The 55,718-nt window shown below is 59.5% G+C and carries 56 protein-coding genes and 1 riboswitch (2 of these 57 only partly in view); of the genes, 15 read left to right on the top strand and 41 right to left on the bottom strand.

From position 1 onward, the window contains the following. Positions 1-82, bottom strand: partial view of a cobalamin biosynthesis protein CobW gene (gene cobW, locus FHT76_RS28800; protein WP_259128227.1) — the 5' end (the start) only. It extends 968 nt beyond the left edge of the window; only the first 82 of its 1,050 coding nucleotides appear in the window; the start codon lies at positions 80-82; the stop codon falls past the left edge of the window. 4 nt (positions 83-86) lie between these two features. Further along, positions 87-611, bottom strand: a complete 525-nt coding sequence (gene cobU / locus FHT76_RS28805) for a bifunctional adenosylcobinamide kinase/adenosylcobinamide-phosphate guanylyltransferase (protein WP_259128223.1) — start codon at positions 609-611, stop codon at positions 87-89. 129 nt (positions 612-740) lie between these two features. Next, positions 741-1,138: riboswitch (cobalamin riboswitch) on the bottom strand. Between the two features lie 247 nt (positions 1,139-1,385). On the opposite strand from cobU, the gene FHT76_RS28810 reads away from it, so the two are divergent. Next, positions 1,386-3,176 (top strand): chloride channel protein, encoded by a 1,791-nt coding sequence (locus tag FHT76_RS28810; protein WP_183756300.1) that lies wholly within the window; start codon positions 1,386-1,388, stop codon positions 3,174-3,176. On the opposite strand, the gene FHT76_RS28815 is transcribed toward FHT76_RS28810, so the two are convergent. After that, positions 3,173-4,627 (bottom strand): cobyric acid synthase, encoded by a 1,455-nt coding sequence (locus FHT76_RS28815; RefSeq protein ID WP_183862855.1) that lies wholly within the window; start codon positions 4,625-4,627, stop codon positions 3,173-3,175. The genes FHT76_RS28810 and FHT76_RS28815 overlap by 4 nt on opposite strands. A 565-nt stretch (positions 4,628-5,192) precedes the next feature. Here FHT76_RS28815 and FHT76_RS28820 point away from each other — a divergent pair. Together FHT76_RS28820 and FHT76_RS28825 are read left to right on the top strand one after the other, a co-directional pair. Beyond that, on the top strand, positions 5,193-6,191 hold the full coding sequence (locus tag FHT76_RS28820) for a glycine betaine ABC transporter substrate-binding protein (RefSeq protein ID WP_183862857.1): 999 nt from the start codon (positions 5,193-5,195) through the stop codon (positions 6,189-6,191). Positions 6,192-6,309: 118 nt separating this feature from the next. Next, positions 6,310-6,657, top strand: a complete 348-nt coding sequence (locus FHT76_RS28825) for a hypothetical protein (protein WP_183862859.1) — start codon at positions 6,310-6,312, stop codon at positions 6,655-6,657. 7 nt (positions 6,658-6,664) lie between these two features. Here FHT76_RS28825 and FHT76_RS28830 read toward each other — a convergent pair whose 3' ends face one another. Both FHT76_RS28830 and FHT76_RS28835 read right to left on the bottom strand, forming a co-directional pair. After that, the gene (locus FHT76_RS28830; RefSeq protein ID WP_183862861.1) at positions 6,665-6,820 is read right to left on the bottom strand and encodes an entericidin; all 156 of its coding nucleotides are present in this window, start codon (positions 6,818-6,820) and stop codon (positions 6,665-6,667) included. Positions 6,821-6,913: 93 nt separating this feature from the next. Beyond that, positions 6,914-7,855, bottom strand: a complete 942-nt coding sequence (locus FHT76_RS28835) for a LysR family transcriptional regulator (RefSeq protein ID WP_183756296.1) — start codon at positions 7,853-7,855, stop codon at positions 6,914-6,916. Between the two features lie 72 nt (positions 7,856-7,927). Between FHT76_RS28835 and FHT76_RS28840 the strand changes: the two genes are divergently transcribed. The 4 genes from FHT76_RS28840 (at position 7,928) to FHT76_RS28855 (ending at position 10,826) form a co-directional block, all read left to right on the top strand. Beyond that, entirely contained in the window at positions 7,928-8,089 is a 162-nt protein-coding gene (locus tag FHT76_RS28840; RefSeq protein WP_183862863.1) for a hypothetical protein, read from the top strand. An 82-nt stretch (positions 8,090-8,171) separates the two neighbouring features. Then, positions 8,172-8,984 (top strand): class I SAM-dependent methyltransferase, encoded by an 813-nt coding sequence (locus FHT76_RS28845; protein WP_183862865.1) that lies wholly within the window; start codon positions 8,172-8,174, stop codon positions 8,982-8,984. Positions 8,985-9,268: 284 nt separating this feature from the next. Next, positions 9,269-9,496: a hypothetical protein gene (locus FHT76_RS28850; protein WP_114712948.1), complete on the top strand. Its 228-nt coding sequence runs from the start codon at positions 9,269-9,271 to the stop codon at positions 9,494-9,496. 175 nt (positions 9,497-9,671) lie between these two features. Continuing rightward, positions 9,672-10,826, top strand: a complete 1,155-nt coding sequence (locus FHT76_RS28855; RefSeq protein ID WP_183862867.1) for a ceramide glucosyltransferase — start codon at positions 9,672-9,674, stop codon at positions 10,824-10,826. 70 nt (positions 10,827-10,896) lie between these two features. On the opposite strand, the gene FHT76_RS28860 is transcribed toward FHT76_RS28855, so the two are convergent. The 13 genes from FHT76_RS28860 to FHT76_RS28920 all read right to left on the bottom strand — a co-directional run bounded on the left by FHT76_RS28860 (position 10,897) and on the right by FHT76_RS28920 (position 30,394). Next, positions 10,897-13,089: a bifunctional diguanylate cyclase/phosphodiesterase gene (locus FHT76_RS28860; protein ID WP_259186151.1), complete on the bottom strand. Its 2,193-nt coding sequence runs from the start codon at positions 13,087-13,089 to the stop codon at positions 10,897-10,899. 322 nt (positions 13,090-13,411) lie between these two features. Then, positions 13,412-15,412, bottom strand: a complete 2,001-nt coding sequence (locus tag FHT76_RS28865; protein WP_183862871.1) for a beta-galactosidase — start codon at positions 15,410-15,412, stop codon at positions 13,412-13,414. Between the two features lie 57 nt (positions 15,413-15,469). After that, entirely contained in the window at positions 15,470-16,504 is a 1,035-nt protein-coding gene (locus FHT76_RS28870) for a LacI family DNA-binding transcriptional regulator (RefSeq protein ID WP_183862872.1), read from the bottom strand. Positions 16,505-16,508: 4 nt separating this feature from the next. Next, positions 16,509-19,520 (bottom strand): aminotransferase class III-fold pyridoxal phosphate-dependent enzyme, encoded by a 3,012-nt coding sequence (locus FHT76_RS28875; protein WP_246712622.1) that lies wholly within the window; start codon positions 19,518-19,520, stop codon positions 16,509-16,511. An 8-nt stretch (positions 19,521-19,528) separates the two neighbouring features. After that, positions 19,529-19,771, bottom strand: a complete 243-nt coding sequence (locus FHT76_RS28880) for a hypothetical protein (RefSeq protein WP_183862876.1) — start codon at positions 19,769-19,771, stop codon at positions 19,529-19,531. Continuing rightward, positions 19,752-21,407 carry an amino acid ABC transporter permease gene (locus FHT76_RS28885; protein ID WP_183862878.1) on the bottom strand — a complete coding sequence of 552 codons (1,656 nt, stop codon included), beginning with the start codon at positions 21,405-21,407 and terminating at the stop codon, positions 19,752-19,754. Before FHT76_RS28885 ends, FHT76_RS28880 begins: the two co-directional genes overlap by 20 nt. Positions 21,408-21,500: 93 nt before the next feature. Beyond that, positions 21,501-22,247, bottom strand: a complete 747-nt coding sequence (locus tag FHT76_RS28890) for a transporter substrate-binding domain-containing protein (RefSeq protein WP_183862880.1) — start codon at positions 22,245-22,247, stop codon at positions 21,501-21,503. A gap of 546 nt (positions 22,248-22,793) precedes the next feature. Next, on the bottom strand, positions 22,794-24,887 hold the full coding sequence (locus FHT76_RS28895) for a carboxy terminal-processing peptidase (protein ID WP_183862882.1): 2,094 nt from the start codon (positions 24,885-24,887) through the stop codon (positions 22,794-22,796). A 188-nt stretch (positions 24,888-25,075) separates the two neighbouring features. Continuing rightward, the gene (locus tag FHT76_RS28900) at positions 25,076-25,702 is read right to left on the bottom strand and encodes a hypothetical protein (RefSeq protein WP_183756285.1); all 627 of its coding nucleotides are present in this window, start codon (positions 25,700-25,702) and stop codon (positions 25,076-25,078) included. A gap of 18 nt (positions 25,703-25,720) precedes the next feature. Next, on the bottom strand, positions 25,721-27,115 hold the full coding sequence (locus FHT76_RS28905; RefSeq protein ID WP_259186153.1) for a selenium-binding family protein: 1,395 nt from the start codon (positions 27,113-27,115) through the stop codon (positions 25,721-25,723). Positions 27,116-27,392: 277 nt separating this feature from the next. After that, complete coding sequence (locus FHT76_RS28910; protein WP_183862886.1) at positions 27,393-29,393, bottom strand: ABC transporter ATP-binding protein/permease; 2,001 nt, start codon at positions 29,391-29,393, stop codon at positions 27,393-27,395. Positions 29,394-29,625: 232 nt separating this feature from the next. Next, positions 29,626-29,787, bottom strand: a complete 162-nt coding sequence (locus FHT76_RS28915) for a DUF1328 domain-containing protein (protein ID WP_016554323.1) — start codon at positions 29,785-29,787, stop codon at positions 29,626-29,628. 79 nt (positions 29,788-29,866) lie between these two features. Continuing rightward, positions 29,867-30,394 (bottom strand): hypothetical protein, encoded by a 528-nt coding sequence (locus FHT76_RS28920; RefSeq protein ID WP_183862888.1) that lies wholly within the window; start codon positions 30,392-30,394, stop codon positions 29,867-29,869. 206 nt (positions 30,395-30,600) lie between these two features. On the opposite strand from FHT76_RS28920, the gene FHT76_RS28925 reads away from it, so the two are divergent. Beyond that, the gene (locus FHT76_RS28925) at positions 30,601-32,175 is read left to right on the top strand and encodes a phospholipase D-like domain-containing protein (RefSeq protein ID WP_246712623.1); all 1,575 of its coding nucleotides are present in this window, start codon (positions 30,601-30,603) and stop codon (positions 32,173-32,175) included. Here FHT76_RS28925 and FHT76_RS28930 read toward each other — a convergent pair. Continuing rightward, the gene (locus FHT76_RS28930) at positions 32,125-32,370 is read right to left on the bottom strand and encodes a hypothetical protein (protein WP_183862890.1); all 246 of its coding nucleotides are present in this window, start codon (positions 32,368-32,370) and stop codon (positions 32,125-32,127) included. The genes FHT76_RS28925 and FHT76_RS28930 overlap by 51 nt on opposite strands. 77 nt (positions 32,371-32,447) lie before the next feature. On the opposite strand from FHT76_RS28930, the gene FHT76_RS28935 reads away from it, so the two are divergent. Further along, positions 32,448-33,221 carry an endonuclease/exonuclease/phosphatase family protein gene (locus FHT76_RS28935; RefSeq protein WP_183862892.1) on the top strand — a complete coding sequence of 258 codons (774 nt, stop codon included), beginning with the start codon at positions 32,448-32,450 and terminating at the stop codon, positions 33,219-33,221. Positions 33,222-33,490: 269 nt separating this feature from the next. Here FHT76_RS28935 and FHT76_RS28940 read toward each other — a convergent pair whose 3' ends face one another. From FHT76_RS28940 to FHT76_RS28980, 9 genes are all read right to left on the bottom strand, one after another. Beyond that, entirely contained in the window at positions 33,491-33,811 is a 321-nt protein-coding gene (locus FHT76_RS28940; RefSeq protein WP_183862894.1) for a low affinity iron permease family protein, read from the bottom strand. Positions 33,812-34,014: 203 nt separating this feature from the next. Beyond that, complete coding sequence (locus tag FHT76_RS28945; RefSeq protein WP_016554328.1) at positions 34,015-34,806, bottom strand: SDR family NAD(P)-dependent oxidoreductase; 792 nt, start codon at positions 34,804-34,806, stop codon at positions 34,015-34,017. 201 nt (positions 34,807-35,007) lie between these two features. Beyond that, positions 35,008-35,337 (bottom strand): cupin domain-containing protein, encoded by a 330-nt coding sequence (locus tag FHT76_RS28950; protein WP_183756279.1) that lies wholly within the window; start codon positions 35,335-35,337, stop codon positions 35,008-35,010. A gap of 9 nt (positions 35,338-35,346) precedes the next feature. Beyond that, positions 35,347-36,102, bottom strand: coding sequence for a 2-dehydro-3-deoxy-D-gluconate 5-dehydrogenase KduD (gene kduD / locus FHT76_RS28955; protein ID WP_183862896.1), 756 nt, complete (start codon positions 36,100-36,102; stop codon positions 35,347-35,349). Beyond that, complete coding sequence (gene kduI, locus FHT76_RS28960) at positions 36,099-36,941, bottom strand: 5-dehydro-4-deoxy-D-glucuronate isomerase (protein WP_183756277.1); 843 nt, start codon at positions 36,939-36,941, stop codon at positions 36,099-36,101. The genes kduD and kduI overlap by 4 nt, the downstream gene beginning before the upstream one ends. 31 nt (positions 36,942-36,972) lie before the next feature. Further along, entirely contained in the window at positions 36,973-37,710 is a 738-nt protein-coding gene (locus FHT76_RS28965) for an ATP-binding cassette domain-containing protein (RefSeq protein ID WP_183756276.1), read from the bottom strand. Next, positions 37,710-38,729 (bottom strand): ABC transporter permease, encoded by a 1,020-nt coding sequence (locus FHT76_RS28970; RefSeq protein ID WP_183756275.1) that lies wholly within the window; start codon positions 38,727-38,729, stop codon positions 37,710-37,712. The genes FHT76_RS28965 and FHT76_RS28970 overlap by 1 nt, the downstream gene beginning before the upstream one ends. A 69-nt stretch (positions 38,730-38,798) precedes the next feature. Next, the gene (locus FHT76_RS28975) at positions 38,799-39,749 is read right to left on the bottom strand and encodes a substrate-binding domain-containing protein (protein ID WP_183862898.1); all 951 of its coding nucleotides are present in this window, start codon (positions 39,747-39,749) and stop codon (positions 38,799-38,801) included. Positions 39,750-39,901: 152 nt separating this feature from the next. Then, on the bottom strand, positions 39,902-41,416 hold the full coding sequence (locus tag FHT76_RS28980; protein WP_183862900.1) for an aldehyde dehydrogenase family protein: 1,515 nt from the start codon (positions 41,414-41,416) through the stop codon (positions 39,902-39,904). A 120-nt stretch (positions 41,417-41,536) separates the two neighbouring features. On the opposite strand from FHT76_RS28980, the gene FHT76_RS28985 reads away from it, so the two are divergent. Then, a complete protein-coding gene (locus FHT76_RS28985; protein WP_183862902.1) occupies positions 41,537-42,238 on the top strand; it encodes a GntR family transcriptional regulator in 702 nt (233 codons plus the stop codon). Between the two features lie 374 nt (positions 42,239-42,612). Here FHT76_RS28985 and FHT76_RS28990 read toward each other — a convergent pair whose 3' ends face one another. The 5 genes from FHT76_RS28990 to FHT76_RS29010 all read right to left on the bottom strand — a co-directional run bounded on the left by FHT76_RS28990 (position 42,613) and on the right by FHT76_RS29010 (position 46,271). Next, positions 42,613-43,104 (bottom strand): SRPBCC family protein, encoded by a 492-nt coding sequence (locus FHT76_RS28990; RefSeq protein ID WP_183862904.1) that lies wholly within the window; start codon positions 43,102-43,104, stop codon positions 42,613-42,615. Beyond that, on the bottom strand, positions 43,085-43,444 hold the full coding sequence (locus tag FHT76_RS28995; RefSeq protein WP_183862906.1) for a helix-turn-helix transcriptional regulator: 360 nt from the start codon (positions 43,442-43,444) through the stop codon (positions 43,085-43,087). Before FHT76_RS28995 ends, FHT76_RS28990 begins: the two co-directional genes overlap by 20 nt. A 383-nt stretch (positions 43,445-43,827) precedes the next feature. Next, positions 43,828-44,232, bottom strand: coding sequence for a response regulator (locus FHT76_RS29000; RefSeq protein WP_183756270.1), 405 nt, complete (start codon positions 44,230-44,232; stop codon positions 43,828-43,830). Between the two features lie 300 nt (positions 44,233-44,532). Then, positions 44,533-45,852: an epoxide hydrolase family protein gene (locus tag FHT76_RS29005; RefSeq protein WP_183862908.1), complete on the bottom strand. Its 1,320-nt coding sequence runs from the start codon at positions 45,850-45,852 to the stop codon at positions 44,533-44,535. A 23-nt stretch (positions 45,853-45,875) separates the two neighbouring features. Then, positions 45,876-46,271 (bottom strand): cupin domain-containing protein, encoded by a 396-nt coding sequence (locus tag FHT76_RS29010; RefSeq protein WP_183862910.1) that lies wholly within the window; start codon positions 46,269-46,271, stop codon positions 45,876-45,878. 259 nt (positions 46,272-46,530) lie between these two features. On the opposite strand from FHT76_RS29010, the gene FHT76_RS29015 reads away from it, so the two are divergent. Beyond that, positions 46,531-46,695 carry a hypothetical protein gene (locus FHT76_RS29015; protein ID WP_183862912.1) on the top strand — a complete coding sequence of 55 codons (165 nt, stop codon included), beginning with the start codon at positions 46,531-46,533 and terminating at the stop codon, positions 46,693-46,695. Positions 46,696-46,714: 19 nt separating this feature from the next. On the opposite strand, the gene FHT76_RS29020 is transcribed toward FHT76_RS29015, so the two are convergent. Next, positions 46,715-47,176, bottom strand: coding sequence for a MarR family winged helix-turn-helix transcriptional regulator (locus tag FHT76_RS29020; RefSeq protein ID WP_183862914.1), 462 nt, complete (start codon positions 47,174-47,176; stop codon positions 46,715-46,717). A gap of 197 nt (positions 47,177-47,373) precedes the next feature. Here FHT76_RS29020 and FHT76_RS29025 point away from each other — a divergent pair, with 197 nt between their 5' ends. Then, positions 47,374-47,814: a VOC family protein gene (locus FHT76_RS29025; RefSeq protein WP_259128095.1), complete on the top strand. Its 441-nt coding sequence runs from the start codon at positions 47,374-47,376 to the stop codon at positions 47,812-47,814. Positions 47,815-47,926: 112 nt separating this feature from the next. Beyond that, positions 47,927-49,144 carry an NADH:flavin oxidoreductase/NADH oxidase family protein gene (locus FHT76_RS29030; RefSeq protein WP_183862916.1) on the top strand — a complete coding sequence of 406 codons (1,218 nt, stop codon included), beginning with the start codon at positions 47,927-47,929 and terminating at the stop codon, positions 49,142-49,144. 74 nt (positions 49,145-49,218) lie between these two features. Here FHT76_RS29030 and FHT76_RS29035 read toward each other — a convergent pair whose 3' ends face one another. Beyond that, positions 49,219-49,788: a TetR/AcrR family transcriptional regulator gene (locus tag FHT76_RS29035; protein WP_183862918.1), complete on the bottom strand. Its 570-nt coding sequence runs from the start codon at positions 49,786-49,788 to the stop codon at positions 49,219-49,221. Positions 49,789-50,004: 216 nt separating this feature from the next. Here FHT76_RS29035 and FHT76_RS29040 point away from each other — a divergent pair, with 216 nt between their 5' ends. Next, positions 50,005-50,532, top strand: a complete 528-nt coding sequence (locus FHT76_RS29040) for a YkgB family protein (RefSeq protein ID WP_259128091.1) — start codon at positions 50,005-50,007, stop codon at positions 50,530-50,532. A 397-nt stretch (positions 50,533-50,929) separates the two neighbouring features. Here the strand turns inward: FHT76_RS29040 and FHT76_RS29045 are convergent, their stop codons facing one another. From FHT76_RS29045 to FHT76_RS29060, 4 genes are all read right to left on the bottom strand, one after another. After that, positions 50,930-51,892 carry an NADP-dependent oxidoreductase gene (locus FHT76_RS29045; RefSeq protein WP_183862922.1) on the bottom strand — a complete coding sequence of 321 codons (963 nt, stop codon included), beginning with the start codon at positions 51,890-51,892 and terminating at the stop codon, positions 50,930-50,932. Positions 51,893-51,957: 65 nt separating this feature from the next. Further along, entirely contained in the window at positions 51,958-52,377 is a 420-nt protein-coding gene (locus FHT76_RS29050) for a cupin domain-containing protein (RefSeq protein ID WP_183756260.1), read from the bottom strand. Between the two features lie 391 nt (positions 52,378-52,768). Continuing rightward, entirely contained in the window at positions 52,769-53,140 is a 372-nt protein-coding gene (locus tag FHT76_RS29055; protein ID WP_246712625.1) for an NUDIX hydrolase, read from the bottom strand. A 100-nt stretch (positions 53,141-53,240) separates the two neighbouring features. Then, positions 53,241-53,924 (bottom strand): VOC family protein, encoded by a 684-nt coding sequence (locus FHT76_RS29060; RefSeq protein ID WP_183862924.1) that lies wholly within the window; start codon positions 53,922-53,924, stop codon positions 53,241-53,243. A 538-nt stretch (positions 53,925-54,462) separates the two neighbouring features. On the opposite strand from FHT76_RS29060, the gene FHT76_RS29065 reads away from it, so the two are divergent. Beyond that, positions 54,463-54,624: a hypothetical protein gene (locus tag FHT76_RS29065; RefSeq protein WP_183862926.1), complete on the top strand. Its 162-nt coding sequence runs from the start codon at positions 54,463-54,465 to the stop codon at positions 54,622-54,624. Positions 54,625-54,674: 50 nt separating this feature from the next. Here the strand turns inward: FHT76_RS29065 and FHT76_RS29070 are convergent, their stop codons facing one another. Together FHT76_RS29070 and FHT76_RS29075 are read right to left on the bottom strand one after the other, a co-directional pair. Beyond that, entirely contained in the window at positions 54,675-55,565 is an 891-nt protein-coding gene (locus FHT76_RS29070) for a DMT family transporter (RefSeq protein WP_259128062.1), read from the bottom strand. Between the two features lie 81 nt (positions 55,566-55,646). Then, positions 55,647-55,718, bottom strand: partial view of a DUF3095 family protein gene (locus tag FHT76_RS29075; protein WP_183862930.1) — the 3' end only. It continues 960 nt past the right edge of the window; only the last 72 of its 1,032 coding nucleotides appear in the window; its start codon lies beyond the right edge, outside the window — the gene reads right to left on this strand; its stop codon occupies positions 55,647-55,649.

Raw genomic sequence — 55,718 nt, forward strand, 5'->3', positions numbered from 1 at the left:
AAAGCAGATTGCGGATCATCGTCGTCTTGCCGGCGCCGAGGAAGCCGGTGATGACGGTCGCCGGAATTTTCTGCTGGTTCATGAATTCAACCCTTCATCTTCAGCGGCAGACCTGCCGCGATAAAATACACATCCGCGGCCTCGGCCGCGATCATTTGATGCAAGCGACCGGCGTGATCGCGGAACTCCCGCGCCATGCGGTTCTCAGGAACGATACCGAGACCGACCTCGTTGGAAACGATGACGAGCCGAGCACGCGCTGTCGCCAGATACGCGGCAAGCGAAGCAAACTCGGCCTCCATGTCGCGCGCCTCCATCATCAGATTGGTAACCCAAAGCGTCAGGCAATCGACGAGGATCGCCCGCCCCTCGCCGTCGATCGCTCGCAGGCAGCCGACTAGATCAAGAGGCTCTTCATGGGTGTGCCAGAGCTCGCCACGATCGGCCTTGTGCTTGTCGATCCGGGCGCGCATTTCCTCGTCCCAGGCCCGGCCCGTCGCCACGTAATGGCGCTCCAGCTCGCTTGAGGCGACCAGTTGTTCGGCAAAACGTGATTTTCCCGAGCGCGCGCCGCCCAGGACGAAGGTCGCACCGGAGGATATCGGGCTCATGGCAGATGATATCCGATCTGCGGGACGCTGCCGCAAAGGAGCGGAATGGCTGTTGGACGCAGCCGAAAACTCTTTTGTTCAGCCATGACAACCTCCGTGCTGGCAGCGGGCATAAGCCCAGGGATGGGCTTCTCGCCCGGCACGGTTGGCAGGTCTCCTGGCTCGCGGGTCTTGGCCGCGATCGGGGCGGACCGGAAACCGGTCGCCCCAGATCGTGCCAGCGGATTTTCCTCGCCTTCCCGGCTGCATTTCATGAAAAGGCGGACGATTCGTAGACGTAAGAGGCGTCCTGCCCCGGTTGATCATGATGCACTGCCAGTGACTTTTCCGTCGCCATCTCCGCGCCGCCCGCCTGCACCATTGCAGGCTGTCATCAACGCGAAAACAACGCCGGACGGAAAACCCTGACCGCTCTACAGTCGCGGGGTCGGCTATGATGACGGTGCCCGGATTGGGTCCACCGCTTCACATTCCCTTTTCATCCGCACCGATTCAACCGGTCCGGAACCATCCGTTGTGAACTCATCGTTAGGCAAGGCCCTTGGTGAAGTCAATCGGAAGCCGATGCGCGCCTCGGCACGGTATACTGCCGGACCCGCTCTCAACACGACCTTCTCTACCAAATTCATCGTCTTTTATCAGTTACTTACGTCACAAATTATTGTTGCGATCGCCGGTCTTTTGCCGCAATTGCGTCGCAAGCGGGTCGCGCCACCGATTTGCCCTTCCCTCCCTTCCACTTGATCGCGCCCACTGCCGCCTAGTTTTCCCGTGATGCTCCTAAGAATCGATATCCGCCGTTTCGGTCCATTCCATACCCTTCTCGACATCGGGCGGATGCGCGCACTGCTGCGACGCACTGAGCTGGGGATGGTCATCGCGGGCGCGATCGTCGGCGTTATCTCCGGACTTGCGGTGACGGGCATGAGCCTCGTTTCCCGCGAAATGCACAGTCTGATCTTCGGAATCAGCGATATCGAGCGGCTGAGTTCCTCGCAGATCGACAACAAGCTGCTGTTGCTGACGGCGCCTGTCTGCGGCGGCATACTATTGGGTCTGATGCTCTTCGTGCTTGCCAAAACGCGCAAGAAGCCGATGGTTGACCCGATCGAGGCTAACGCGCTGCATGGCGGCCGACTATCGCTCACCGACAGTATTCTGGTGGCGGTCCAGAACCTCATTTCGAACGGCTTCGGCGCTTCAGTGGGCCTAGAGGCCGGCTACACGCAGCTGGCGGCGGGACTGGCCTCGAAGCTTGGACTGAAGCTGCAGCTTCGCCGATCGGATCTGCGCGTTCTCGTCGGATGCGGTGCCTCGGGTGCGATTGCGGCGGCCTTCAACGCTCCGCTGACCGGCGCCTTCTATGCGTTTGAGCTGATCATCGGCTCATATACCATCGTCTCGCTGACGCCGGTGGTCGTTTCCGCACTGGTATCGACCCAAATTGCACGCCTGCTGGCCGGCAGCGATTTTCTTATTGACGTCGGTGACTTTGGAACCGTCATGCCTGCAGACTACGTTCCGGCGCTGTTACTCGGTGCATTCTGCGCCGGCGTTGGCATCATGATCATGCAGGGCGTCGCCTGGATCGAGGAATTGGCTCGCCGGAGTTCCATTGCAACGCCGCTGCGCCCTGCCCTTGGCGGCATCGTCGTCGGCCTGCTCGCGCTGATTACGCCGCAGGTGCTGTCGGCCGGTCACGGTGCACTGCACCTCAATCTCGGCCGCGATGTCGCAATTCCGGTGCTTGTCGGCCTTCTTCTTCTCAAGGCATTCGCTTCGGCTATCTCGATCGGTTCCGGCTTCAGAGGCGGCCTATTCTTCGCGTCCCTGTTCATGGGTGCACTCCTCGGCAAGCTCTTCGCCTATTCGGCACCCTATTTCGCTCATGCGACGCTGACACCCGTCATCTACGCGGTCGTCGGCATGAGTTCGCTTGCGGTCGCCGTCATCGGTGGACCGTTGACGATGACGTTTCTTGCGCTCGAGATTACCGGCGACTTTCCGATCACGGCGCTCGTGCTTGCGGCGGTGATCACCTCCTCGCTAGTCGTGCGCAGCACCTTCGGTTACTCCTTCGCAACATGGCGCTTCCACCTGCGCGGCGAGAGCATCCGGAGCGCGCACGATGTCGGCTGGATCCGTAACCTGACCGTTGACCGGCTGATGCGCGCCGACGTGAAGACGGCGAATGCCGCCCTCACCATCGACGAGTTCAAGGAGCGCTTCCCCATCGGTTCGGCGCAGCGCGTTGTCCTGGTTGATGACACCGGCAAATACAGCGGCCTGGTGCTCGTTCCCGATATCTACGCAAACCTGACCGACACCGACGAGACCGGCAAGGATCTGGGAGAATTCATCCGCTTCAAGAACGATTTCCTGCAACCGCAAATGAACGCCAAGCAGGCAGCAGCGATCTTTGACAAGACCGAAAGCGAAGCGCTGGCGGTCGTCAATAATCTGATTGAGCGGAAAGTCGTCGGGCAGCTGAGCGAGGCCTACACCCTACGCCGCTATAGCGAAGAACTGGACCGCCGCCGCCGCGAAATCTCCGGCGAGATCTAACTGAGGAGTTCGTCGAGCCAACGCCCGTCGAGACAGGCCTCGAGTTCTGCTGCAATGTCGTCGAGAGCTTTCTCGACGCCAGCACGGTAATCGGTCCTCTCGCCCGCAAGGCCAAAACTCTGCAGCAAGCGGGAACGGTAGGCGTCACTCGCGAAGAGCCCGTGCAGATAGGTGCCGGCGACCCGGCCGTCTGCCGACACGGCCCCATCCGGCTTTCCGTCAACGATCGCGAACGGACGGCCGCAGTCTTCGCCGGACGTAACGCCAAGATGGATCTGGTAGCCTGAAAGCGGTGAACCGTCTTCCACCATCGTCGCGACGCTGTTGCGGACTGTCTTTTCGGGCGCCATCTCCGTCTCGACGTCAAGCAGCCCCAGCCCCTCTACCTCCAAGGTAGAGCCTTCAATGCCGAGGGGATCATGCACCTTGCGTCCGAGCATCTGATAGCCGCCGCAAATGCCCATGACCCGCCCGCCGCGTTTTACATGGACCAGAAGATCGGAATCCCAAGCCTGAGCGCGCATATCCGCCAGATCCGATACCGTTGATTTTGAACCTGGCAAGATCACCAAGCCGGCGTCCGCAGGCAGCCGCTCGCCGGCGCGAACAAAAACCAACTCGACATCCGGCTCGGCCCTTAGCGGATCGAGGTCGTCGAAATTTGCGATCCTGGAAAAGACCGGCACGGCGACCTTGAGTGCTCCGGTGCCGCCGCGCGCCAGCTTCTCCAACGCAACCGAATCCTCGGCTGGCAAGCGGGAGGCGTCCTTGAGCCACGGCACGACACCAAAGCACGACCATCCCGTAAAGTGCCGCACCGCCTCGATGCCGGCATCGAAGAGCGAAACGTCGCCACGGAACTTATTGATGATATAGCCGGATATCATTGCCCGGTCCTCGTCGGGCAAAATCGTGTGGGTGCCGACCAGCGAAGCGATCACGCCTCCACGATCGATGTCACCGACAAGTATCACCGGCACGCCGGCACGGGTCGCAAATCCCATATTGGCAATGTCGCCCGCCCTGAGGTTGATTTCTGCCGGCGAACCCGCGCCTTCCACGATCACCAGATCCGCCCCGGTAGAAACCTCGGAAAAGCTCTGCATCACGTAATCGAGAAGCGTCGGTTTGAGCTTCTGATAGTCCCGTCCCTTGGCCTGCCCCCAGACCTTGCCCTGGACGATGATCTGGCTGCCGTATTCCGATTGCGGCTTGAGCAACACGGGGTTCATGTGCACCGAAGACGGCACCCGCGCAGCGAGCGACTGCAGCCATTGTGCCCGGCCGATCTCTCCGCCGTCATCAGCAACCGCTGCATTGTTCGACATGTTCTGCGGCTTGAACGGACGAACTGAAAGGCCACGGTTGGCAGCAAGCCTGCAAAGACCCGCGACAAGAACCGTCTTGCCGACATCGGAGCCGGTCCCTTGCAGCATGATAGCCTTGGTCATTGTCGCGAAACTCCGGGGAACTTGACCCGGACTACAATGGCCTCTCTGCTGCGGTCAATTGCAAGCCCTGAAAATGCGAAGGCCGCGTCAACCGTTTCCAGTTGCGCGGCCTGCCGAAATACGCTGGCACATTCGCCCATACACGGCGAAGCTCACGTTCTCCGGGACGCTCTACCTGATCCGGAGAAGCAGCGGTGTCCCCCGCTACGCAACAACAGATAGCGCCACATTGTTACCGGAGGGTTAGCAAGCGATTAAGCAAAGATGAATTTCGTATTTTTCTGACATTTCTTGATGATCCAGGCGTCGCAGGCGGCTCCATGGGGAGATCTCGAATACCAACCGCAATCTTCTGCGGAACTATCATTACCGATTTCAAATCAGGCGCTTAGACTCCCTGCTTCACGCGCAGAAGACAATTGATTTCCGCAGCCGAACGCGTAGGCTGCCCTGCAAGGCGTCAGGACGAACGCCACAGCAACAGCCTGCAGAAACAGCAAGAGCCTCCTCCGCAAACTGCGGAACGCCTAGGTTGTAGCCGCGACAGCAAGAATGGGAACGCAAGATGAGATTTCTCTGCACGTCAATCCTGCTTGCCGCAGGAGTTTGTGCAGCCGCCGCGACGGCGCGGGCTGCTGAATGCGGCAACGTCACCATCGCTGAAATGAAATGGGCGTCGGCGGGTATTGCCGCCAACTTCGACAAGTTTATTCTCGAGAAGGGTTACGGCTGCTCGGTCAGGATCGTCCCGGGTGACACGATGCCGACGTTCCTTTCGATGGACGGAAAGGGTGAGCCCGATATCGCTTCCGAATTCTGGATCAATTCGGTGCGCTCCGAACTCGACATGGCGGTCAAGGAAGGCAAGCTGATCCAGGCTGCTGAAATCCTCTCGGAGGGCGCGGTCGAAGGTTGGTGGATACCGAAATTCATCGCAGATGCGAACCCGGATATCCGCAGCGTCGAGGACGCACTCAAGCATCCGGAGCTATTCCCGGCATCCGACAATGCATCGCAGGGCGCCGTCCATAGTTGTCCTGTCGGGTGGAGCTGCCAGATTTCGACATCCAATCTCTTCCGCGCGCTGGGGGCTGAACGGGACGGGTTTCAACTTGTCGAAGCCAGCAGCCCACAGGACCTCGATGATTCCATCGCAAATGCATTCCAGAAAAAGGCCGGCTGGCTTGGCTACTACTGGGCCCCCACCGCCATCCTTGGCAAATACGACATGACACGCCTGAGCTTCGGCGTCGCTCATGACAAGGCAGAGTGGGACAAATGCACCTCGATCCCGGGTTGCGCTCGGCCGCAGGTCAACTCCTACCCGGTCTCGCGGGCCTATACGATTGTCACCAAAGCCTTTGCCGACCGGGCCGGACCGGCCATGGATTACCTTAAGCTTCGCTCATGGGACAATACGACGATCAACGAGGTGCTCGCCTGGCAGGACGAAAACCAGAAGAGCAACGAGGAAGCCACGGAGTACTTCCTTCAGAATTATTCGGCCCTATGGACCAAGTGGGTTCCTGCCGACGTCGCAGAAAAGGTCAAGGCCGGGCTCTAGGACGAACAACGATCTCGGCCAATGACAAAGTCTTCCCTCCGGAGGCATCGGTTTCCTATAAGCACCGACCGCTTGGTCGCCCGAATCGCGCCCGCTTGCCCAGACGAGGAAAATACAGATGACATCCGCTCCGTTTCCCGACCGCGACACGATCGCCTCGAAGCTTGCCAGCCTTGACGAACAGGAGAAATCCTACGTTGCCTTGCTGATGGAAAATGTGGCGCAGGACGAAAACGTCATTGATGGCCTTCACCGCCATCTGAACAACGCAGCCAGTGCGCCGTTTCTGAACACGCTGAAACTCGAAAATCTTGGGAAATGGATTGGCGAGACAGCGCCTGCCCGCCTGCAGATACGACTGATGGAGGCAGCGAAATCAAGCCAGCATCCGGCTTACATGGCGTTCCGGACTGGGCTTTCGCGTTCCGGCGGGTTGGAAAACGCTTACCCGCCGGCTGCGATCTGAGGTCTTGTTACCTGGTGGCGGCGCGGCCGACCGAACGACCTGCATCCTGGGTCGCGTTCACCGCGTTTGCCGTATCCCGGCCAATACCGCGGATCGTGTTTCCACACGAGGAAAGTACGAGCAGAATTGCGAGGGCTGAGCCGATCTTGGCCATTATCGTCATTGCGAAATCCTTCTTTCTCAGTCGTCCGAGCGCGGGCGACTCCCGCCGCGCGAATTAAACCCCGGAGGAAGAAAAAAGGTCACCGCAAACTTGTCAAGCAGCAACAGCCTTGGCTTTTTCGGCAAAGGCAAAGCGGATGCTCTCGGCCACAGCGCGCATCGGGCCGTTCATCTGCGATGCAGTAAGCAGCCGGATGTCGAAGGAGCCGAGTTCGGGCAACCCTTCCTGCACGCCGAGGATCGTCATCTCGTCGGTGACATAGGAGCGCGGCAACGGCGCGATCGCGAGGTCGGAAACCACGGCCGCACGCTGCGCCATGGTGTGGCCACTGAGGAAAGCAACGCGATAGCCGCGCTTCATGCGCTCAAGTTGCGATATTGCCTCCGAGCGCCAGATGCAGCCATCCTCCCAGATCGAGATCGGCAGCGGCTCGCGACGGTGCGCCGTACCGCACTTGGCACCAGCCCATATCAGCCGCTCCCGAAACACGATCTCGCCATCCGTCGGCAAGGGGCGTGTCGCGCAGTTAATGAGTGCCAGGTCGAGGCGCTGCTCCTCCATCCGCTTCTTGAGGCCGATGCTCATGTCGATGGTGACATCGACCATGATGCTCGGGAAGCTTTCGGCGAAGCTTTTCAGAATGCTGGGCAGCAATCGCTCGCCGATATCTTCCGGCGCGCCAAGCCGAACCACACCGCTAAGCTCGGGCATGATGAAGCGCGAAACCGCCTCGTTCGACAGAGCGAGAATGTTGCGTGCGTAGGAGAGTAGCAGTTCGCCGTGCTGGGTCAGGCTGACCGAACGCGCATCACGAAGGAAAAGCGTCGCACCGAGCTGCTCCTCCAGCTTCTTGATCTGCATGGAGACAGCCGACGGCGTCCGATATACGGCTTCCGCGGCGGTCGAAAAATTGCCGGTCTCTGCGATGGCAACGAACGTCCTCAGGACGTCGTTATCAAGCAAAGGAATGGGACGGCGAAAGGGAATGCTCATCGTCACATCTTTCAATTTTTCTGAATTTGAATTCCATATCATTTTGTTTGATTGAAAGTCAACCCGACAGTACCCTTCGATCATGGCGGCTAAAACCGATGAAAGGAGGCCGCAATGAGCACTCTCAACGCAATCTTCGACATCTTCTACGCATTTAGAACGCGTCAGATCTCACGCCTGACACGCAATCGTACCCGAGATCAATTGGCGCGCCTGCCGAGACATCTGGCGGATGACCTCGATCTGCAAGCCTTGGGCATGACAGACCCTCGCTGAGCACTCGCTGGGCAACACCTTCAAAGACACCATGAAAGGTTCTAATATGCGCCCAGAGCGGTGGCTATGGAGCGCAACGATCATGGCTATAAATGATGCGTGTTTTCAAGGCGATATCCCTGCGGCTTACGACCGCTACATGGTACCGATCCTGTTCGACCCTTACGCGGCCGATCTGGCCCAGCGCCTGGCGTCGTTTCATCCGCACCGCGTTCTCGAGGTCGCCGCTGGGTCGGGCGCCCTTACGCGCGCAATATCGTCAGCGCTTCCGCACGCGGAAATCATCGCCACCGATTTGAACCAGGCGATGCTGGATGTCGCCGCACGGCGACACTCCGGAGGGCATGTCGTATGGCGCCAGGCCGACGCATTGAGCCTGCCCTTCCCCGATCAGACCTTTGATGCCGTCACCAGTCAGTTCGGCGTCATGTTCTTTCCCGACAAACACCGCGCCTATCACGAAATCCTTCGCGTGCTGAAGCCGAAAGGAACGTTTCTCTTCAACACGTGGGACACGGTCGAGAGCAACGATTTCGCAGCCGCCGTCAGGGCTGCAACAGACGCCGTGTTTCCGGGCGATCCGCCGGAATTCTTTCGACGGACGCCGCATGGCTATTTTGATGCCGAGACGATCCTATCCGAGCTCGAGCGCGCCGGTTTCCAGTCGGCGACCTTCGCAAAGGTCGAAAAGACGTCTCATGCATCCTCGGCACATGATGCAGCCACCGCCTTCTGCAGGGGCAGTCCGCTCCGCATGGAAATCGAAGCACGTCAGCCGAAGGTCGATGTCGTGGCACGCGTAGCGGAAGCGCTTGAGAAAACCTTCGGCAAGGGGCCGATCGAAGGGCGAATGTCGGCGTTTGTGTTCACCGCCGAGGCACCACGCCAAAACTAGCGGTGGGCGCGCCGAGAGGCAGCAGCCTGAACAATACCTTTGCGGTTCGGAACATCCGAACCGTAGCAACGTTCTTCCTGGGCAGCGCACCCTTTGTCGTTGCACTGACTGCGTTTCCCTCAACTGCAGTCACATAGGCCCGGCGCTGTCCAAACCAGCACCGGGCTTTGCTTGCGCCACCGGACACACCTTCACCCTTCGTATAATTCAGCAACACCTAATTTATAACTTGAAATCCCGGCTTCGGTCGCGATGATGCTTGCCGTCAGCTTAGGAGGGGATCGATGTCACAGTACCAGGAGACGCGGCGGTTCAAATGCACGGGTGACGCTGGAAATCCTTGCATCGTGATTGAGCAGATCAGGGTAGCGGATGAGACCATGTCCAGTCCCAGAACGGACTACATGACGGTAGACGGCGACGTCGCCAACCGCCTCGACAAGAAGCACTTCCTGATCCTGATGAAGGGCGAGATTGTCAAGGTTCAAAGGGCCCTGAGGAGAAAGCACTGAGTTCAGCGTTGGCAGCCGCTGGCATGACGCGCTAACAACTTGCTCCGATGCTCCTGTTAACTCCTCACAGAGCAACAGGCAGATGTCATCATCGCGTCATGTGACGATGATGTCTTAGCTCACCGGGCGCTGAGACTCGTTTTCATTCCGGCGCTGTTCACCGCTGGAATGACTGATGCTGTATATCATTGCCGTCGCCGGTGCCCTGTTGGCAGCCAATACCCTCAGCCTTGTTATCGCGGGATGGCGGATTCGATCCCGCCAAGACAAAACGCCAAGCGTTTCCGCCCGTCCGCCGGTCTCAATCGTGATACCCCTTCGCGGGGTGGAACAGTTCTCGCGGGAGACGCTCGAAAGTGCGCTGAGCCTGGATTGGCCCGACTACGAAATCATCTTCTGCGTTGCCGACAAGGCCGATCCGGTAATTGGCCTGGCTGAAGAGGCTCGCCGGGCGAAGCCGCTGACAAAGGCAACGGTCCTTGTTGGGGACGATCGCGTCAGCGCAAATCCGAAACTCAACAATTGTGTCAAGGGCTGGAACGCAGCGTCGCACGAATGGGTCGTGCTTGCCGATTCCAACGTTTTGATGCCCAGCGACTATCTCGCGCGCCTGATCGCTGCATGGCGGCCCGATAGTGGACTTGTCTGCTCGACGCCACTTGGCTCCCGCCCCACAGGGTTTTGGGCGGAGGTGGAATGTGCGTTTCTCAACACCCACCAGGCCCGTTGGCAATATGCAGGAGAGGCTCTTGGATTTGGCTTCGCGCAAGGCAAGAGCATGCTGTGGCGAAAGAAGACCCTCAACTCCCACGGCGGCATCCAGGCACTTGGGGCTGAGATCGCAGAAGATGCCGCGGCCACCAAGCTGGTGAACCGAATGGGCCTCAAGGTGCATCTGGTTGGTGGGCCGTTCGAGCAGCCGTTAGGAAGAAGAACCTTTCGCGAGATATGGGCGCGACAATGCCGCTGGGCGCGGCTGAGACGCGTGACTTTCCCGCATTTCTTCGCCCCGGAGATCCTGTTGGGCGTGGTTCCGCCCCTATCACTGTGCGTGTGCGCCGCGTTCGTTGTCGGTGCCAGTCTTTCCACCACAACTGTCGCGGTTTTGTGCGCAGCCTACATACCGGAACTTCTTCTTGCGGCCCGCAAGAATTGGCATCTCTCACCGATATCGCTCGTTGCAATGGTGACGCGTGATATCTTGTTGCCCGCCATCTGGATCAGGAGCTGGTTGGCCGGAAGCTTCGATTGGCGCGGAAACAGGATGGTGATCGGATCACACGAGTCTCGCCTCGAAGCCGGCGTCGCTGAACCAATTGCCAGCCCCTAGCAATCAGGCCGCCCGCTCCCAGCAGCGGCGTCGTCACCTCAGACCTGAAAATTCTCGTGGCCGAGCCAACCTAACGCTTCGCCTGCAAGTCGATCACATTCGTTCCGACCATTCGGTCGAATGCGTCCTTGGTCATGGGCTTCGACAGGAGATATCCTTGCAGGTGATCGCAACCAAGTTCTTTCAGGATTGCCCGCTGCTCTTCGGTCTCAACGCCTTCAGCCGTTGTCTTCAAGCCTTTAGCCCGTGCCAGCCTTATCATCGCCTCGACAATGGCCCGATTGTCAGCCTCCTGGCTATCGAAGCCGTCCACGAAGCTCTTGTCGATCTTGATACGGTCGACGGCGACATATTGCAGGCGACCGAAGCTGGAAAAGCCCGTGCCAAAATCGTCCAGCGCAATGCGGACACCGACAGAGCGGAGGGCCGCGATGTTGCGCTGGCATTCCCCTGCACTATCGAGCAGCGTGCCCTCGGTTATTTCGATCTCCAGCCGCGCGGGATCAATCCTATGCTTGTTCAAGGCCGCGATGACCCTCAGCGCATACGCCTCGTTTCGCAACTCGAGAGGTGAGGCGTTGATCGCGATCTCCAGATCCGGCCACCGCTGCGCTGCCAGGCAGGCCTCCTCCAGAACAAGATCGCCCAACTGGGCGATGACGCCGCATTCTTCGGCGATGGGAATGAACACCTCCGGGGTTATAAGACCTCGTGCGGGGTGCTTCCATCGAAGGAGCGCCTCGGCGCCATACAAGGCTCCGTTCGGGGCAGCGTAGACGGGTTGAAAATACACCTCGAGATCTCTGCGATTCTGGACCGCCAGCCGCAAGTCGCATTCGAGTTCGCGCCGGTCTTGCACGAGGTCATCCATATGAGGACCAAAGATCGCAAAGCGGTTTCTGCCCGCAGCCTTTGCATTGTAGAGCGCGATGTCAGCCTTCCGCGTCAGGTCGGATGGATCAACATCACGTCCGACGCCGATCACGACGCCAATGCTCGCACCGATGCTGATTGGCGTTCCATTGATCTCGAATGGACGCCGCATGGAGTCGATGACTTGCTCACACAACCGCGAAACCTGGTCGCTCGTAACGTTGGTCACGACCGCGGTAAATTCATCCCCTCCGAGCCTACCCACGACGCTGCCCGGGAAAATCCCGCGTAACCTGTCAGCCACCAGCACCAGGAGACGATCGCCAACCGGGTGCCCCATCGTGTCGTTGACCTGCTTGAACCGATCAAGATCCATGAACAGAACCGCGTTCGACTGTGTCGTGGCAGATCCGGAGATGATCCTAGCCAAATGCTCGGCAAACCACGCCCGGTTCGCCAGTCCCGTAAGAGTGTCGTGGCGAGCGAGATGTTCAAGCGCGGCCCTGCTCTGCCGAAGTTTTCGGTTTCGCACACCAACCATGGCCCCCATCCCAGCCAGCGCGACGAACACCGATATGCCCACAGCGCCTAGGGCTGGGCGAACCGACTGCGCGACGGCTTCGCCTGGAGCAAACGGACGCCAGGAGAAGTATCCGAACTCTCTCCCATCGGCACTTCTCGTTGCGGCGAAAGATCGATCCTCCTCACTCGATTTCGCCCAGGCAAAGGTAAGGTCATCAAACTGGTATTCGCTCGACACCCTCGCCAAGAAGCTGCCGTCGAGGTAGCGGACGGCGACATGCAAATAGATCTCCGAAGGATTCTGCTCGATGTTGCCGGTGTCCGAGATAATCGGCTTCACGCTGACTATTGCCGGGTGGTTGTTGACGACAGAAAGATCGCTTTCCCCAATGCTCAAGACCTGATCGGAAAGCCCGATGTCGTCGCCGGCGACAAGCCTTGCGCGCAGCCTTTCCGCCAGTGGCGCTATGACATCGCGAACCTGTTGGTATGCCTTCGCCGAATCCGCCTCGTCGGAAGCGAAAACGTGGACTGCATGGCCATCCGGAGCGATCACGTAAGCGCGGTCGTGCTGGAAGTAGGTGAACATCCACTTGCCAAGGTTCGCCTGCATCCAATCGGCATTATCGTCGCGCACGTTTCTGATCGCATCGTCCCAGACAGTTGCACTTTCCTGGTCGTGGGCTACTGCCGCCTGCATTTTTGAAATGAGCGTCTCGGCGAGATGCGTTTGACGCTCGGCGGCGATCTTGTCGCTCCGTTCGGTAGCAAGCTCAAGAACCGCGAAGAGCCCGGTATAAATCGACAGCGCAGCGACGAGAGGAAGAACGAGGACCAGCAGAAGCGGTCGGACTTGCGCGTATTTCATACTCAGGGTCCTTTTCTAGCGTCGGTCCTAGCACATGAACATTAAGGCGCGCTTACATTCTATCAAACCGAAATTCCTGGTATGCGGTGAAGACCATCCGCGTCCGCTGGCGTCGGTCTCTGCTGTACGCACAACAGCTCAACCGTTCGCCGCCCGGACGATCGAAAAGCGCCTTAGGTGGACATCTTGAGGTCATCGGAGAGCAAGAACAATGGTGACCAATTTTGCCACCTCGTGCTCGCTGTCCAATTAAGTCTGGCCTCGGAGAAGGCAGTACAGCAATGCCACCCTTTTCGAGCAGCACGCGGTCTTCCGGCCTTTCCTATTCCGTCCAGACAGCGACGCCAACGGGTGTCAGTATACGCTCACCCACATGGAAAACGGCCGCGGTGGCCGCGGGCACCTCCGCCGAAACCTTGCCGAAATTGAAGGCGAAGTGAAGTGGACCGCGCCGGCTCACGCGCAGATCGCCAAGATCGGGCTGCCGCTCAACTCCCGCCCAGTCCAAGGTATCGCCGATCACCTTCATCAGCAGGTCGCCTTGTGCCACGACCGCGAGATAGCGCGCCTTGTCATTGCCGACGAGCGCCGGCGCGCCAGCACGATACTCTCCTGAAAAGCTGGCGAGGACTGGTTCGCTTGTTCGGATCGTTTCGCGCCAAACGCTGGCGGGATAAGTCTCGTTGCCATGCAGCACCGACTCGATGTGAAATTCGGGCAAAGATTCGACCCGCACCACCTGCATATCCAAAAGCGCGTTCAACGGGCCTGGCGGCAAACTGGTCGGAATTTGAAGATTGGGTGTCTTGCTGCCGCTGCGCGGACCGAAGAGAGCTTTGGCCCCGCACTGCGCAAGCCGTTCGACAAAGACTGCGTCGGCGATTAGCAGATCGGGCGCGAAAACCGCCGCGTAGCCGTCGAGGTCACAATGCTGTCCGACAATATCGACATCGATCCCGTAGCGCGACAGCGCGGCATACCAGTCAAGCCCGATGGCGGTTGCGTCGTAGCTGCGGCCTTGCGGCAGGGCGCGGCTCGCCCATCGCGAGGGATAGTCGACCACCAGCGCAACTTTGGCCTTTTCCCGGCGCGCGCTAGCGGGCAAACGGGCGATCTCGGCGATAACCTCCGCGACTTCCTGATACCCTTGGTCCGGTTCGCCGTTCGGCAGCAGCAGGGCTGAATGGAACTGCTCCTGGGCGTAGTGGATCTGGCGCCAGCGGAAGTAGGACACCATGTCGGCGCCGTGGGCGTAGGCAAGCCATGTCCACAGCCGCACCATGCCATCGGCAGGCGCCTGGTTGTGAGAGGCCCAGTTGACCGGTCCTGGCTGCTGCTCCATCACCCAGACGCGCCCGCGCCCGACGGCCCGGTAGAGATCATGATAAAACGCTGTCTGGTCGGGATCGCCGGTACGCAAGTAACGCGCCTTGTTGTCGTCAGACAGTCGGCCGTTCAGCAGTCCGCCCATCGGATAGACGTCCCACGAGGCGATATCGATGTCGGCGCCGACCTCGTAGTGGTCAAAGTCAAAATTGTTCGACATGAAGTTGTGCGTCACCGGACGGCCCGGCGCATGGCCGCGCAACAGATCGGCCTGCATGCTGTTGAAGCTTTTCACCTGGTCGGACGAGAAGCGAATGAAATCGACTAGATGTGTCGGGCTCGGCTCTTCAACCAGATTGTTCGGCAGTTCGATCTCCTCGAACGCACCGTAGCGCATCGACCAGAAATTCGTGCCCCAAGCTGCGTTGAGTGCATCAATGGTGCCGTAGCGCTCGGCAAGCCACAGGCGAAAGGCTCGCTCGGCTTCCTTCGAATAGCTGTAGACCGTGTCGTGGTCGCCATACTCGTTGTCGATCTGCCATGCCTGCACGAAAGGATGCGTGCCGTAGCGCTTGGCCATCGCTTCGACAATGCGGGCCGCCTCCTGGCGATAACGGCGGCTGGAGAAACAATAGTGACGGCGCGCACCAAACTTGCGCACCGTGCCTTTTGCGTCCACGGGCAGAATGTCGGGATATAGGTCGACCAACCATTTTGGCGGCGCGGCGGTCGGTGTTCCGAGAATGACTTTCAGCCCTGCCCGGCCAAGCACATCTATCGCCTCGTCCAACCATTCCCAGCGCAGGTCGCCGGGGCGCGGTTCCATGTGCGCCCAGGCAAACTCGCCCACGCGAACCCAGGAAAGACCCAGCTCCTTCATGCGGCTCGCATCGTCCTGCCACTTCTCGCGCGGCCATTGTTCGGGGTAGTAGCAGACGCCGAGTTCCAGCCTGTCGCTTTGCATCTGGTCGGGCTGAAAAGGTATCGGGGCAATCATAAACGCGGCAGTCCTTGTCGTCTTGGGTCGTGGGTATCAACTTGGAGCGAAAATTCTTCAGCGGTCCGACGGCAGTCGATCGTCGCAGCGCTCGATCAGGTCGGGCATCAAAAGTGTTTGCAACGCCTCGGGAGGCTCGCCCTCCATACACCGCAGGATGGAGGTGCCAAGCAGCGCGCTCGGCTCACTGATCGGCAGGAAGAATGTGGTGATCGGCGGCGCGAAGTACTGGCTGACATTGAGGTCGTCGGTCGCATTGATGACCGCGTCTCGGCCGTGCACGAGGCCCCGGGCATGAAAGCCGGACAAGGCTCCGAGTGCCGCCGCTTCGTTGGCGCAGATATAAGCTGTCGGCGGATCCGGAAGTTTCGACATGGCAAGGACGCTCTCGCGGCCGAAGGCGGGCGTCAGATGGCCATGGGAGACAAGCGCCTGATCGAAAGGCAGCCCGGCCGTTTCCAGCGCCAAGCGATAGGCGTCCAACCGGGTGATCGCATAGGTGAGTTCCACCGCCGGATTGACGAGCGCGATGCGACGATGACCGCGCCCAACGAGACGGCTCATACAAAGACGGATCATCTGCTCGTTGTCGGCATCCACAAAGGCGTGTGGCGCGTTGTGCATCGTCGTGCCATAGGTGACGAAGGGGAAATCGGCCTCCTGCATCAGCCGTATCCGTGGATCTTCCGCGCGCGTGCCGGAGAAAATGATGCCGTCTGCCTTCTTCAGCGTGACGATCTGCTTGATGGTGGCGAAGCTCTCCTCGAAATTGCGCACGGCGTAGAGCGATACGCGGTAAGGGCTCTCTTCCAGAGCCCAGGAAATGCCGCTGAGCAACTGGGCGTATTCGACGCCTTCCCATTCGTTCTGGCGAGGACCGGGCGCCGACATGATCGCCGCCACCTGGTAGGTCTTGCCCGTGCGCAGCTGCACCCCATGCATGTTGAGCTCGTAGCCAACCCGTTCGGCTGCCGCGAGGACAACGGCGCGCGTCTCCGGGCGGACTTGCGGCGAATTGTTGAGCGCCTTCGATACCGTGGCGATCGACAACCCGGTCTCCTGCGCAATCGTCTTGATCGTGGCCCTTTGCATCCGCTCACCCGCCCTTTGCGATCAAGGTCAATTCTTCGTCGAGCGCATTAAGGAACCGGTCGCAATCTTCGGCGCTGAAGGGAGCCGGTGGCTTGATTTTCAGCACGTTATGATGCGGACCCTCGCTGCTGAGGAGAATGCGGTGCCGGCTCTTCATGCCGGCGATCAGGCGGTCGAGTTCTGCTGCTGCCGGTTCCAGCGTCTCGCGGCTGCGCACCAGTTCGATCCCGTTGAAGAGGCCGGATCCGCGCACGTCGCCGATCAGTCCGTGGCGCTCGGCCAGCGCACGCGCGCCGTCCATCAGCCGGTCGCCGATCACGCGGCAATGGTGGGTCAGCCGCTCGTCGCGGATCACGTCGAGCACCGCAAGCCCGATTTCGGCCGAGACTGGGTTGCCGCCGAACGTGTTGAAGTATTCCATGCCGTTGGCGAAGGATGCGGCGATTGCCTCGGTCGTGACCACGGCTGCCATCGGATGGCCGTTGCCGATCGGCTTGCCCATCGTCACGATGTCGGGCACCACTCCCTGGAGCTCATGCGCCCACATATGGCGGCCGACGCGGCCAAAGCCGACCTGCACCTCGTCAGACAGGCAAAGTCCGCCGGCTTCCCGAACAAAGGCGAAGGCTTGGTTGAGGTAGTTGTCAGGCAACGGAATCTGGCCGCCGGTGCCGAGAATGCCTTCGCTGAAGAACAGCGCCGGGCGACGCCCCGCGGCTGCCAGCGCTTCGATCTGGTCCTTCACGCTGTCCGCGTATCTGTTGCCGGCTTCGGCATTCCCATAGCGGACGCGGCCACGATAGAGATCCGGCATTTCTGCAACGCGGACATGCGACGGTTGTCCCTCGCCGCCGGGACCGGCGAACTTATAGGGACTGACGTCGATCAGGCTCGAAAGATGACCGTGATAGGCATGGTCGATCGTGATGATATCGCGATTTCCCGTATAGGCCCGCGCCAGGCGGATCGCGAGATCGTTGGCCTCACTGCCGGAATTGACGAAGAAGCAGACGTTCAGCGGATCGGGAAACTGCGCCGTCAGGCGCCGTGCATATTCCACAAGGGAGTCGTGGAGGTAACGCGAATTGGTGTTCAGGTGACCGATCTGCTTCTGTGCCGCGGCAACGACACGCGGATGGCAATGGCCAACGTGGCAAACGTTGTTGACCATGTCCAGCCAGCGGGTGCCGTCCTCTTCGATCAGCCAGGCACCTTCGCCGCCGACAATCTTCAAAGGCGCCGCACTGTAGGCGATGCTGAGTGAGCGACCGATGTGACGATGACGCTCGCGAACCAGAAAATCCTTGTCGCGCGCCACTATGACCGAGGCTGGAACGGGAAGGCCGAGGACGACGGAGGGATCGGGGCTGACGTCGCGCCAGACCTGCCACTGATCGGGTACGCCGACTCCGTGCATTCGACCGCCGAGGCCGAGATGATCGGTGACGATCTGGAAATGCAGGTGCGGTGCCCACTGCCCGTTTTCCGATGCTGCGCCGAACGCGGCGAAGGCTTCGCCCTTGGCAATCGGCTGTCCAACCGAGAGCCTGGCAACACCTTCGCGTGCCAGGTGCCCGTAAAGTGTCCAGAAAACGGTGCCATCGTCGGTGTCATGCTGCAAAAGAACTGTCGGGCCGAAGCCGAATGCGACGGCGTCGTCGTGGATGAATGCGACAGTTCCGGCAAAGGGCGCGTACACCGGCTCGCCAGCCGGCACGAATATATCAATGCCGAGATGCACCGACCGGCGCGCTCCCTCGGTTCCCGTTTCGAAAGCGTCGCCTTGATAGATTGCCCGGTTCTCGCCATAGAGGCCGATGGCGAAATCGGCTTGCTCCTTAGCCAGAATGGCGTCAATGCGCGCTTCGGCGGCGTCAGGCGCAAGACCCGCCCAACTGTTCCCGCCAGCGACCGAGAAATCCAGGACCGCGACGTTGGGTCTTTCGGCAGAAGGGCGGACGATGGCAACAAAATCATGGGCATTGCGCTCCAGCCACTTCACCACCCCGGCAGCGGAGGGGATTGCGGCGAACCCGCATGCATCCCGGATGCGGGCAACGGCGATCGAGCGGTTCTCAGTCTCCAGCCGCTGCAACTCGCGCCAGACATCCTCCTGGCTGACGAGGAGATAAGTGTTGTCGGGATTGTCGCGGATCTGTTTTGCGGCCATGCACATGCTGACGGCATAGCGAGTACGCACCAGGTCAAAGACCAGCTCCGCCTCGGTCTCGCTCAGCGGATTAACGTCGTGATAAGCTCCCGTCACCGCCGCGATGGTGCCCACTGCATCACGCTCGCCGATCAGGGCATAGGCCGCGGCTACCGCGATCTCGACGACACGAAAGGTCTCGACCATGTCGCCGAAATCGAGCAGACCACTGACGTTTCCGGCTTCGTCCAGCAGCACGTTGTAATCGTTGGCATCGTTGTGGATCACTTGCCGCGGGCAGGCCTGCAGGCGTGGTAGGACGTTGTCGGTGAAATGGCTGAGGATGGTATGTACGCTGGCCCGCTTGTCGGCGTCCCCGATCATGGCGACATGAACAAGATGCATGTCGGCGCGGCCGATATCCCAGCCATAGATCCGGCGCGCGCCAGCGTGGGTAAAGCCCTGTAGATGCCAATCGAGCCGACCGAGCAATCGGCCAAGCGCTTCGGCACTGTGGCGGCCGCGCACTGTCGATTTCGCCCAGATGGTGCCGGGCAGCCAGGTAAGCAGCCGTGCCGTTCTCGGTCCGTCGATCTCGGCGGGAATGCTTACCGCCCCCTGTCGCGTCCGTATCGCTCGCGACAGGGCAAGCTCGGGGGCGTTGGTTTCAAGATAGTCGAGCACCGCCATCTGCATCTCGAGTTCGGCGTCGTCGCCGGGGGCGTGCAATTTGAGGAGGTAGTCGTTGCCGTTTCTTGCGCGCAGGCGAAGATTCAGGTCATGCTCCCCCGGCAAAGGTGCGAGCGCAGCCTCAATGCCGTAAGTGTCCTGCAGAAGGGTCCCGATCGCCTGTTCAACTGCGTGCATCCTGTCCCTCACCATGCAACCTGCCTTCCGTCATAGGCGCAGAAGCTGCCACTGTCAGCCGTGCTCGCGCCGTCAATAGTCCCCTTGAGGTCGTTTGCGCTATGCCGCGCAGCCACCATCGCCCCCTCGCCGCCCATGTTGGTCCTTACCCAACCCGGGTGCAGTGAGAGTACGGCAAGCGCCTGCCCAAGGCCGTGCCCAGCCCCTGTGATCAACACGGTGCGGCCGCTGTCAGCGGTGTTTGACGTCATATCGGCGCTCCACCATGTTGACGAGACTCGCTGCGGCCAGCGTCAGGAAGATGTAAAAGATCGCCGCCGAGTTATAGGGCGCGAATGGCAGGAAGCTTGCTGACTGGAACTCACGCATTCTCTGGGTAATGTCGCGGATCGACAGGATCGATAGCAGTGAGGTGTCCTTGAGAATGGCGATCAACTCGTTGCCGAGCGGCGGAATAACGATCCGCAGGGCCTGCGGCAAGATGACGAGACGTGCCGTCTGCCAGCGGTTGAGGCCGATGCTCTTGGCCGCCTCTATCTGGCCGACCGGGACCGCATTGATGCCGGAGCGGAAGATCTCTGCGAGATAGGCTGAATAGGCAAGTGCCATGGCAACAATGCCGCGCAGGATATTCGGTGGATCGAGCACGCCCTGCGTTGCGTCCTTAAGTGCGCCACTGAGCGGCAGGCCGACATAGAGGACGATCACAAGCATCGGGATGCCGCGGATTGTATCGACCACCAGTTCAGAACCGACGGCCAGCGGATGGCGGTGGTGCAGGAAGCCGCCGAAGGTCAAGAGGCCGAGAATGATCGCAAAGACAACGAAGGTGATACCCGTCGCGCGGTCACGGTCGTTGAGCGCTTCAGTCTTCCACAAGACCGGCAGCTCGGCAGGCGCTGCCGTCGCTGGCAACAACGCGCCGCTCACGCCTTCATTCTTGGCGATCGAAGCCAGAGCCTCTTTTGGCCCGACGAAAGTGCGCACCGGCGTTTCCGTCTCCGGCCCGCCTTCATATTGACCGAAGCGCACGGCGCTTACGAGGCTTGCCGGCGTGTTCGTAACGATGCCTATCTTTCCGTCCAAGGTTCCGGCCAGCACATAGGCATCCCTGGGCTGCAGGAGAAACCAAGCGGCGACGAGCACGAGAAGTACGGTTGCGCCAGCGAAATAACTCGTCGTGCGGGTACTGGCGCGCAACTGGAGCAATCCGACCCAAGCAAGACCGAGCAACGCCGCCAGCAGATAGGCGGCAATAGCCGCGCGCACTGTGGTCGCAACACCCGAAGCGAACGCGATGTGGGCAAAGAACAGGATAAAAACCAGCCCCGCCCCATTGGCGATGCCAAGGACCCAGCCACCGACTCGACGCAACGGCCCCGGCTCTTCGCCGACAGCCGGCCGAGCGGCAAAAAACATAACAATGCCGACAAGGCTAAGGAGCAGATAGGCCGGAAACAGCCAACTCTCGACGCCCCGCAGCATCATTTCGGCTGTTTCGGTGAGTTGTCGCGGGGTAACGCCCTTGACAATCAACTCCGACTTGAACGGATCTACCCCATTGGCAAGCACTGAGGCAACAAAGGGATGAACGAGTGCGGTCCAGATCATGGCAAGCGCCGCCAGAACGTTCACTGCGGCCGCCATCATCGGCCATTGCTTCTTTCGGCCCTTGGCGCTCGCGACTGTTGGCACTGCGAAGCCGGTTGCGAAGGCCAGAAGCATCAGCAGGAAGCCGGGCACGAAGGCCGACGAGCCGTTTTCGACACCGAGGATCGCCTTCAACGAGCGTTGATAAGCGCTTGAGGAAGCAAACAGGTAAACGATAAAGGGCAGCGCGGTCAGGATGATCAGATTGCTCGGACGCACGCTTCTCAGGAACGACATCCATTCCTCCGGGGCATTTCAAGGGTTCGGTCGAGCCGGAGCGCCAAACACAGCGCGCTCCGGAAAGTGGCAAACGGGCTTAGGCGCCGCGGCCTACTTCAGGCCCCAGTACTTTGCGACTAGCTTATCGAGCGTGCCATCGTCCCTGATCGCCTTCAGGCCCTCGTTGAAGACGGCGACGTTCTCATCGCCCTTGCGGAAGACAAGTCCGAGCGGATCGGATTCCAGATCCTTGATCGCAACGACTAGCTCACCGGCGAACTCGCGCTCGTAAGCGCCGGCATTGGCACCATTAATGACGACGCCGTCGACATCTTTGTTCTTCAGCGCAATGATCGCCGCGCTGAAGCTGTCGTAAGCGACCACATTCTCTCTGCCGACTACCTTTTCGGCCACCTGCGCGTCAGTGGTATTGGCCTGCGCTGAAAGCTTTCGGCCGTGTGCCTTAAAATCGTCGAGCGAGGTGCCCTGGTCGGCGACGCGCATCAGTACCGCCTGACTGTTGACGATATATGGGTCGGAGAAATCCATTGCCTTCTTGCGTTCATCGGTGATGGAGACGCCGGACGCGACGAGATCGAAGCTGCTCTGGTCGAGGGCGGCGAAGATGCCGTCCCAGCCAGTTGTCACGAACTCGGCCTGGCAATTTATCTTGGCGCAAACGGCATTGACCACGTCGACGTCGAAGCCGACGATCTGGCCGCTGGTGGGATCGACACTTTCCATCGGCGGCGAGGTTGTGTCCGAGCCGACCTTAACCAGCTTACCACCGAGATCCGCCGCGTAGGCTGCACTTGACACCAGCGCCGAGAGCGCGAGCGTGACGATCAATTTTTTCATGCTTCTCCTCCTCTTGATAAACCATAGGGAAACGGCGCCGGTACACGACGGCCCGTCATTGCCGTTGGTTCGCGACCGCTCGACTGACCACTCTGAATGATCGAGGCTGCGCCAAGCCCTCCCAAGCTTAGAAGCAAGAGGTATCTGACAATAAAAACGATTTCAAGCAAAATAAAAACGTTTTTATTTTCATTTCGCCTATGTCGAAGGGGCGGCACGGCCTCCCTCGGCAAGAACTCAAATCGGAAAGGTGGAGACTTCCTTCGCAGCCTGGCGCGCGCCCAAGCCCTTCATTCGGGAATGTCGTCCATGCTTCGGCTTTCGTGAAGTCGTAAGACGATCATCGAGGCCAAGAACCAATTCGGAGGCGCCGACGGCGAATGGAGCGCCGAGCAGCAAAGGCTATGCGGCCGATCTGGATACGTGACGCCGCGCAAGGCTCGGCGGCGTCCCAATAGCATGTTGAACTGACGCTTTACACGTCTTCAGAAATCTGCAGTGGCAGGACCAACCAATGGGGATGGCTGGTCTCCGCCCGCTGCCCAGCTATTTTGTGGCGGCCTTTGGCGCGCTTTCCTGCAAATCCGCTTCATCGGAAAGAATGGCAGCGGCCTCGTTCAACAAAACATCCTTTGCCTTCTTGCGGGCATTTTCCATGGCAATGTCAGCACTTAGGCTGCGTTCGTTTGCCTGCAGGCCGTCATCGGCATCGGGATCTTCGCCATTGTTTGCTTCCGGTCTCGATTTGAGTCGATTTTCTCGAGCCGTCGCTTCCTCGCGGCGTTTGGCCTCGTTGAGGGAGATAACCCCCTTCTCACGCTGCGCCTTGAGATCGGCGATGTCTTCTAGAACGCGTTGAAAGTCCGGATCGCTTTGCACTCGAGCCTCATGACGGCTTTGCAAGCTCGGCAGCAACGTCGCTATATTGCCTGTGGGCGCATACTTGGCAGGTTTGAGTTCGGTCCACGGCAGGGCATTGTCATAACTCATCTCACCAAAGCTCGTCGGATCTGAGAACCCCGGCAAGCTGATATCGGGGGTCACGCCGCGCAACTGCGTCGTCCCGCCATTGACGCGGAAAAACTGGGAAATCGTCACTTTCAGCTCACCGAATTCGGGTTTGCTGTTACGGACCATCTGATCAAGATTGACAACCGTCTGAACGGTACCCTTACCGAAGCTGGGCTCGCCGACGATCACGCCTCGACCATAATCTTGGATTGCCGCGGCAAAGATCTCCGAAGCCGAGGCCGACCCGCGATTGATCAAGACACCCATCGGGCCCGTCCAGACGGGTGTCCGAAAGTCTGCGCTTCTGACCGTGACCTTGCCGTCACTGCCGCGTTGCTGAACGACAGGACCACTGCCGATGAACAGACCGGTCAAATCGATCGCTTCATCCAATGAACCGCCGCCGTTGTTGCGAACATCAATGAGAACGCTGTCGACTCCTTCTTGCTTCAGTTCACCGAGAAGCTTGGCGACATCGCGGCTCGCGCTCCTGTAGTCCTTGTCTCCTTTGCGTCGGGCTTCAAAATCCTCATAGAACGCCGGCAGGGTAATCACACCGATTTTGCGAGTGGACTCACCCGCTTTCACGGACAGTACGGCCTTCTGGGCTGCCTGCTTTTCGAGGTTGATTTTATCGCGCACCAAGCTGACGACGCGATGGGTGCCTTCCGCGCCGGCGTCGGCTGGGAGAATGTCCAAGCGCACGACAGAGCCCTTCTTCCCCCGTATCATTTGCACGACCTCATCAAGGCGCGTGCCCACCACTTCTTTGATTGGTCCATTCTTGCCTTGACCCACGCCGGTAATGCGGTCGCCGACCGAGAGCTTACCGGACAACTCCGCCGGCCCGCCGGGCACGAGCTCACGGACGGTCGTGTAATCGTCGCGCTCCTGCAGTACCGCACCGATACCGACCAGCGACAGCTTCATCGCGATGTCGAAGTCAGCTGAAGCCGTGGCGCCGAAATAGTCCGTATGTGGGTCGATTGACGTCGTATAGGCATCCATGAACGACTGGAAAACGTCATCGCTCTTGTATTTGTATGCGCGATCAAGCGCGTTTGCGTAACGTTTGTCGAGCGTCTCGCGGATAGCCGAGTCAGTTTTGCCGCCCAATTTCAACCGTAACCAGTCGTTTTTGACACGCTTGCGCCAAAGGTCATCGCTCTCGGCTTCCGACTGCGGCCAAGGCTCCTTTTCACGCAGCAGGGAATAATCCTCCTGCACACTGAAATCGAAGCCCTGCTTAAGCAAGTTGCGTGCGTAGTTCATGCGATCGACAACGCGTTGTTCATACACGTTGAAGATTGCAAACGGGATTTTCAGGTCCTCCCGTTCGATAGCATCATCGATCTTGCTGCGGTCAGCCATAAACTTGTCGATGTCCGCTTGCAGGAAGATCACGCGATCCGGATCGAGTGATTTGATGAACCTGTCCATGATCTTGGCCGACAAGGCGTCATCAAGCGGAACGGACTTGTAGCTGAAGCGCGTCAGAAATTTTGCACTCAACTCAGCCGCCTGCGCCTGCTGCTTTTGAGGCGCGAGGACAGGCGGCGGTGCTACTTCAGCATACGCGGACTGCGCGATTGCAAGAAATGCACCAAGGAAAACGTAGGGTATGCGCATTCAGTTTTGACCCAATTCATAATGCCGAGTGACGATGTGCGATCTAGGTGGAGCAATTGTGGTTTTTTGGCAACCACATGGAGCATTCGCCCCAATTCTTAATGCACAAAAGTCAGTTCCAACGGCGATCAGGCAACGCGATGCCTGCGCCACCCCCAATTCCGGAAGGCGTGTCGCCATCCGGCGTGTCACCCGATGATCAGCAGCAACGCGCCGGTGCCAATCAGAACCAGCGTCCATACGAAGTCCACGTTGATCCAGGCGCTACGCAATATCTCGAGCCCGACCCACCGATAGACCCCCAGTGCAACGAGGCCGGTGACTGCCAACATCGCAAGGGTATGGACACCAACCGCGGCGATCGTCATTGCGGCGGAATCACCGATTTCGGGCACCGGCGACTCGGTGAGACATAGGGGCATCAGGGCCGGAAGGACCATCAGCCCCGCGCCATGAGCCGTCGCCATCAGGAACGACCAGCACGCAAGGCCAAAAAGCCCGGTGCGCAAGCCGATGCGAACACGCCGACCGTGCCCAAAAACATGGTGCCAGATCGCCCATGCAATAAGCGCCCCGCCGGTAGCCATGCGCACCACGCCCTCGTTCACGACAAGGCCAGCTGCGACCACCGCTCCGGCCACCAGCGCGATAGACACGGCGTGTCCGAGGGCGATGGCGGGGACCGCCTGGATTACTACTGCAGAGCTCTGCCTGTGGACGCCAAGCGCAACGGCAAACAACCATCCCATCGCCGGATTGAGACCATGAAACGCGCCCAATCCAGCGAGCAAGATCCAGGGCCAAAGGTCGCTCATAGGCGTCTCATTCGCTCCTTACGGATAACAGTAGGAATCCGACGAGCAATCCCCGCCTTGCAGACGGACTTGGTGCGGGCGATGCGAATTCGGCCATTCAACAAAGAATTTTTCGTCGAAGGCAATGCCGCCATCCGGTTTCGCGTCGAGCTTGACCATCCACCCCGAGATACCATCGGGGTAAAACTGCTCGTCGATCGCCCCGTAGAGCGAGTTGGTGAAATAGATGCGGCGACCATCGCGGCTGATCTCCACCATCTGTGGTCCGCCGTTCAGGGCGCCGTTCTTAGCGCCCGGGTGCGATGCACGCGAAACGATGCCGCCAATCCGCACCTTGCCGGTCAGTTTCGGTTTCAAGGGATCTGACACATCGTACTGAAGCAGATCGCCGGTTCCCCAGCAGGACACGTAAAGAAATCTGTCGTCCATGGAGAGATCGATGTCTGTAACGAGCGGCGGTACGGCCTTGAACCCCTTGAGCATTGGCGGCAATTGGTCGGCGTCGGCGGGCTCAGCCGGGATGTCGATCACCTTTGTTACCGCCCATTTTGCGCCATCGCGATGCCAGACCCAGATCGAGGACGAGAGATCCTCAAGGCTGAGCACGCAGTTGACAAATCCATAGGCCTTCGTCGGATCGTGCGCTGGCCTGAGCTCGAATACGAGCTGATACTTCTCGCCAAAATCGATCGTCTGCTGGTGTTTGCGTGTGTGTAGATCCCAGAAATGGAGCCGACGTCCGTATTTCGCACCGAGCAGAATGTCGGGGACGAGACCGTTTTCGAACGTATCCGGCGTGCCCCACTCGCTGGTCACGAGCGTATCGTGGCCAAGGTGCCACCAGACATCATAGGACAGCTGTTGCGGTCCCCGATCCATCTCCCATTGTCCGCGGACGTCGAAGCTCTCGTGATCCATCAGGAAAATACCGCCTGGTGCTTTGCCTTCTGCGTTGCCCAGTGCGGCTACATAGATGCCCTCGGGGCCGCAATGGACCGTATGCGGACGAGAATAGCCGGCCCGTTCGGCCACCTCCGCAGGCTCGATGACCCTGACGATCGACGGATTTTTGCCGTCCGGCTTGGTGTCGACGATATGGATGCGGGAGGATTTCAGTCCTGGCACGACCAGGTAGCGGCGTTCTGCGTGCGGGTGCGGTGCGTTCGGGCAAAGACAGGACGAGCAGGCATTCCAGCCGAAATGGTGCAACTCGTCGCCGACAGTCGGCATCGCAAGCGTATTTACGATCTGCCCATAAGTCGCAGACGCCGGATCGACATCGACGATCGCCAGCTGGTCGGGAACCGCTTGCGTTGGATCGAAGGCGGCGACGTAGGCAATTGTCTCCGGCGCGGCCTTCATGGCCATTCTCGGTGATGGATAAAAGCTCGGATCGGGTTTCCACGTTACCATGCGAATTGCTCCTGGCTAGCGTGTGCTGAACAATGAAAATGCTTGCTAATGCTTGCCGACAGCCAACTCACGCTGCGGGCGGGGCAGAGCCGAGGAATGTTCAAAGTTTCGAAACCGGCCGAGCCCAAGAGAATTTCTTCCCGAGCAATTGTCTCAAATAACGGCGGGTTTGGGCAGTCCTTTTTTCGCCGGCCGGTTGGGGCTTCATTTGGCTGCCGATATCACCCCATCTGCACGACGTTGTGCTGCAGGCCATTCAAGCCGTGCCGGCAGCGCTTCAGTTCGGATGCTTCGGCACAGCCCCTTGCTTGCTCCGGCTTCTTGATGCGGAACGCCGGTCCTCCAGAAGGCGCAAGAGCTTGTTCCGTTTCTTCTTCCGCTGGACAAGGTCGATGTCGCTGACAAGCTTTGCCCCTCCCTGACGCCGCTCCAGCGTGATTTTGCGACTATGGAAGGCCTCTAGTTCAGCTCGATGCGCGACGCTCAGGATGGTCACCTTCGGTAATTCATGGATGATCATTTCCATCATCTTGTCCTGGCTCTTGGCATCGAGTGCTGATGTCGCCTCATCCAGCACAATGAGATCGGGATCGTGTAGCAGGAGACGGGCAAACGCGAGCCGTTGCTTTTCGCCACCCGACAGAGTCTGGTCCCATGGCGCGTCTTCTTCAATCTTGTCGTTCAGATAGCCGAGACCGACCTTGTCGAGGGCCTCCTTGATCGTCTCCGGCGTCCAGCCGTCGGCGGCGCCGGGATAGGCGACAGCACGCCGGAGCGGCCCGGAAGGGATGTAAGGTCGTTGCGGCAACATGAACAGTTGTCTGTCGGCATGGAAATCAACACTGCCCTCGCCCCAAGGCCAAAGGCCTGCGATGGCCCGCACCAGCGTACTCTTGCCCGTACCCGACTCACCGGCCACGAGAACCCGCTCGCCCGGTTCGATCTCCACCTGCGTCTCCTTGACCACAGCGGTGCCGTCGTTGAGCGACACGGAGAGATCGTTCAGGCTGAGGATTGCATCGCCCTGGGCTTCACCGTGCTTGATGCGTCCCAAGGCGTCGCTCTGTTCCGCCCGCTCGAGCCCGTCAAGCGACACCATCAGCGAGGCAATGCGCCGTGCACAGGCATTCCAATCGGCGAGACGGGGGTAGTTGTCCACCAGCCATCCGAACGCGCTCTGAACGATGGCAAAGGCCGAGGCAGCTTGCATTACCTCGCCCAAGGTCATGCTGCCTTCAAGAAACTTCGGAGCACAGAGCAAGACCGGTACTACTGGCGCGAATAGGCTCGATCCCTGTGACACAAGCGTTGTGCGCATGTGCTGGCGTGCAAGAAGCGCCCATTGCCTGAGCACCTTTGCAAAGCTTTTGTCGAGGTCGCTGCGCTCCTCCTCTTCACCGCCGAGCAATGCGATGCTCTCGCCGTTCTCCCGCACGTGCGTTAGCGTATAGCGGAATTCGGCTTCCGCCTGATTTTTGGCCTCGGAAACACGGACGAAATGGCGACCGATGACGGCCATCGAACTGGACGTGATCGCGGCGTAGAGTACGGCAGTGACCACCAAAAAGCCGGGAATGGTGACAATCGATCCCGCAATCGGCAGCCTCAGTGCCCCGCCGATCGTCCAGAGCACCACGATAAAGGTCGAAGCAGACAGGAACGCGGCGATAACGCCCGCAATGAAATCGACCGGCGATTCCGTTGCGATCCGCAAATCCTCCGCAATACGCGCTTCGGGATTCTTGTGATCGCCGCCGATGAGGTTCAACTGATAGTAACGCCCGTTTGCGAGCCAGCGCGCGATGACCGCGGTCGTAAGCCAGGAGCGCCAGCGGCGCTGGATCATCATACGAACGGACACCTGTACCGTGACAAGGACTACGCTTCCAAGCACGAGAGGCAGGAATACGACGCTCAAAAAATAGACGGTGCGGCCATTGTGTTGCTCGATGGCGTCAAAGAGTGCTCGATTCCAGATGTTGATCCCATATTGGAAGCCGACATTGGTACCGATGAGGATCAACAGGCCGATTGAGCACGGCCAAGCGAGCTTGTCACCGCTGCGTCCCCAGTAGCGGCGCGCACTTATCCAGAAACGCGTCAGTAGATACCCCCTGCGGGCCTGCTCGACCTCCTCAGGAGTCAGTTCTGGATCGGATTCAACAACATTTGGCGGTGGCACCGCCTCGGCAGTTGGCGCTTCCTCTTGGCGCGCTTGTTCGGCGCCCCGCGGTTTGGTTTCGTCGACCGATTTCGGATCGAGTTTAGTGTCGGGCATAGCGCGACAACGGCTTATAAATCAAAAGGTTTCATGTTCCCCTTGTCGACATTGGCTCACTCGAGCCGGCCGGCCCTGCCGACCGCCCTCAAAGGCATCTTCAGCCGGTACCCGCGATCAGGTGGGTCCTCTCCGAGCGCTGTCAAGCTGCTGCATCTGACGCCTCTGATCCCGAGCTCAAGGCCATGTTGTCGGTTTAGGATTTCGCCCCCGAAAGATGGCGTAACCTATCTTATCGTCTCGCGACGCGCATGATGAGCGACACGACAAAGAGAACCAGGAAAATGAAGAACAGGACCTGCGCGATCGATGCGGATGCTCCAGCAATACCGCCAAAACCGAGCACGCCGGCTATGAGCGCGACCACCAAGAACACGAGAGCATAGTAAAGCATTTTCACCTCCGTCACTGCGACGACAGAAGAACGGAGCGGCAGGCGATTGGTTCCGCGGACAGGCTACGATGATCCGCAGTTAGGCCGCCGCCACGACGCGGCGCCTCATCAACACTCTGTCGCCATCTTCGGGTTTCGGCGGTTCTGCAGCAGCCAGGTACGCATTCGCCGGAATTGTCAGAACAAACCAAACGCCGGCGCCAAGAACAAAGGATTCACCGGCATGATCGCCACCTCGGGCAAGGATTGGCAGGCAAGCGGAAATTAAAAGCATCAGCACCCGCACGGCCCACTCGGTTTCCCGCCGTCTAATTGCAAGCGCGGCCATCGCGCGGTACGCGCGGGCATCGTAGTCTCCCCGCTGCGGTCGCGCCAGGAGTTTCCAGGCGGGGGGAAGTGACAGCATCAGCAATGTCCCCGCCGCAAGCAGACTGACGAATCCCGAAAGGAACCACCAGCTCGACGCGAAGAGACATGAAATCACCACAAGGCTCCAGAGAGGGCCAAGCTCGTCCGGCGAACGACGGCTTCGTTCATGCCAAATCTGGAGAACTCGCGATGCGCCCTCCAGCATCGGTTGATCGACAAAACGATTGATGAATTCCATGTAGCGCCCCTTGGTCCTTGTACGCACCAACAGCAGAGAATTCCGGCACGAACGTGGCGCAACGGGCCGTTTGCGAGACCTCGGGGCCTGCGCTCAACAGTTTCGGGCCGCTAAAATCAAAAAACGCCAAGCCTTCCAAGGGCAGCGATTGCCAGCCATGATACCAGACCGGATGCATTTTCTTTCCCTCGCTTTGGAACGGACCTTTGCCCAGCACGTTTCGCGAGACATCCGAGGTCAAGGGAAAACAAGGCAACATGCAGGAGTATCGATCGGCGGACGACGCCCCCACAACGCGGAATGCATTCCAGCTAGTCACCGCCGCCCTGAAACGCCCGTCCAGGCAGACACCTTCACAACAGATCATACGGCCCCGCCGCAACGCCTGGCGCAGCGGTGTCGCCGATGAGACCACCTTCTTGATCGACGGCTCCGCGTATTTTTCTGCGCTTGATCAAGCGCTTCGGAAAGCGCGACGGGAAGTATGGATCATTGGTTGGGATTTCAATCCGGATATTCGCCTGAGACCAGATGTCAGCTCCGAAACGCTCGGCGAGCTACTCCTGTCTCTTGTTGACGACATCCCGCAGCTCCGGCTCAGGATTCTGGTCTGGGGCATGGGGCCAATCTATTCCGGCAAGTCCGTGCGATTGTTTCGCAGAAACGCCGTCTCCATCCACCCGCAGATTTCGCTGCGGTTCGATTTTGGTCATCCGCTCCGTGCTTGCCATCACCAGAAGCTCGTATCGATTGATGGTTCCCTCGCCTTTTTAGGGGGCATCGACTTGACGGACCGGCGATGGGACGAACCCGACCATCGGGTTGAGCACCCCCTAAGGCGATCAACGGACGGCACCCTCTACCCCCCGGTACACGACATTCAGTGCCTCGTCTCCGGCGAGGCCGCGCTCATGCTTCGTGACCTGGCACGACGACGCTGGAATAGAGCGACGCGCGAGAGGATTGTGCCTGGTATCGAACCCACCGAGGCTGGCCCGCTCTTGGCCGCCGACATGGTCCAGACTCCTGCCGCCATCGCCTTGACGGAACCAGGCCTGATTGGCAAGCGCGGCCGCTATCAGGCCCGTCGGCTTACGCGCGACGCCATAGCCGCAGCAAAGCGTTTGATCTATATCGAGACCCAATATCTGGCATCCGCTGGTGTAGGACGGTCGATTGCAAGGCGACTGAAGGAGCCCAACGGACCGGAGATTGCCGTCGTGGTGACGAAGAGCTCGCACGGCCTGATTGAGAAGCTTGCGATGGGCAACAATCGCGACCGACTCATCCGACGCTTAAAGCGCTCCGATCGCTTTGATCGGCTGAGGGTAATGTATGCCGTTGTGCCGGATGGCACCGGGGGTGAACAGGAGCTTATCGTCCACTCGAAGCTTATTATCGTTGACGACAGTTTCGTGCGCATAGGCTCGTCAAATCTCAACAACCGCTCGGAAGGACTGGATACCGAATGCGACCTTGCCCTCGAAGCCGACTGTTCTGACCATCGGGATTCCATCAGATCGCTACGTCATCGACTAATGGCGGAGCATCTTGGAGCAAGTCCAGCCGTCGTGCGCGAGATGGAGCAAACACGGACGATGCTTGAGACGATCGCGGCGCTCAACACCGGTGAACGTGGGCTCAGGGACTTCAAGGTTGATCTTCATCGTGGCGAAACCACCCCGTTTCTCGGCACGTCCCTTATCGATCCCCGGCGCCCATACTGGCCGTTACAGAAGTTGCGCTTGCGACTGGGGCGGTTGCTCAATGCGCTTCTCTAGCTGCTTCTTCCGCCCTCTGCGGACGGCGACCTCGCTAATTGCGAAAGCCGGCAACCCCAGCAGAAGCGGAAGCAGGAAGTAGATCGCCCGAAACACGATCAGCCCGCCGATTGCGGCAGCGCCCGGCAGGATGGCGCTGACAACTGCCTCCAATACGCCGAGACCGCCGGGAACGTGGGTGACGAGGATGGCCATGTTGGCCAGTACGAAAGCAGCCGCACTTTGACACTCTTGTCTTGGGAACGATCTAGGTTCTGGCGGGTTCCAGCTGCATGAATACAAGCTCCCCTCTCCCTCAGCACTTGGACCGCCGCGAGTTCAAAATCCTCACTTATAATGTGCATAGTTGCGTCGGCACCGACCGCCGGGTTGATCCACACAGGATTGCAGACGTGATCGCGCGCTCGGAGGCAGACATCATTGCCGTTCAAGAACTCGACGTCGGCCGAAAGCGGACGGGCGGGGTCGATCAAGCTGCAACGATTGCGGCTCTGCTCAAGATGGAGGCGCACTTTCACCCCGCACTGCATGTCGAGGAGGAGCGCTATGGCGACGCCGTTCTGACGGCCCTACCCACTCGCCTGATGAGCGCGGGGCCACTGCCCTCGGCTGGCGAGACACGTGGGGCGATCTGGATGCGCATCGATGTCGGGGGATCGGCCGTCAACCTGATCAACACTCACCTTGGCCTGCGCAGTCGCGACCGCGATCGGCAGGTGGCAGCACTTCTCGGCGCGGACTGGATCGGACACCCGGAGTTTCAGGGCGCACCGGCGATCGTCTGCGGGGATTTCAACGCCATTCCATCCTCGCCTGCATACAAAAGCCTCGCAAAGCACTTTCGGGATGCCCAGAGCATGGTCTCCGCAATGCCACGGCCGACCTTTCCTTCATGGTATCCGTTGTTGCGCATTGACCATGTCTTCGTATCGAAAGAACTCCGCGTTGACTCCACCTCAATCGCGCTTGACCCGCTGACGCGCCGGGCCTCGGATCATTTACCGCTACAGGTGAACCTTAGAATCGTGCAGGACCACTCGACCTGAACGCGCGCCCCGCGAAGTCAGCCCCATAACCGACTCGCGAACGACCTGAGCACCGTAAACGATACGATCGCATTGTCGCGGCAAGCTCGCCGAGTTGGTCACCCTATAGGGTGGCTGGATCGTGCCAATTCCGGTCATTCACGATCAGCAGTTCACTTCCCAACAACGCGCCCGCTGGGTGTTCTCGGCCTGACGGCCCCAACGAGGTCCGTCGGCATTCTGCACCAGGTTTGAGATCGAGAATAAGTGCGACGTTCCTTGATCGCCTGTCACTTTTCCGGATTTTGAACGTCACGGAAGGTCTCGATTTCTTCCGGCTCTTTCTCATCCATCCGTGTAATCTCGTTCCTCGCCTCACCGTGCGCGTAAAGCAGTTCGTCCAATTTGGCGTGAATGGCTTGGGTGTCCCGGTGTTCGGCACGCTGGATGAAGAGTGTCATCGACCAGGTGGCAATGGTAGCGACGCCATGCCACTCCAGGGTCTCCGGGCTGAGGATTAGCCATCCAATGGTGTACATGGCGACGACGAGGAAAGCCCATGGGCGGGCAGTCCAAGTACCAAGCTGTGTCAGAAGTGATTGCCACTGCATCGTGTTCTCCATCCGTTGATGGAGTCACAACCCGCATTCACGATCGCGGTTCCGGCAAGGCTACCACGACACAGCCTCAGAGTCCGGGACGCAGAGATCCCCGACAATGAAGACGTCGCGGTTCCCGGGCCTGAGAGCCGTTCCCGCTACACGTGGAGCAGGCTAGGCCGATCAAACCCGGCTCGCTCGTGAAAATTCTGCTCTTAGAGAGTGTCAATGACACCGCCGTCAACGCGAACGGATGCGCCCGTCGTCGCGGAAGCGAACGGCGACGCAAGATAGGTTACTAAGTTTGCGACTTCCTCGACGCTGGTGGCGCGTTGAATGATCGAGCTACCGCGATGCTGCTTGACGAAGGCGGCAGCGATCTCCTCCAATGGCAACCCGGTCTTAGCTTGCTCGTCGGCAAGCATCGCTTCCACGCCTTCTGAAAGCGTGGGGCCAGGAAGGACGGAGTTCACCGTGATACCCGTGCCGGCCATGCGCTTGGCGAGACCGCGGGCGACCGCGATGTCGGCCGTCTTACTAACGCCGTAGTGGATCATCTCGACTGGAATGTTGAAACCGGATTCGGACGCCAAGAAAATCACGCGGCCCCAGTTCAATGTCTGCATGCCTGGAAGATAGGCGCGGGCCAGCCTGACGGCGGACATGACGTTGACCTGCCAGTGTCGATCCCAAACCTCGTCGCTCGCGTCGAAAAAGTCGATCGGCTGGAAGATGCCCGCGTTGTTAATCAGGATGTCTACCTGGGGAACTTGGGCAACCAGGGCCGCACACCCCTCGGCGGTCGAGAGGTCGGCGGCCGCAGACTTGACGCTGCCCCTGGCGCCTTCGCCCTTGAGCCGTTCGGCGGCCTTTGCAGTCTTGTCTTCTGACCGACCGTTGACCACGACATCCGCTCCAGCCCTTGAAAGCTGGCGGGCAATTGCGTAGCCGATACCTTCCGTTGATCCTGTGACCAGCGCCCTCTTTCCAGTGAGATCGATTTGCATTTTTTGCTCCCGTCAAGGTTGGATGACGAAACCTATAGTCAGTTCTGCGGTCCCGCAACGGTCTGACTACCGGGAGACTCAGCGATATTTTCAGACAGCTTCGAGCCGCAATGTCGGATGCGGCCGTACTCTGCCAGTACTCGCCGTATCCGCTGGACCTAGCCGCGCGCCCCTTCCGTCCTCTGGGAGAAGCGCCTCATCCTAAAGGAAATCGTCGCGCCTTGGCGTGAAGGTGTCGATCAGCAGTCCCTTTTCAACGGCGACAACGCCATGGACGAGGTTGGGAGCAACGATGAAGCTGGAACCGGCGTCTAGCCTTGTGGTGACGCCGTCGACGGTGACGTCGAAGGCGCCCTCGGCCACGTAGCTTACCTGGGTGTGTGGATGTGAATGAAGCGCACCAATGGCGCCGGGCTCGAAACTGAAGGCGACGAGCATCATTTCCGGGCGGTGCGAGAGAACGGCGCGCCTGTTGCCGGGTGCGACTTCGGTCCAGGTGATGTCGTCGGGAAGCGTGTAGTGATCGGCCATTATCATCTCCTATCGGGCAAGCCAGCCGCCATCGACCGGCAGCACCGTGCCATGAACATAATCGGAAGCGCGCGACGCCAGATAGACCGCCGTGCCCACCATATCCTCGGCCTTCGCCCAGCGGGCGGCCGGGATGCGCTTGAGGATATCGGCGCTTCGTTCGGCATCGGCGCGAAGCGCCTCGGTATTATTGGTTTCGACGTAGCCGGGCGCGATGGCGTTCACATTGATGCCCTTCGATGCCCACTCGTTCGCCATTAGCCGGGTGATCCCGGCAAGCCCGCTTTTCGAAGCCGTATAAGACGGAATGCGGATGCCGCCCTGGAAGGAAAGGAGCGAGGCGATATTGATGATCTTCGCCGGCGCTTGCCGTGCGACTGCGGCCTTCGCGAAGGCCTGGCAGAGGAAGAAGACGGACTTCAGGTTGGTGTCGAGCACCGCATCCCAATCCTCCTCCGTAAACTCCAGCGCATCGGCGCGGCGGATGATGCCGGCATTGTTGACGAGGATATCGGGCGAGGCGCCGGCGGCAAGGGCGCGTTCGACAACGGCCTTCGCCTCCCCGATATCGGACAGGTCAGCCTTCAGCGATACGAACCGGCGCCCCGTCAATGCGACCGCGTCCGCTGTCTCGTCCATCGCTGAGCGGCCGACGCCGACGATGTCGGCCCCTGCTTCAGCCAGGCCAACCGCGATGGCCTGGCCGATGCCGGTATTGGCGCCGGTGACGATGGCCCAGCGGCCATTAAGATCGAAAAGGCTCATCGCAGGTCTTCCATCGGCACCTTGTCCATGTCGGTGAAGCTCATGTTATCGCCAGCCATCGCCCAGATGAAGGCGTAACGGCCGGTGCCGGCGCCGGAATGGATCGACCACCCGGGCGACAGCACCGCGTCGTGGTTTTTCAGCACGACATGCCGGGTCTCGCTGGGTTCGCCCATGAAGTGGAAAATGCGGGTCGTCTCCTGCATGCCGAAATAGAGATAAACCTCCATACGCCGATCGTGCACATGCGCCGGCATCGTGTTCCAGACCGAGCCCGGTTCGAACATCGTCAGCCCCACGAGCAATTGGCAGCTGTCGCAGACATCTGGGTGCACATACTGATTGATGGTGCGGGCATTGGATTCCTCGGCCGAGCCCACGACCACCTTCCTTGCCATCTCGCGGGTGATGTGCACCGTCGGGCACGCCCGATGCGCGGGCGCGCTTAGCAGATAGAAGAGCGCAGGCGCCGCCGAATCCTTGCTGGCGAAGCTCAGGGCTCCTTCGCCCATTCCGATATAGAGCGCCTCCTGGAAGCCGAGTTCGTAGGGCTTACCCGCGACGCTGACCGTACCGGCGCCGCCGATATTGACGATGGCGGCCTCGCGCCGATCGAGAAAGCGCTCCGTGCCGGTCTGTGCGATCGCGGCGATCTCAAGAGGACTGGCAATCGGCATGACGCCGCCGACGATCATGCGATCGAGATGGCTGTAGGTGAGGTTGGCCTCACCTGGGCGAAACAAGTTCTCGATCACGAAACCGTCGCGCAGTCCCTGGGTGTCTCGCCTTGCGGCATCCTCGGGTCCGACGACCTGGCGTACCGACACTGAAATGGTCACGGGCTATGCCCCTTCTGTCTGTTGGGTGGGATCAGGTGAGCACGACATATTCGGTCAGCTGGTTGATCGTCGTGTCCGCCTTGTCGACATCGAACACCTTGGTGCCGTGGCTCATGATCACGAAGCGGTCGCAGACCTGGTAGGCGTGGTAAATGTTGTGCGTCACCAAGACGCTGGAGACGTTCTCGGCCTTGAGCTTCAGCACCTGGTTCAAGAGCGCCTCCGTCTCGCGAACCGACAGCGCCGAGGTCGGCTCGTCGAGAAGCAGCACGCGCTTCTTGAAATAGACCGCGCGGGCGATGGCGACCGCCTGCTTCTGGCCGCCGGAGAGATTGCCAACCAGCGTATCGGGGCTATCGATGCCGGAAATGTGGACCGCGTTCTGCAGCACCTCCATGGCAATCTCGCGCATTTCGCGCTGCCTGAGGAAGCCGAAGCGATCGGTGAGTTCACGGCCCATGAAGATGTTGCGGGTGATCGAGAGGGAATCGACCAATGCCGTATGCTGGTAGATGGTCTCGATGCCGGCATCGGCGGAATCGGACCGGCAGGTGAAGGCGGTCTTCTTGCCGTCGACGCTGAGGTAGCCGTCCGTCGGCTTGTGAATGCCGGAGATCAGGTTGACCGTCGTCGACTTGCCGGCGCCATTATCCCCGAGCAGGCCAACCACTTCGCCTTCGCCGATGTGGAAGCTCAGATTGCGCAGTGCCGTCAGCGCGCCGAAGCTCTTCGAGATATTGTGTAGTTCCAGAAGATTGGTGGCCGACATCACGCAAGACCTCGCCGCTCGATAAGATGGTTGAAGATGGCGGCCAGCACGATCAGCGTCGCGATGAACATGTCGAGATAGAAGCCCGGTGCGCGCAGCAGGAGCAGCACGTCCGTGATGGTGTGGATCAAGAGCACGCCGAGGAAGATGCCGATGATCGAGCCGCGCCCGCCGCGCAGCGACAGTCCTCCGATCACGCAGGCGGCGATCGCCTGGAGTTCCAATCCAGCGCCCTGCCCCGGCTGCACGCTGCCGACGCGGGCGGTGGCAAGAATGCCGGCCACTGCCGCCATGCCGCCGGCGATCGCGAATGCCACGAGCTTGACGCGGTTGGTGTTAATGCCGATCGCCTCCGCAGCGCCGCGATTGCCACCGGTCGCGAAGACGTGGTTGCCGAAACGGTGACTGTGGACGAGATAGTGGAAGCCGACGACGAAAAGAACGATCCAGATGAAAGCCGCGTTGATGCCAAAAAGCGTGCCGGAGAACAGGCTGGTAAAGATCGGTTCCGGGTCGAAGCGCACCTGGACGGCGCCGTTATAGAGCAGGACCGCGCCGCGCCAGAACAACAGACCGCCCAAGGTAACGATGAAGGACGGCAGCCCGAAGCGCAGCGTGATGTGGCCGTTGAGCAGCCCGATCATGATGCCGGCCAGCACGCCGAGCGGTGCGGCTATGAAGGCGCTCAATCCGGCGCCAACGAGGCTCGCCATCAGGATGGCGGTGAAGGTGTAGACGGAACCGATGGAGAGGTCGAACTCGCCTGCGATCATCAGCACGCCGGCGCCAAGCGCCAGGCAGCCGAGCACGGGAATTGCCTTCATCAGGATCGTCAGGTTCTGCGGCGAGAGATAGCGAAACTGATCGGGATAGAGCAAGGCGCCTGCGATGCAGACGATCTGCAGCGTCATGAAGACGAGGAAGATCGCGCCTGCCGGCATCGCCATGATCTGCCTGAGAATAGGTTGCTTCTGCGTCCGCGACCGGGGCGCGGCACTTTCTGCGAGAATTGGTGTCACGGTCTGGTACTCGATCGATTGAAGACGGAGAACCTGCCGGCATCACCGGCAGGCTCCCACGAAACGCGTTTAGCGGAAGCTGCCGATCAGCGGCTTGACCGAGCTGATGCGCGACTTGTCGAGGAAGGCGCCCTGGCCGGTGTCGACATCCGTCGGCGTCAGCCCGTACTTCTTCGAGAGCGCGATCTGGGCGATCGGGTAGTAGCCCTGAAGGTAGGGTTGCTGGTCCATGGTCGCGAACATCGCGCCGGATTCAACCGCATTAACGATCTCGACTGCCAGATCGAAGCCGCCGAACGGGATCTTCACGCCAGCGTCCTTGATGGCACCGGCACCGACCGTCGAGGTGACAGAGCCCGTTCCGAACAGCGCCTTGACGCCGGGATTGGCGATCAGGAACTGCGCCATGATATTCTGCGCCTCGGCTGGATCGAGACCGGCGCGAACCGTCTCGACCTTGATGCCGTTTTCCTTCATCGCCTTCTCGATTCCGCCGCCACGCGCGACCGCGAAGCTCGCCTCGGGAATTTCACGCGGATTGAAAACGACGTCGCCGGACTTCAAGCCGAATTCCTTGATCATCCGGTTGCCGAGCTCGTAGCCGGAAGAGAACTCGTTCATGCCGACATAGGCCTGGCGGCAATTGCCCTTCGCGCCTTCGAGGTCGTCATTGTTGAAACCGATGACGACGATGCCGGCCTTCACGGCCGCGCAGATGCTTTCGTCGAAGGCATCCGACGAAGAGATGGCGACAGCGATGCCATCGACGCCTGCTGCCGTGGCGCTCTCGATCAGGTCGTTCTGGCGAACCGGATCGTTGTTTGCGTATTGCACGTCGAGATCGACGCCGAACTGTGCCGCCGCATCCTTCGCGCCCTTCACCACGGGGTTGAAGAACTGGACACTCGGATCGAGATAGATGATCATCGTTGCCTTGACGTCGGCGGCTAATGCCGTAGATGTCATCATCGTGGCGATACCCGCGGCGAGTGCTGCGGTTTTCAACCTGGTCAATTTCATTTGCGTATCCTCCCTTTGGATGTGCAATGCGGGGTCGAAAGACCCAAGTCTCGGCTGGCGGGCTCCGACCAAAGATCACGCCGGCCGAGATTTTCCTCCCAGACGTCCCGCCTTCTCCCAAAAGCAGAAACGCCCTATCCCTTTGTTCCCTGTCAGCCGAACCACGGCGCCGGTCGCCCGAACGTCACGTGCACGCCCTTGAACTGGGAATATTCATCGAAGCCATAGCGGCCGAGCTCGCGGCCGAGGCCGCTTTTCTTGTAGCCGCCGATCGGCAGTTCCGGCGTGCCGTCGATGACGCTGTTGATCCAGCAACGGCCGGCGCGGATGCGGCGGATGCTCTGCATGGCGTTTTCGAGATTGGTGGACCAGACCGAAGCGGAAAGGCCGAACTCGCTGGCATTGGCGAGCGCTACGGCTTCGTCCGCGGTCTTGAAGGTCAAGGTCGAAAGCACCGGTCCGAAGATCTCCTCGCGGGCGATCGACATGTCGGGCTTCACGCCGGCAAACACGGTGGGAGCGTAATAGATGCCGGCCTCCTTGCCGACGCGCTCGCCGCCGAGCAGCAGCTCGGCGCCGGATGCAATGCCGGCTTCCACATAGGAATGAACCTTGCCGACATGGGCTTCGGATATCATCGCCCCGATCTTCGTGCGATCGTTCAAGGGATCGCCGAAAGTCACCTTGCGCGAGATATCGAGCAGGCGTTCCATCAAAGCGTCGCGGATACCTTCCTGGACCAGCAATCGGCTGCCGGAAATGCAGCACTGTCCGCCATTGTGATAGACACCGTAAGCAATACCATCGGCGGCGGCCTCGAGATCCGCATCGGCAAAGACGATCTGCGGACCCTTGCCGCCGAGCTCCAGCCCGACGCGCTTGACGCTGCGCGCGGCGATCTCGCCAAGCTTGGTCCCGACACGCACGGAGCCGGTGAAGGCAACCATGTCGACGCCGGGATCTTCGGCCAACACCTGGCCGGCCGGATCGCCGTAGCCGGTCACGACGTTGAAGACGCCATCGGGAATGCCGGCCTCACGTGCCAGTTCCGCCATACGGACCGACGTTCCCGAGGTGAATTCCGACGGCTTGAGGACAACGGTACATCCTGCGCCGATCGCCCACGGCACGCGCTCGGAGGCGATGATGAAGGGGAAATTCCAGGGTGTGATGATGCCGACGACGCCGACAGCTTCGCGCAGCACCAGACCCAGGCGATCGTCGCCGATATTGTTATGCGCCTGCCCTTCCAGAGCACGCGCCTGACCGGCGGCGTAAGACCAGAGGTCGGCGCAAAAACCGATCTCGCCGCGCGCCTGGGCGATCGGCTTGCCGACCTCCAGGCTCTCGGCCAAGGCCAGTTCTTCCTGGCGCTTGAGGATCAAGTCCGCTACCTTGAACATCAGGCGCGAGCGCTCCGCGCCCGACATGCGCGGCCAGGGACCTGTATCGAAGGCACGACGCGCAGCCGCGATTGCCAAGCGCACATCGTCAGCCGAGGCTTCCGGCCATGTACCGACCACGACACCCGCATGCCCCGGGCTGACGCGGTCAATCGTACGGCCCGATGCGGCATCCACCGACTTGCCATCGACAAGCATCTGGTAGCGGGATTTAATGTTCAGCCGCGGATCACTGGAATCAGGCGCAATGAAATTGGACAGCACGTTACCCTGCAAGCCGACGCATCGTGCCGGCCCTCCCTTTTACCCGGTTTTGAGCCACCGGATTTATGTTGCGTTTGAATTGTATGGTACTGTATGGTGGTTTAAATTGGATGTCAACGCATGACGGCGACGAAAGACATGAACCTTGAATCCTTGAAGATTGAGACCGGCGAGACCGCAGCAGCACAGGTCGAGCGCGACCTGCGGGAGGCGATCATCAAGCTCGAATTGGCCCCGGGCACGCGGTTGTCGGAACAGGATATCGCCACACGCATGGGCGTCTCGCGCCAACCCGTGCGAGAGGCCCTCATCGCGCTCGGAAAATCAAAGCTGGTCGATGTGCGCCCGAACAGGGGCACTGTGGTCGTCAGGATCTCGGCGCGGCAGATGATGGAGGCGCGCTTCGTCCGCGAAGCGCTTGAGACCGCCGTTGTCCGTCGCGCCAGCGACAGTTTCGACAGCTGGACACGGCGCCGGATCGACACAATTCTTGCCCGGCAGACCGCTGCCATGGAGGCCCATGACCACAACGCATTCAGACGCGAGGACGAGCAGTTTCATATCGCAATCGCGGAAGGCGCCGGCTGTAGCCTTGCCTGGAATGCGATTGCCGACATCAAAGCCCATATGGATCGCGTCTGCAATCTCCAGCTTCGCCACCCCGATTCCATGATGCGGCTGATCGCCGAGCATGAGGCCATCATCACCGCCATCGACAGTCGCGACGCCGATGCTGCGGCATCCGCGATGTGCGCGCATCTCAACGGCATCCTGTCAGACCTACCGCAAATAGAAGCGGATCATCCCGACCTTTTCGAATGATGCGGCGCAGCGGTTACGCGCTGTGCGGGGTGAGTTGTGGGGAGCGGAGGTCGCGGACGTTGCATCAGCGAGTCGTTGCGCGGCTGTCGCGATCGATAGCTATTCCTGGAGACCGCATGGCGGAGCCGTTCAAGGAGGCGTTGGCAATCTGCCTCGTTCTTGTACGCCGTCCGTTTTCGTCATGCGGCGACGTATCCGAATGCCCTGCTCGACGCTTTGAAGCCTCTTCTAACTTTGCAATAGTCCGCAATCTGCGGGAATCGGAAATCAAACGTCGCGCTGAACACCCGACGTCATCAGGCAGTCCCACTGCACCGGCTCCCTACTTCGTGCCGTTTTGATGACATGGCCGATCGACTTGAAGGGCGGCACTTTTAGACGCTGGCGCCAAGGGAGATGAGAAGTTCATCCAACTGCGCGAACTGCTCTGGCATCGCGTCTTCCATGCCGACGAAAGCCTCGTCGAGCGCTTCTTTCGAGGGATACAGTTCTTGCAGGACTAGCAGCGTTCCGCCATCCTTTTCCTCGAAGGTCACAGTCGTGACGGCAGCGGTGTCGCTTTCGTCATTGGTCCAGACGAGGCGCGACGGTGGTGACACTTCCAGATACTTGCCGAAGAAGGCCATGGAGTCAGAGGCATCATGTCCGAACGTGACGCGATAGCTGCCTCCGGTGCGCACATCCATCTCGCACGAAAGCATGGGCACGCCGCACGACTTCGGCGCCCACCACAGTTTGAACAACTCGGGCTTGGTCCACGCGTCGAACACAAGGCGAACCGGACCGTTGAAGGTGCGCGTCACGACAAGTTCGCGCTCGGACCTCCGTTCGACCCCGGTGCGGTCGTTACTCGCTCTGTAGCCCATCGATTCTCTCCTTCCGTTTCAGGGTCTCGACGACTTCATCCAACGCGTCGAAGCGTGCGTTCCAGATCTGGCGGCGCGCTTCAATCCAGGCCGCCCCCTCCTCGAGCCCGAGCGGGTCGAGCCTGCAGGTCCGCACGCGGCCGACCTTCTCCGTTGTCACAAGCCCCGCCTGCTCCAAGACGCCGACGTGCTTCTTCATGCCTGTGAGGGTCATGTGGAACTTCTTTGCAAGCTCCGTGATCGAAGCATCCGCACTTCCAAGCTGTTCCAGAACGCCGCGTCGGGTGGCGTCCGAGAGCGCGGCAAAGCAGGTGTCAAGGCTAGCTGAAAACTGAACCATCTAGTTCAGTTTATATCACGCGGGTCGGCTTCGAGCAAGGGGACCGAGGTTGGTCGCCAGGCGATGAGTTGCGAGGAGCGGCGGACGCTGGCGTTTGCGCGATGCAGCGCCGATCCACGGAAGGTCGACGTTGCCTCCAGAAGGCAATCAGCTTCAGCCCAAGTTGGACTGCTACGTCGGCGGATTCGAAGAGATAAAGATGGCCATCGCCTATAAAGTTCTCATGTCGTCGACCGTATTGACTGGCAATGCTCCGGGAGGGGTATGGCGTGATCAATGCTTGATGGCCCAACGATGCCCGGCAATACCGCTAGGCAGGAGGCCTCCATGAAGGTAACCACTTCCATCCGGGCGCAAGCCGGTCTGCGGACTCCCGATTGTCGTCAGACCGCATCAAACTCGACCAGACTCTTCGGTGGCGGGATGTCCGTTCGACCAGCTCGCCGATCGGCGACATACTGGATCGCTTCCACGAGTTCCAAATCCAAAATCGGCTTCTGGATCACTCCCAGCGCCCCTGGCACTCCGCCTCGAAGCGCACCTGGATCACTGGTCATGAAAAGCACCGTCACGTCGGCCTCCACCAATGTCCGCCCGACAATGGGTCCAGTAGGGCCATCCTCGAGATTCACGTCCACGAGCGCCATGTCCGCGTCGGTGGCAAGCATGAGTGCCTGATACATGTTGCTCGCGATCCCAACAGGACGATGTCCGAGTTCCTCTATCGTGTCCTGCAGGTTGAGCGCCACGAGCGGTTGGTCTTCGACGATTAGTACATTGAACGACATGGTGTCTTCTCCGAACTGTCCTATCGAAGGATTAACCCTTGTCGCCCCAGGCTTGTTCCAAGGGTTGTTGCTTACCGGAACGGAACGGCGGTTGGTTGTGTGAGGATGCGAGATGAAGCGCATGTCGGTAGTCTGGGATCGAATGGCATGACATCTGAAAGCATGTCACCGGATAGATCTAAGAGCTGTTGAGCTACGGAATGCACGATGTCCCCTTCCCGCTGAAATCCGCTCGCGACGAGGTTAGTCAAGGAAGCGATAAATGTCGCCCGAGAGCGCGGCGCAGTTTGGCGACCCCCTTCAAGATCGCAGGCTAATAAATGCCGCCCTGATCTCCTGGCTGAACAGGTTGGGTTCTTCCCACGCCGCGAAATGACCTCCCCTGGAGGCTCGGTTGTAGTAGATCAGCTTCGGATACGCCCTGACCAGCCACTCCTTCGGCGGCCTGTACACCTCTCCGGGAAAGATGGTCACGCCAGCGGGCACCTGAATAGCTGTAAGCTTTGCGCCTGAGACCGTGTTCTCCCAATAGATTTTGCCGCTGGACGGCCCCGTGTTGGTCAGCCAGTACAAGGTGATATTGTCGAGGATCGCGTCCTTTGACAGCGCTTTTTCTGGCTCACCGCGGGTGAATACCCAGTCGGCGATCTTGTCGTATAACCAGGCAGCAAGCCCAACTGGCGAGTCGGCTATGCCGTAACCGACAGTCTCCGGACGGGTGTTCATGATGGCCGCGTACCCGAAGCCGTTGTTCAGGAAATCCCTTGCTTCGCCGAAGATCTTTTTCTCGTCGGTAGAGAGAGCAGCCGGCGCTGGAGCACCACTCTTCAATGCCTGGGCAGCGTCCGGTGGGAACGTTGTTGCCCGTTCGATGCGATTGACGTGAATGCCGAGGAGGCCCTCAGGAGCCTGGCGACCAAGCGCATCGGAGATAATTGCTCCCCAATCACCGCCTTGGGAGACGTAGCTGCTATAACCGAGACGCCTCATGAGCACGTCCCATGCGCCCGCGATGCGCTGCGGGTTCCATCCGGTCACGCTCGGCTTTTCCGAAAAACCGAAACCGGGGATGGACGGCAGCACGAGATGGAAGGCGTCTTCGGCCTTGCCGCCGTGCATAGTCGGATCGGTCAACGGTCCAATGACATTGAGGAGTTCGAAAACCGAACCTGGCCAGCCATGTGTCATGATCAACGGCAAAGCGTTCTGATGCTTGGACCGAACGTGAATGAAATGGATATCAAGCCCGTCGATTTCAGTCAGAAATTGCGGGAATGCGTTCAACCTAGTCTCGGCGTCCCGCCAATCGTAATCGGTCTGCCAATATTCGACGAGTTCCCACAGTCTGGTCGGCGGAACGCCCTGGGAGCGGTCGGTGACAGTTTGCCCGTCCGGCCAGCGCGTTGCCGCAAGCCGCCGCCGCAAATCGAGTAGCGCAGATTCCGGAACCTCAGCCTTGAACGGTCGTATTTCACCTGTGGAACCTGCTTTGGCCATTCTGGGCTCCGTCGCATTGGCAAACGACGGTAAAATCGCAGTGGACAGAGCGGCAGCCGTTCCCGCAAACAAGAGAGCGCGGCGAGACAGATCCGTGGCAGCGGTTTTTGCGATCAGGGTCATGACATTTCCTCCCTTCTGGTGAATTACTTCACAGGTTCAACGAGCTTAGCATTCCGGCTGACGATGTAAGTCGCCAGCTCCGACGCCTTGCCATCCCCCACGTTTCGAGCGGAATGGGCAACACCATCCGGGATGAACAGGGATTGCCCCGCCTTCAGTGTAACGGCTTCCCTTCCCTCAAGCTTGTACTCGAGTGTTCCCTGAAGAACGTAGGCCACCTCCTCGCCAGGGTGCCGGTGGTTTACCGCGAATGCGCCTGGATCAAAGTCGACCCGCACCTGCACGGCTTCCTTGCCGGAAATGCTGATGTCCTCCTTTACCAAGTCCGTCCGTCGAATTTCAGGCTGATCGGCTCTTGCAATCTGGAAGGCGAAAGCGGCGATAACCAGAGCCGCGGAAACGATACGTCGTGCGTTCATTGGATTGCTCCTTGGTTGATAATGAGCTCGTGCGACTGCACCGTGCTTGCAACCCAAAATCAGGCCATTCGGTATCCGGTTTGTTTTTCGAGGCGACTGAAATGTAACGAAGCGTCGTCCGGCGCACGTTTGGATACAATCCAATACAAAATCGTCCGCTGCGGAGGTTCCTGCGATGTTGATATTATGTTGCATATGCATCATAACGGACGCATCGAAATTGGCCTGGCGTCCACCCCATACCATAAGGAGCCTTGAGATGCTGAAACGCTCTATACCACTCTTTTTCTCGGTCGCGCTCACCGCTACCGTCGGAGCCGGCGCTGCTTCCGCGGACAACCCCACCGAGATCGGTTACATTGACCTAACCCCCGATATCACGCTTCGCCGCATGGTCGTGGCGGAAATCCACGCCGCGAATTAGAGCGCAGCCACAAGCGGCCTTATGTCGGTTCGTCCTCCCTTGGAAGGTTTTCGGCTATGTCAATGATTGCTTCTGCACCATTGTTGCCAACAAGAGCGGTTGCTTTGCGCTGCGCCTCGCGCCAAGCGGGAGCCGCCTCGCTGAGAAGCTTCTTCCCGGCAGAGGAAATGACGACCGGACGGCTGCGGCCGCCCTTAGTCGGAAGCTCCTCGATCCAGCCTTCCTTGAGGAGCGGTGCGAGGCTGCGCGTCAACGTCGTCCGGTCTTGGAAATTTGCACGGCCGATTTCCGAGCGGCTGGCACCTCCCAGTTTTGCAATCATGATGAGCATGGAGAACTGGGATGCGGTCAGGCCATGGTTCCGCAGTTCCTGGTCATAGATGTTTGTTACCACCCTGGAGATGCGCCTGGCCCTGGTCATCAGGCATCCGGATACGACTTCGCCAACGATATACGACTCGGGATCAATTCGATCATCCATCGTTCAACCTCCACAAACTCGAGAGGTAACTTATGTAGTGTATACGCAACATATCTTCAACCTGAGCATGGATGCTGGACCCTCCAAGGCAGACAAAAATGACCTGGTCTCTTCCGGTTCGGAGGACCGTCGATGCCTTGGAGCCATCGGCCGCAAAAGATGCAGCCATTCGACCAAGAGTGAAAGGAAGAACTGAAATGAACGACACTGCAAAGAGTAAAACGGCCGTCGAAACGGACAGAGTGCACGGCTTGCCAAGCCATTCGACCGTTGGCACAAACGATCTGGAAACCGCTTCTTCATTCTACGACAAACTGCTTTCCGTGTTCGGCATCGGGCGCGTTCTGGTCCAGCCTGGTCGTGCCGTCTATTACGGCCACAGGACCCTTGAGTTCGGCGTCATCAAGCCGTTTGACGGACAACCAGCGACTGTCGGCAACGGTGGCATGGTGGCTTTCGAGGCCCGTTCCCGCGCCCAGGTTGAGGAAGTCCACGCGGCAGCCTTGGCACTCGGTGGCCAAGACGAAGGTGCTCCCGGTCCGCGAGGCGAGAATGGCGCCGACCCTTACTGTGCCTATTTCCGTGATCCTGAGGGCAATAAGTTTCTCGTCTACCGCGCAGGACCGGACGAGCTCTGATTGCTGGCACGACGGGAGGCGTAGGGGTTACGCCTCCCAGCAAAAGCGCAGCACCGAAGTTGTTGTGCAACTCGTTTTCGTCGATAACTAATAAACGCCGGAGTAATTTGTCGTGGATCCTCTATCGCAAACGAATGGACCTCTGTTCGAGCCGCTTCCGCTGCCTTGCGGTTTGACACTGAACAATCGAATTGCGAAATCCGCGATGTCGGACTCCCTAGGGGACGGAACTGGCCATCCGACCGCTGCGCAGACGCGGCTATATCAACGCTGGGCCGAAGGTGGGTTGGCCGTCTCGATAATCGGCGAAGTGCAGCTCACCTCCGGCTACGCCGAGAACCCTGGCAACCTGGTACTTAACGAAGCGTCGGACCTTGAACGGTTCCGGAAACTTGCCCTTCATGGCAGCGAAAACGGCACAAGCTTATGGCTACAGCTCGGCCACGCAGGAGCGCTTGCCTACGCACCGACCAGCAAACCAAAGGGGCCGACTGCTTTCGACCTGCCGGGACTGCGCTGCGTGGAAATAACATCCGAGGAAATAGGTCAACTGCCATCACAATTTGCGGCCACAGCCCGGTTGGCGCAGGAGGCTGGTTTTGGAGGTGTGCAGATTCACGCGGCACATGGGTTTTTGCTCAGTCAGTTTCTTTCGCCTCTGTTTAACAAGCGGACGGACGGGTACGGGGGCGCGATCGCCAGCCGTATGCGGCTCTTGCTGGAAGCCATCGATGCAACCCGCGCCGCTGTCGGACCGAGCTTCCCGATTGCCGTTAAGCTCAATTCTTCTGACGAACTGGAGGGAGGATTCGACGAGGAAGACGCGCTCAAGGTCGTGGCGGCGTTGGACCGAACCTCGATCGACCTGATCGACATCAGCGGTGGGACCTACTTTCCTGGAGCCAAGTCCGCTTCCGACAGGTCCGGACGTGGACCCTATTTCCTCGAATTCGCAAAACGTGCGCGCGCTATGATGACGAAGCCTCTTATGCTGACAGGAGGCTTCAAGACGCGCGCGCAGGCCGAAGACGCCGTGGCGAGCGGTGCAGTTGATATGGTCGGTCTCGCGCGTGCTCTCGTCCTCGAACCTTCGCTGCCCAATCTCTGGAAAGAACAAAAGAAATCGGAGCCAGCCTTTCCAAAGTTTTCGGATGCCCCGGAGGGTGGGGTTACAGCATGGTACACAATGCGGCTGGCTGAGATCGGCACCAACACGGAAACATCTGATTTCCTTGGCCTCGAACGGGCAATCCAGGCCTACAAAGCCCGCGACGAAGCGCGAACGGAACAGTGGTCGGCTCATTTCGAAAATGCAGCTAGAACAAGCTAACCCGACTACATCGGGCTCACGCCGCCCCATCACCGACCACCCGCTCTCGATGTGCCGCGGCTCCTGAGTACTGGCTAACAGCGCTCTATCGTCGCGGTAAGCGCCGTTGCCATCCGCTTCGCCTGGCGGGCAGGCTCCACCGAGCGAGTAATTTGGGCTACGGCCGTTGCTCCTTCCTGGAGAAGGTTGATTTCGTCCGCCACACGCCGAGGGTCACGGAATCGCGCCGCGTGAGCGAGCTCCTCGAAGTATGCGAGTGACAGACGCTTGTGCATCTCCGCAGCTCGAAACACGGGATCGGCGATGTCCTTGTGTTCTCCCGCAGCAGCCATAAAGCCGCAACCTCTAAACTCTTTGTCCTTGAACCATTGTTCCAGAAAGTCGAACGTCGACAGAATTCGCTCGACGGGATCCTTTGCGCACGTTTCCACGAACTCGCGCATCTCACGACGATCTGCTTCGTCGCGCCGCTCCAGTGCCGCGACGATCAGCTCCTCCTTTGTTTCGAAGTGCCGGTAAAGGGTGGTTTTAGCGACGCCGCTTTCCGAGACAATCAAGTCGATGCCAGTCGCGTGGTATCCATACTCATTGAAAAGCCGCAGAGCGGTCTCCAGCAAATGGTTCTTGATCTCCGACCGCCGCATTGCCCTACCTTTCACAACTGATCTGTATCGTTAAATAGTCGTTCGTGGAAGCCGACGCAATACCGTTGCGGCGTTCCAGGCGCCGGCCTAGTCGCGGATTCGTGATTCGCTACCGAAACAGATCGGTAGTATTTGTCTCCGAACGATACAAATCGGTATCGTTAAACTCGAGCGAGACGAAAGCTCGGCGCTATCATCAGCCAATGGGAGAAGAAAATGACCGAAATTATTCAACACATCGGCATTCAGCCGAAATCGAAGCGCATCGAAAGCATCCAGCATTTAGCAGAGACTTACGCGCGTACGGCAACGACAGCTGGCCTTTATGTAGCGATCACTGTCATATACGCTTGGTTCGGCGGCATGAAATTCACCGCCTACGAGGCGCAAGGCCTTGTGGATCTGGTCAGCAACAACCCGCTGGTAAGCTGGATGTACTCAATCCTGAGTGTGCGAGGTTTTTCGAGCTTCCTCGGCATACTCGAAATCAGCATTGGAGCACTTATAGCCGCGAGGCTTGTCAGCCCGGTTTACTCGCTGGTTGGAGGCGTGCTGTCATCTGGCCTGTTCGTCACCACGATCAGTTTCATGATTACAACCCCAGGCGTGGTCGTCCCGGAACTCGGGTTCCCCGCGATCTCGGTCGCGCCAGGCCAGTTCCTTCTCAAGGACGTCGGTCTTCTAGCACTGTCGCTCTGGATTGCGATGGATTCCCTTATCGCAATCCGGTTCACGCGAACCTGAGGGCCAACGAGCTTTGAATACCAGCCTTTAAAGCGAGCGCCCTCTTCGGGGCGTCGCCATTCAATAAACTTGAAATGCGCGCCATTGTGCCACCGCGATCTTCTTCACTGATGGTATGGAGGATTGGTACCGTGAACGAATTGTCCCACGGCATTGGCGCGCTCTTTGAGACGTGGGCGATTTTCGGATTGATTGGAGCGCTGGGCTTCCTCCTCGGGTTCGCGATGAACCACGGATCGATCTGCACCTTCATCGCTGCGACCGAACTGGTGTCACAACGCAGGCCCGCACGATTTCTCGCTCTGGCCGAATGCGCCAAGATCGCCTACGTCGTCTCTCGACACACTGCCCACATGCATGGCGGATGGCCTCCATTGGCTCGGGGCACTCCTCGCGCTCACGTTGGATCGACTACGAGCACGATCTTGCCTTTGGGTCGAGGGAGTTGGCCTTCAAGCATAAGATGGGCATCCCGTGCTTGCTCGAATGGAACTTTAACGCCGACGTTTACCTCGAGGGCGTTTTCGTCAATGAGGGTAGAGATCCGCCGGAGGCTCTCGGTGGAAACATCGACCAGAAAGAACCTCGCTGTCACACCATGTCGTTCCGCGAGAGCCTGGTCCGGCATGGACACGGCCGAAATCAATGCTCCACTGCGTTTCAGCACATTGAACGACCGCGTTTGGGATTCTCCGCCCACAAAATCCATCACGGCATCTACATCGTGGACCTCCTCCTCGAAGCGTGTTGCCGTGTAGTCGATTACGCGCCCTGCTCCCAATGAGCGAACCCGCTCGATGTCCTCCGACGAAGCTGTGCAGATCGAGTTCAGTCCAGCGTGTTTGGCGAACTGGACGGCAAAGGCTCCGACGTTTCCCCCCGCCCCATGGATCAATACCGTCTGACCTTGCACCAGACCGGCTTGGTCGAACAACGCTTGCCACGCCGTAACAGCGATAACTGGCAGCGACGCTGCAGCCACGTGGGCGATCGATGCCGGCTTCTTGTCAAGCATGGAGGCTTTGGCGACCGCATATTGCGCATACCCGCCGCAGAACCGCTTGTTCGTCGCGCCGTAGACCTGATCGCCGATTTGCAAGTGATCGACGCCGCGTCCGACGGCGACGATCGCCCCGGATATATCGGAGCCAAGAATGAGAGGGAGGGGCTGGGGAAGCGCACTGTTGCCAGAGCGAATCCATCCGTCCCATGGTCCGACGCCCGCAGCATATACCCTCACGATCACCTCGTCCGTTTCGGGCGTGGACACCTCCACTTCTTCCAGCTTCATCACATCGGGCGTGCCGAATTCGTGAATGCGCCATACTTCTCCCGAAAAGCGCTGCGGGCCATCTGACATCTGGGCTGTCCTCCGGTTGCGGGTCGCTATGCGTAAAGCGTCGACTTCCTACTGCGATCCGGACCTCACTTCTCGGCGGACGTCAGCGGCTCGTCTCCTGCTTCAACAATGAAAACGGCGAGAAGCGAGGCAGGCTCAGTCGTGCTCGCGTTCTCACTTACCTTGTGCTTCGATCCAGGTAGCTCGAAGAACTGCTCCCCCACCTTATAGACCTTCTCGTCTTCGTCATTGACCTTGCTGCGGATAGAGCCAGACAGGACGCGTGCATAGATGAACGCCGACTTGGCATGAGTATGCGCGTCGGATTTGCCGCCGGGTCCGTAATTGACGACCAGAGCGACGAGCTTTTTGCCAGGGCTATTGGGCAATTCGTGTTCGAAAACGGTGACGACTTCTTCAAGTTCGCCACCCGAGGCAACAAGCGGATGCGCGAATTGTGCGGCGACACATACTGCGACGATCGTGGAAATCCTGCGTAAAGACATTTTTCCGCTCCTCCTTCGCTCATTGCTCGCCCGAGCGCGAGCAATTGAGCGTTGCCTTTGGCCAAGGCAACGTGCTGATGCACCACGAAGGACCCCGAAGGACTGTTCCGGCGATTCCGAATTGGAGGGCAAAGTTCAAGGGTGCGTCGGAAATGTAGCCTAACTTCGCAGCCCAGGCCATCGAAGTCACACCAAAATCGGGCGTTTCTCGCTCGCCATGCGCGTCCTGCCACTTTGGTCGGAACCGCTGGCCGGCAAGGACGGCTGATCAGGTGCTAGCGAGTCTGGCTTTCCACTTTCGCCCCAACTTGGAGATCAAATGTTTGAGTTCTGGTTCTTTCACCAGGATCGCCGCTTCTCTCGGATGCCGCCAAATCAGCTCTCGCTGGCCTCACTCCGGAAACTGCAAGCGCTCCCGCCTGACCTCGAGCAGATAAACGCCGACGACCGAAGTGACAGGCTCGTCGCCCTTCAGATACTTCGAATACCTGTAATGACCAAACGTCTTTTTTCTGATCTTTCCCCTGACGCCAGCCTCTTGCCACGCCTCCCGCTCCGCAGCTTGGTACGGCTTTGTGCCGTCAACTGGCCATCCCTTGGGGATGGTCCATCGCTTTGTTTCACGGGTTGTGATGAGAAGGATCTCGATACCGCGGAGAGATTTCCGGTAGCAAAGCGCCCCAACCTGCTCCACCAAGTCGCCTTGGAAAACCCTGTACGCATAAGGCGTCAGCTTTGAGAAATATCTATCCGGCTGTTCCATTGCACAAACATGGCGCGGAGGCCGATTCGCGACAAGGCCTCCGCGCAAAGCCGGAACAGCCGAACATCAGACCGTCAGGACAGAGAAAGATCGACCGAGCTTAGGTCGGCAAAGGCTCCCCTGTTTGTTCCCGCACCATGTATTCCGCATACCAGCTTGGCCAGCCTTCGTCGTGTTGCCCGGTCAGTTTCTCGTGTTCGCCATGCGCCTCCGATGCCCGTCGCAGCGCGGCCTCGAGTTCGCCAGAGGAGACGAAGGTCGCCCCGCCCTTGTCTATGCGTCCCGGCAAGCGATTGGTGACCTCCTGTAACAACCAACCGTTTCCGTCAGGATCACTGAACGAAGCGTAGGTCCGGTAGGTGCGGCGCTCCGGATCACGGCCGCGTACTCTCCGGCTCCCGAAAAGGTACGGCTCGTCGCTGCCCGTTTGCTCTTGTCCTGCATGAAACACTTCGCTGACCCGCACACCGCGTGCCACCAGTTCCTCGCGCGCCGCGGTGATGTCGGAGACTATCAGGTATAGGCCCCGCGCGGAGCCGGCCGCAGCCGATGTAACATTCTTGCCGAAGATGACCGAACATCCCGAACCGGGCGGCGTGAACTGGATCACGCGCCAGTCGTTACCTGCGACGAAGTCGCCGTCTAGCCGCCAGCCAAGGCCGGCGTAAAAGCTCTTGGCTCGATCGACGTCGGCAACGGGGATTACGACCACTTCCAGCTTCATGTCGACGCCGCGCACCACGGTAGGCTGTGAAGTCTCGCTACGAACCTCGGTATTACTCATGTGGAGTCTCCTTGGTTGGATGAGCTGCAAGAGCGCATATGTCCCGACAGCTCTGGGGCGTTTTTGGGCGACACACCTACTTTACGCGGGCGGGTCGACCGTCACCTGAGGACACTTTCTCCTGAGAGAACCGATACCCCTCACTCGCGCGAACGCAGTCGAGGGGGCTTCCCCAACTGCTGCCGATAGTACACAGCAAATCGGCCGAGCTCGAAAAACCCGAAGTTCATCGCGATCCCGGTTACGGCCGAGCCCGGTGGTGCCGCCAGAAGCTTCCGCCGTCCGGCGAACCAGGGCGTTCAACTTCGCGCTCGACCATGATGCTCCGGTTTCTCTCCCTGACATGACCTGCGAATTCCGTGATCACGCCCCATACCCCTGAAACATGGGCCGGGATTCTAGGCGGCGAGTTTCGTCAATACAACGATCCTGGAGTTGCGGATGGCTAGTGGCCTTTCGTCGGCATTCGAAAAAGTGCCGTGTCCGCCGCGGACAGCGGGGCCATCAGACCTTTCCGATTCAAAGCTCGGACGAGCAATTGACCGATCTATCTGGCAAGGAGAAGGCAACCTACGAACAGCTCGCGCTCTTCTATAAGCATGTCTACTACGCCTTCGGGCGGACATTTAGCGGCTTGGGGACAGCCGAAGCTCTTCACGGACGAGGTTCGGACAGGATTGCGAAGCCTGCGGAAAGCTAGCTGAAAATTCTCTGCGCGTAGTGGCCCATAGCCGCTGCGCGCAGAACAGGTCATGCCTTCACGGCGCGAGGTGCCTTCCGATTGGTAAGGTAGACCCCGGCAACCACTATTGCCGTGCCAACGATCAGTGGAGGGGTAAGAGGTTCTCCAAATGCGATGAAGGCCTGGACCGCCACCGTAGGCGGGCAGAGGTAGATCAGGGACGCAGCGCGCGAAACCTGGCCCCGGCGGATCAAATAGAGAAGCAAGGCAATGCCGCCCACCGATATTCCGAACACCGACCAGGCAAGAGCAAGATAGGTCTCTACGGCACCGTCGAACCGAAACGTCTCGAAGGTGAGCGCAAAGGGAACGGTAAGGGCCAATGCCCCCAGATATTGCAACGTCGCGATGGCGGTCAGGTCACCATTTTGAAGGTGCTTCTTCTGGTAGATTGTCCCGTAGGTGACAGAGAACATCGCAGCCAGGTTGACGGCGAGCGGAATGCCAGCATGAAGGAGATCGGACACGCCGGGTTGCATGAGCTTTGGCGAGATGGCCACAGCGATACCAATGAAGCCGAGCGCCAGACCCGCCGTTTGTGACGACCGTAACCGTTCGCCGATGAGGAAGCTGGCTGCCATGGCCGTCAGGAGCGGCTGCATTGCGGCAATGATGCCAGAGATGCCGGCAGGAACGCCGTGCGCCACCGCCCACCAGACGCCCCCGAGATAGCAGCCGTGTAGGAAAACGCCGGAATAGACTGCCCGCCACGCCAATGCGCCACTGGGCCATTTGGTCCTGATGGCGAGGCAGATGGTGAAGAAGGCGACCGCCGACAGCGCATAGCGGATCGTGAGAAATGTGAAGGGCTCGGAGTGAAGCGCCGCGTACTTGGCGATGATCCAGCCAGTCGACCAAAGGAATACAAAAATGGCTGGCGCGAAACGGTCAAGGGTCATAAATATCTCTAATGTTCGAGAAACTTGGTGGTCATAAATCTTTGGATTTTCGGCGTCTAAAGCCGATTTTTGACGCTCACTTCAGCGCGGTTGATGAGTATGCTTTTGTGCCTCGAGCAATGCGGCAGCGGCCGTGTACCCACCGCTCATCCC

Source organism: Rhizobium sp. BK176 (genome assembly GCF_024808055.1).

What these genes read in the sequence shown, in the direction of transcription:
- cobU (WP_259128223.1), bottom strand. Translation starts at nt 611, where the DNA reads ATGAGCCCGATATCCTCCGGTGCGACCTTCGTCCTGGGCGGCGCGCGC.
- FHT76_RS29000 (WP_183756270.1), bottom strand. Translation starts at nt 44,232, where the DNA reads ATGTCGTTCAATGTACTAATCGTCGAAGACCAACCGCTCGTGGCGCTC.
- FHT76_RS28890 (WP_183862880.1), bottom strand. Translation starts at nt 22,247, where the DNA reads ATGAAAAAATTGATCGTCACGCTCGCGCTCTCGGCGCTGGTGTCAAGT.
- FHT76_RS28910 (WP_183862886.1), bottom strand. Translation starts at nt 29,393, where the DNA reads ATGCCCGACACTAAACTCGATCCGAAATCGGTCGACGAAACCAAACCG.
- FHT76_RS28985 (WP_183862902.1), top strand. Translation starts at nt 41,537, where the DNA reads ATGACGGCGACGAAAGACATGAACCTTGAATCCTTGAAGATTGAGACC.
- FHT76_RS29070 (WP_259128062.1), bottom strand. Translation starts at nt 55,565, where the DNA reads ATGACCCTTGACCGTTTCGCGCCAGCCATTTTTGTATTCCTTTGGTCG.
- FHT76_RS29055 (WP_246712625.1), bottom strand. Translation starts at nt 53,140, where the DNA reads ATGGAACAGCCGGATAGATATTTCTCAAAGCTGACGCCTTATGCGTAC.
- FHT76_RS28865 (WP_183862871.1), bottom strand. Translation starts at nt 15,412, where the DNA reads ATGATTGCCCCGATACCTTTTCAGCCCGACCAGATGCAAAGCGACAGG.
- FHT76_RS28905 (WP_259186153.1), bottom strand. Translation starts at nt 27,115, where the DNA reads ATGGTAACGTGGAAACCCGATCCGAGCTTTTATCCATCACCGAGAATG.
- FHT76_RS28930 (WP_183862890.1), bottom strand. Translation starts at nt 32,370, where the DNA reads ATGGCCATCCTCGTCACCCACGTTCCCGGCGGTCTCGGCGTATTGGAG.
- FHT76_RS28830 (WP_183862861.1), bottom strand. Translation starts at nt 6,820, where the DNA reads ATGACGATAATGGCCAAGATCGGCTCAGCCCTCGCAATTCTGCTCGTA.
- FHT76_RS28885 (WP_183862878.1), bottom strand. Translation starts at nt 21,407, where the DNA reads ATGTCGTTCCTGAGAAGCGTGCGTCCGAGCAATCTGATCATCCTGACC.
- FHT76_RS28815 (WP_183862855.1), bottom strand. Translation starts at nt 4,627, where the DNA reads ATGACCAAGGCTATCATGCTGCAAGGGACCGGCTCCGATGTCGGCAAG.
- FHT76_RS28855 (WP_183862867.1), top strand. Translation starts at nt 9,672, where the DNA reads ATGCTGTATATCATTGCCGTCGCCGGTGCCCTGTTGGCAGCCAATACC.
- FHT76_RS29015 (WP_183862912.1), top strand. Translation starts at nt 46,531, where the DNA reads ATGCTGAAACGCTCTATACCACTCTTTTTCTCGGTCGCGCTCACCGCT.
- FHT76_RS28875 (WP_246712622.1), bottom strand. Translation starts at nt 19,520, where the DNA reads ATGCACGCAGTTGAACAGGCGATCGGGACCCTTCTGCAGGACACTTAC.
- FHT76_RS29005 (WP_183862908.1), bottom strand. Translation starts at nt 45,852, where the DNA reads ATGACCCTGATCGCAAAAACCGCTGCCACGGATCTGTCTCGCCGCGCT.
- FHT76_RS28840 (WP_183862863.1), top strand. Translation starts at nt 7,928, where the DNA reads ATGAGCACTCTCAACGCAATCTTCGACATCTTCTACGCATTTAGAACG.
- FHT76_RS28845 (WP_183862865.1), top strand. Translation starts at nt 8,172, where the DNA reads ATGGCTATAAATGATGCGTGTTTTCAAGGCGATATCCCTGCGGCTTAC.
- FHT76_RS28900 (WP_183756285.1), bottom strand. Translation starts at nt 25,702, where the DNA reads ATGAGCGACCTTTGGCCCTGGATCTTGCTCGCTGGATTGGGCGCGTTT.
- FHT76_RS28995 (WP_183862906.1), bottom strand. Translation starts at nt 43,444, where the DNA reads ATGGTTCAGTTTTCAGCTAGCCTTGACACCTGCTTTGCCGCGCTCTCG.
- FHT76_RS28810 (WP_183756300.1), top strand. Translation starts at nt 1,386, where the DNA reads ATGCTCCTAAGAATCGATATCCGCCGTTTCGGTCCATTCCATACCCTT.
- FHT76_RS28920 (WP_183862888.1), bottom strand. Translation starts at nt 30,394, where the DNA reads ATGGAATTCATCAATCGTTTTGTCGATCAACCGATGCTGGAGGGCGCA.
- FHT76_RS29045 (WP_183862922.1), bottom strand. Translation starts at nt 51,892, where the DNA reads ATGTCAGATGGCCCGCAGCGCTTTTCGGGAGAAGTATGGCGCATTCAC.
- FHT76_RS28935 (WP_183862892.1), top strand. Translation starts at nt 32,448, where the DNA reads ATGAATACAAGCTCCCCTCTCCCTCAGCACTTGGACCGCCGCGAGTTC.
- FHT76_RS28945 (WP_016554328.1), bottom strand. Translation starts at nt 34,806, where the DNA reads ATGCAAATCGATCTCACTGGAAAGAGGGCGCTGGTCACAGGATCAACG.
- FHT76_RS28975 (WP_183862898.1), bottom strand. Translation starts at nt 39,749, where the DNA reads ATGAAATTGACCAGGTTGAAAACCGCAGCACTCGCCGCGGGTATCGCC.
- FHT76_RS28850 (WP_114712948.1), top strand. Translation starts at nt 9,269, where the DNA reads ATGTCACAGTACCAGGAGACGCGGCGGTTCAAATGCACGGGTGACGCT.
- FHT76_RS29020 (WP_183862914.1), bottom strand. Translation starts at nt 47,176, where the DNA reads ATGGATGATCGAATTGATCCCGAGTCGTATATCGTTGGCGAAGTCGTA.
- FHT76_RS28950 (WP_183756279.1), bottom strand. Translation starts at nt 35,337, where the DNA reads ATGGCCGATCACTACACGCTTCCCGACGACATCACCTGGACCGAAGTC.
- FHT76_RS28990 (WP_183862904.1), bottom strand. Translation starts at nt 43,104, where the DNA reads ATGGGCTACAGAGCGAGTAACGACCGCACCGGGGTCGAACGGAGGTCC.
- FHT76_RS28825 (WP_183862859.1), top strand. Translation starts at nt 6,310, where the DNA reads ATGACATCCGCTCCGTTTCCCGACCGCGACACGATCGCCTCGAAGCTT.
- FHT76_RS28835 (WP_183756296.1), bottom strand. Translation starts at nt 7,855, where the DNA reads ATGATATGGAATTCAAATTCAGAAAAATTGAAAGATGTGACGATGAGC.
- FHT76_RS29050 (WP_183756260.1), bottom strand. Translation starts at nt 52,377, where the DNA reads ATGTCTTTACGCAGGATTTCCACGATCGTCGCAGTATGTGTCGCCGCA.
- FHT76_RS28895 (WP_183862882.1), bottom strand. Translation starts at nt 24,887, where the DNA reads ATGCGCATACCCTACGTTTTCCTTGGTGCATTTCTTGCAATCGCGCAG.
- FHT76_RS29040 (WP_259128091.1), top strand. Translation starts at nt 50,005, where the DNA reads ATGACCGAAATTATTCAACACATCGGCATTCAGCCGAAATCGAAGCGC.
- FHT76_RS28820 (WP_183862857.1), top strand. Translation starts at nt 5,193, where the DNA reads ATGAGATTTCTCTGCACGTCAATCCTGCTTGCCGCAGGAGTTTGTGCA.
- FHT76_RS28940 (WP_183862894.1), bottom strand. Translation starts at nt 33,811, where the DNA reads ATGCAGTGGCAATCACTTCTGACACAGCTTGGTACTTGGACTGCCCGC.
- FHT76_RS29010 (WP_183862910.1), bottom strand. Translation starts at nt 46,271, where the DNA reads ATGAACGCACGACGTATCGTTTCCGCGGCTCTGGTTATCGCCGCTTTC.
- FHT76_RS29025 (WP_259128095.1), top strand. Translation starts at nt 47,374, where the DNA reads ATGAACGACACTGCAAAGAGTAAAACGGCCGTCGAAACGGACAGAGTG.
- FHT76_RS28965 (WP_183756276.1), bottom strand. Translation starts at nt 37,710, where the DNA reads ATGTCGGCCACCAATCTTCTGGAACTACACAATATCTCGAAGAGCTTC.
- FHT76_RS28870 (WP_183862872.1), bottom strand. Translation starts at nt 16,504, where the DNA reads ATGCAAAGGGCCACGATCAAGACGATTGCGCAGGAGACCGGGTTGTCG.
- FHT76_RS29035 (WP_183862918.1), bottom strand. Translation starts at nt 49,788, where the DNA reads ATGCGGCGGTCGGAGATCAAGAACCATTTGCTGGAGACCGCTCTGCGG.
- kduD (WP_183862896.1), bottom strand. Translation starts at nt 36,102, where the DNA reads ATGAGCCTTTTCGATCTTAATGGCCGCTGGGCCATCGTCACCGGCGCC.
- FHT76_RS28860 (WP_259186151.1), bottom strand. Translation starts at nt 13,089, where the DNA reads ATGAAATACGCGCAAGTCCGACCGCTTCTGCTGGTCCTCGTTCTTCCT.
- FHT76_RS28915 (WP_016554323.1), bottom strand. Translation starts at nt 29,787, where the DNA reads ATGCTTTACTATGCTCTCGTGTTCTTGGTGGTCGCGCTCATAGCCGGC.
- FHT76_RS28880 (WP_183862876.1), bottom strand. Translation starts at nt 19,771, where the DNA reads ATGACGTCAAACACCGCTGACAGCGGCCGCACCGTGTTGATCACAGGG.
- FHT76_RS29060 (WP_183862924.1), bottom strand. Translation starts at nt 53,924, where the DNA reads ATGAGTAATACCGAGGTTCGTAGCGAGACTTCACAGCCTACCGTGGTG.